This window comes from Vibrio sp. R10-SG-ISO4, assembly GCF_059834135.1.
Window position 1 is genome coordinate 57672 of record NZ_JCBDHJ010000001.1, and the last position, 57671, is coordinate 115342.

Annotated in this window: 47 protein-coding genes and 2 riboswitches (2 of these 49 cut by a window edge); of the genes, 11 read left to right on the forward strand and 36 right to left on the reverse strand. The window is 50.5% G+C overall.

The genetic code is table 11. The features are described from left to right. The 3 genes from AC6R03_RS00265 to AC6R03_RS00275 all read left to right on the forward strand — a co-directional run. On the forward strand, positions 1–826 hold the end of the coding sequence (locus AC6R03_RS00265; RefSeq protein WP_500631216.1) for a TRAP transporter permease. It extends 1754 nt beyond the left edge of the window; 826 of the gene's 2580 nt are visible here — the last part of the coding sequence; the start codon falls outside the window, past its left edge; its stop codon occupies positions 824–826. 74 nt (positions 827–900) lie between these two features. Next, positions 901–1338, forward strand: a complete 438-nt coding sequence (locus AC6R03_RS00270) for a universal stress protein (RefSeq protein WP_334555054.1) — start codon at positions 901–903, stop codon at positions 1336–1338. A gap of 230 nt (positions 1339–1568) precedes the next feature. Beyond that, on the forward strand, positions 1569–1961 hold the full coding sequence (locus tag AC6R03_RS00275) for a DUF2061 domain-containing protein (RefSeq protein WP_334555053.1): 393 nt from the start codon (positions 1569–1571) through the stop codon (positions 1959–1961). A 60-nt stretch (positions 1962–2021) separates the two neighbouring features. Here the strand turns inward: AC6R03_RS00275 and AC6R03_RS00280 are convergent, their stop codons facing one another. Together AC6R03_RS00280 and rraB are read right to left on the reverse strand one after the other, a co-directional pair. Next, positions 2022–2828 carry a glycosyl hydrolase 2 galactose-binding domain-containing protein gene (locus AC6R03_RS00280; protein WP_500631215.1) on the reverse strand — a complete coding sequence of 269 codons (807 nt, stop codon included), beginning with the start codon at positions 2826–2828 and terminating at the stop codon, positions 2022–2024. Between the two features lie 125 nt (positions 2829–2953). Beyond that, positions 2954–3370: a ribonuclease E inhibitor RraB gene (rraB, locus tag AC6R03_RS00285; RefSeq protein ID WP_334555051.1), complete on the reverse strand. Its 417-nt coding sequence runs from the start codon at positions 3368–3370 to the stop codon at positions 2954–2956. A 554-nt stretch (positions 3371–3924) separates the two neighbouring features. On the opposite strand from rraB, the gene arcA reads away from it, so the two are divergent. Continuing rightward, the gene (gene arcA / locus AC6R03_RS00290; RefSeq protein ID WP_500631214.1) at positions 3925–5145 is read left to right on the forward strand and encodes an arginine deiminase; all 1221 of its coding nucleotides are present in this window, start codon (positions 3925–3927) and stop codon (positions 5143–5145) included. A 100-nt stretch (positions 5146–5245) separates the two neighbouring features. On the opposite strand, the gene tldD is transcribed toward arcA, so the two are convergent. From tldD to AC6R03_RS00425, 27 genes are all read right to left on the reverse strand, one after another. Further along, complete coding sequence (gene tldD, locus AC6R03_RS00295; protein WP_500631213.1) at positions 5246–6691, reverse strand: metalloprotease TldD; 1446 nt, start codon at positions 6689–6691, stop codon at positions 5246–5248. A gap of 45 nt (positions 6692–6736) precedes the next feature. Beyond that, the gene (locus tag AC6R03_RS00300; RefSeq protein ID WP_500631212.1) at positions 6737–7561 is read right to left on the reverse strand and encodes a carbon-nitrogen hydrolase family protein; all 825 of its coding nucleotides are present in this window, start codon (positions 7559–7561) and stop codon (positions 6737–6739) included. Between the two features lie 11 nt (positions 7562–7572). Continuing rightward, positions 7573–11460, reverse strand: coding sequence for a YhdP family protein (locus AC6R03_RS00305; RefSeq protein ID WP_500631211.1), 3888 nt, complete (start codon positions 11458–11460; stop codon positions 7573–7575). Positions 11461–11469: 9 nt separating this feature from the next. Beyond that, positions 11470–12939: a ribonuclease G gene (rng, locus tag AC6R03_RS00310; RefSeq protein ID WP_334555046.1), complete on the reverse strand. Its 1470-nt coding sequence runs from the start codon at positions 12937–12939 to the stop codon at positions 11470–11472. Positions 12940–12958: 19 nt separating this feature from the next. Continuing rightward, positions 12959–13543: a Maf family protein gene (locus AC6R03_RS00315; RefSeq protein ID WP_500631210.1), complete on the reverse strand. Its 585-nt coding sequence runs from the start codon at positions 13541–13543 to the stop codon at positions 12959–12961. Positions 13544–13562: 19 nt separating this feature from the next. Beyond that, on the reverse strand, positions 13563–14051 hold the full coding sequence (mreD, locus tag AC6R03_RS00320; protein WP_334555044.1) for a rod shape-determining protein MreD: 489 nt from the start codon (positions 14049–14051) through the stop codon (positions 13563–13565). Then, positions 14041–14925, reverse strand: coding sequence for a rod shape-determining protein MreC (gene mreC, locus AC6R03_RS00325; protein ID WP_500631209.1), 885 nt, complete (start codon positions 14923–14925; stop codon positions 14041–14043). The genes mreD and mreC overlap by 11 nt, the downstream gene beginning before the upstream one ends. 38 nt (positions 14926–14963) lie before the next feature. Beyond that, positions 14964–16007, reverse strand: coding sequence for a rod shape-determining protein (locus AC6R03_RS00330; RefSeq protein WP_500627092.1), 1044 nt, complete (start codon positions 16005–16007; stop codon positions 14964–14966). Positions 16008–16158: 151 nt separating this feature from the next. Next, on the reverse strand, positions 16159–19974 hold the full coding sequence (locus tag AC6R03_RS00335; protein ID WP_500631243.1) for a DUF6701 domain-containing protein: 3816 nt from the start codon (positions 19972–19974) through the stop codon (positions 16159–16161). 157 nt (positions 19975–20131) lie between these two features. Then, positions 20132–23113, reverse strand: a complete 2982-nt coding sequence (locus tag AC6R03_RS00340) for a hypothetical protein (RefSeq protein ID WP_500653629.1) — start codon at positions 23111–23113, stop codon at positions 20132–20134. Positions 23114–23144: 31 nt separating this feature from the next. Then, entirely contained in the window at positions 23145–23582 is a 438-nt protein-coding gene (locus AC6R03_RS00345) for an MSHA biogenesis protein MshP (RefSeq protein ID WP_500631207.1), read from the reverse strand. After that, complete coding sequence (locus AC6R03_RS00350; protein WP_500627095.1) at positions 23572–24288, reverse strand: PilW family protein; 717 nt, start codon at positions 24286–24288, stop codon at positions 23572–23574. The genes AC6R03_RS00345 and AC6R03_RS00350 overlap by 11 nt, the downstream gene beginning before the upstream one ends. Continuing rightward, entirely contained in the window at positions 24288–24857 is a 570-nt protein-coding gene (locus AC6R03_RS00355) for a type IV pilus modification PilV family protein (protein WP_500631206.1), read from the reverse strand. Before AC6R03_RS00355 ends, AC6R03_RS00350 begins: the two co-directional genes overlap by 1 nt. Continuing rightward, a complete protein-coding gene (locus AC6R03_RS00360; RefSeq protein ID WP_500631242.1) occupies positions 24854–25309 on the reverse strand; it encodes a prepilin-type N-terminal cleavage/methylation domain-containing protein in 456 nt (151 codons plus the stop codon). Before AC6R03_RS00360 ends, AC6R03_RS00355 begins: the two co-directional genes overlap by 4 nt. 208 nt (positions 25310–25517) lie before the next feature. Beyond that, positions 25518–25982 (reverse strand): prepilin-type N-terminal cleavage/methylation domain-containing protein, encoded by a 465-nt coding sequence (locus AC6R03_RS00365; protein ID WP_500627097.1) that lies wholly within the window; start codon positions 25980–25982, stop codon positions 25518–25520. 33 nt (positions 25983–26015) lie between these two features. Next, entirely contained in the window at positions 26016–26591 is a 576-nt protein-coding gene (locus tag AC6R03_RS00370) for a prepilin-type N-terminal cleavage/methylation domain-containing protein (protein WP_500631205.1), read from the reverse strand. Between the two features lie 79 nt (positions 26592–26670). Then, entirely contained in the window at positions 26671–27126 is a 456-nt protein-coding gene (locus tag AC6R03_RS00375; RefSeq protein ID WP_500631204.1) for an MSHA biogenesis protein MshF, read from the reverse strand. A gap of 5 nt (positions 27127–27131) precedes the next feature. After that, on the reverse strand, positions 27132–28352 hold the full coding sequence (locus AC6R03_RS00380) for a type II secretion system F family protein (RefSeq protein WP_500627100.1): 1221 nt from the start codon (positions 28350–28352) through the stop codon (positions 27132–27134). Positions 28353–28360: 8 nt separating this feature from the next. Beyond that, entirely contained in the window at positions 28361–30085 is a 1725-nt protein-coding gene (gene mshE, locus AC6R03_RS00385) for an MSHA fimbrial ATPase MshE (RefSeq protein ID WP_500631203.1), read from the reverse strand. Beyond that, entirely contained in the window at positions 30075–31229 is a 1155-nt protein-coding gene (locus AC6R03_RS00390) for a tetratricopeptide repeat protein (protein ID WP_500631202.1), read from the reverse strand. The genes mshE and AC6R03_RS00390 overlap by 11 nt, the downstream gene beginning before the upstream one ends. A gap of 3 nt (positions 31230–31232) precedes the next feature. Beyond that, on the reverse strand, positions 31233–32072 hold the full coding sequence (locus AC6R03_RS00395; protein ID WP_500631201.1) for an ExeA family protein: 840 nt from the start codon (positions 32070–32072) through the stop codon (positions 31233–31235). 3 nt (positions 32073–32075) lie between these two features. Continuing rightward, the gene (mshL, locus tag AC6R03_RS00400) at positions 32076–33707 is read right to left on the reverse strand and encodes a pilus (MSHA type) biogenesis protein MshL (protein WP_500631200.1); all 1632 of its coding nucleotides are present in this window, start codon (positions 33705–33707) and stop codon (positions 32076–32078) included. A gap of 15 nt (positions 33708–33722) precedes the next feature. Further along, positions 33723–34058 (reverse strand): MSHA biogenesis protein MshK, encoded by a 336-nt coding sequence (locus AC6R03_RS00405; protein WP_500631199.1) that lies wholly within the window; start codon positions 34056–34058, stop codon positions 33723–33725. Further along, positions 34051–34698, reverse strand: coding sequence for a type II secretion system protein GspM (locus AC6R03_RS00410; RefSeq protein ID WP_334555028.1), 648 nt, complete (start codon positions 34696–34698; stop codon positions 34051–34053). Before AC6R03_RS00410 ends, AC6R03_RS00405 begins: the two co-directional genes overlap by 8 nt. After that, positions 34698–36134 carry an MSHA biogenesis protein MshI gene (locus AC6R03_RS00415; protein WP_500631198.1) on the reverse strand — a complete coding sequence of 479 codons (1437 nt, stop codon included), beginning with the start codon at positions 36132–36134 and terminating at the stop codon, positions 34698–34700. The genes AC6R03_RS00410 and AC6R03_RS00415 overlap by 1 nt, the downstream gene beginning before the upstream one ends. After that, entirely contained in the window at positions 36135–38147 is a 2013-nt protein-coding gene (gene csrD / locus AC6R03_RS00420; RefSeq protein ID WP_500631197.1) for an RNase E specificity factor CsrD, read from the reverse strand. Positions 38148–38291: 144 nt separating this feature from the next. Then, complete coding sequence (locus tag AC6R03_RS00425) at positions 38292–38828, reverse strand: single-stranded DNA-binding protein (RefSeq protein WP_500631196.1); 537 nt, start codon at positions 38826–38828, stop codon at positions 38292–38294. A 333-nt stretch (positions 38829–39161) separates the two neighbouring features. On the opposite strand from AC6R03_RS00425, the gene AC6R03_RS00430 reads away from it, so the two are divergent. The 4 genes from AC6R03_RS00430 (at position 39162) to AC6R03_RS00445 (ending at position 45745) form a co-directional block, all read left to right on the forward strand. Beyond that, positions 39162–39803 carry a LuxR C-terminal-related transcriptional regulator gene (locus AC6R03_RS00430; protein ID WP_487901796.1) on the forward strand — a complete coding sequence of 214 codons (642 nt, stop codon included), beginning with the start codon at positions 39162–39164 and terminating at the stop codon, positions 39801–39803. 196 nt (positions 39804–39999) lie between these two features. Continuing rightward, positions 40000–40872 carry a UTP--glucose-1-phosphate uridylyltransferase GalU gene (gene galU, locus AC6R03_RS00435; protein ID WP_500625660.1) on the forward strand — a complete coding sequence of 291 codons (873 nt, stop codon included), beginning with the start codon at positions 40000–40002 and terminating at the stop codon, positions 40870–40872. 192 nt (positions 40873–41064) lie between these two features. Beyond that, complete coding sequence (gene uvrA / locus AC6R03_RS00440) at positions 41065–43887, forward strand: excinuclease ABC subunit UvrA (protein WP_500628794.1); 2823 nt, start codon at positions 41065–41067, stop codon at positions 43885–43887. Positions 43888–43981: 94 nt separating this feature from the next. Beyond that, positions 43982–45745, forward strand: a complete 1764-nt coding sequence (locus AC6R03_RS00445; RefSeq protein WP_500631195.1) for a PglL family O-oligosaccharyltransferase — start codon at positions 43982–43984, stop codon at positions 45743–45745. Between the two features lie 104 nt (positions 45746–45849). On the opposite strand, the gene AC6R03_RS00450 is transcribed toward AC6R03_RS00445, so the two are convergent. Next, complete coding sequence (locus AC6R03_RS00450; protein WP_500631194.1) at positions 45850–46968, reverse strand: pyridoxal-phosphate-dependent aminotransferase family protein; 1119 nt, start codon at positions 46966–46968, stop codon at positions 45850–45852. A gap of 228 nt (positions 46969–47196) precedes the next feature. Then, a riboswitch (Lysine riboswitch) is annotated at positions 47197–47374 on the forward strand. An 86-nt stretch (positions 47375–47460) separates the two neighbouring features. Here AC6R03_RS00450 and lysC point away from each other — a divergent pair. Continuing rightward, positions 47461–48813: a lysine-sensitive aspartokinase 3 gene (lysC, locus tag AC6R03_RS00455; RefSeq protein WP_500631193.1), complete on the forward strand. Its 1353-nt coding sequence runs from the start codon at positions 47461–47463 to the stop codon at positions 48811–48813. Positions 48814–48891: 78 nt separating this feature from the next. Here lysC and pmbA read toward each other — a convergent pair whose 3' ends face one another. Further along, positions 48892–50235: a metalloprotease PmbA gene (pmbA, locus tag AC6R03_RS00460; RefSeq protein ID WP_500631192.1), complete on the reverse strand. Its 1344-nt coding sequence runs from the start codon at positions 50233–50235 to the stop codon at positions 48892–48894. A 107-nt stretch (positions 50236–50342) separates the two neighbouring features. Between pmbA and yjgA the strand changes: the two genes are divergently transcribed. After that, positions 50343–50873 carry a ribosome biogenesis factor YjgA gene (yjgA, locus tag AC6R03_RS00465; protein ID WP_334555017.1) on the forward strand — a complete coding sequence of 177 codons (531 nt, stop codon included), beginning with the start codon at positions 50343–50345 and terminating at the stop codon, positions 50871–50873. An 89-nt stretch (positions 50874–50962) separates the two neighbouring features. Here the strand turns inward: yjgA and thiQ are convergent, their stop codons facing one another. The 5 genes from thiQ to mpl form a co-directional block, all read right to left on the reverse strand. Next, complete coding sequence (thiQ, locus tag AC6R03_RS00470) at positions 50963–51679, reverse strand: thiamine ABC transporter ATP-binding protein (RefSeq protein ID WP_500625655.1); 717 nt, start codon at positions 51677–51679, stop codon at positions 50963–50965. Beyond that, a complete protein-coding gene (gene thiP, locus AC6R03_RS00475) occupies positions 51663–53249 on the reverse strand; it encodes a thiamine/thiamine pyrophosphate ABC transporter permease ThiP (protein WP_500631241.1) in 1587 nt (528 codons plus the stop codon). The genes thiQ and thiP overlap by 17 nt, the downstream gene beginning before the upstream one ends. 48 nt (positions 53250–53297) lie before the next feature. Further along, a complete protein-coding gene (thiB, locus tag AC6R03_RS00480) occupies positions 53298–54275 on the reverse strand; it encodes a thiamine ABC transporter substrate binding subunit (protein ID WP_500631240.1) in 978 nt (325 codons plus the stop codon). Positions 54276–54351: 76 nt separating this feature from the next. Continuing rightward, a riboswitch (TPP riboswitch) is annotated at positions 54352–54465 on the reverse strand. A gap of 63 nt (positions 54466–54528) precedes the next feature. Next, positions 54529–55152, reverse strand: coding sequence for a flavin prenyltransferase UbiX (locus AC6R03_RS00485; protein WP_500631191.1), 624 nt, complete (start codon positions 55150–55152; stop codon positions 54529–54531). Between the two features lie 15 nt (positions 55153–55167). Then, a complete protein-coding gene (mpl, locus tag AC6R03_RS00490) occupies positions 55168–56520 on the reverse strand; it encodes a UDP-N-acetylmuramate:L-alanyl-gamma-D-glutamyl-meso-diaminopimelate ligase (protein ID WP_500631190.1) in 1353 nt (450 codons plus the stop codon). A 327-nt stretch (positions 56521–56847) separates the two neighbouring features. Here mpl and fbp point away from each other — a divergent pair, with 327 nt between their 5' ends. After that, on the forward strand, positions 56848–57671 hold the 5' portion of the coding sequence (gene fbp / locus AC6R03_RS00495; protein ID WP_334555012.1) for a class 1 fructose-bisphosphatase. It continues 190 nt past the right edge of the window; only the first 824 of its 1014 coding nucleotides appear in the window; its start codon is at positions 56848–56850; its stop codon lies beyond the right edge, outside the window.

Genomic DNA, 57671 nt, shown 5'->3' on the forward strand with positions numbered 1-57671 from the left:
CGTTATCGTTACCTTGGGCGCGCAGCACGGCTTGATCATCCCACTCATCGCAGTGCACTTGTTTGTGTTCTACTTCGGCATCTTAGCCGACGATACGCCACCGGTCGGTTTGGCGGCGTTCGCAGCGGCAGCCATTGCCAAATCGGATCCTATCCGTACTGGTATTCAAGGCTTTACCTACGATATTCGAACCGCGATATTGCCGTTTATGTTCATCTTCAACACGCAACTGCTGTTGATGGGGATTGATACCTGGTGGCATCTCGCCTTAACCATCATCTCCTCCATTATTGCGATGTTGATATTCTCCGCCGCGACACAAGGTTGGTGGTTCACCAAGAACAAATGGTGGGAAACGGTACTGCTACTGGTGCTGACCTTCTCCTTCTTCCGCCCTGGTTTCTGGTGGGATATGTTGTACCCAGCGAAAGTTCTTTCACCGGGTGTTGAGGTGGCTCAAATTACTGAAACACTAAAAGTGGGAGAATCGCTCGAATTACGAGTCTCAGGGGAAACCCTGGAAGGGGATATCGTTGAGAAGACGGTGCGCTTGCCTTTCGAAGATAACGCGAAATCAGCGAACGATCGCCTTGCCTCTATGGGTCTGATGTTAACCGAAGACGCGGGCAAAATGATTGTTGATATGGTCGAGTTTGGCAGCCCAGCGGAATCGGCGGGCATTGACTTCGATTGGGAGATCCAATGGGTAGTCCAGGATGCCGATCGTCCAATGAAGGAGTGGGTATTTGTCCCTGCCCTGCTCATTTTGATCGTCATGGGTCTCAACCAGAAAAAACGAGCTCGTAAGGAACAGCTTGGCGCCTAATAACACTCATACCAAGCAAAGCCGCGCTCTCTAACGAGCGCGGACTTTAGCGGGTATCAATCAGAGAACTAAACATGTACAAACAAATTCTTGTTCCCGTTGACCTCAATGACAAAGGCTTCTGTGACCGAGCCGTCGAACTGGCAGTCTGGCATGCGAAACACTCGAACGCAGAAATTCACCTGCTGAACGTGCTTCCGGGCATTCACATGTCGATGGTCGCCACTTACTTCCCCAAAGATGCGGCGAAGAAAATGAAGCAAGATGTCGAAACGCAGCTCAAGCAGTTCGCGGCACAACACATTGATGAAGACGTGGTGTACAAAGCCCATGTGGCAGAAGGTAAACCCTACAGCACCATTTTGGACTACGCTGAAAAGCTGGGGGCGGATCTCATCATCATGCCAAGCCACAAGCGTTCAAAAATTGATAAGGTGGTGCTAGGCTCTGTGGCAAGTAAAGTCGTACAGAACTCTCCGATTAACGTTATGGTCGTTAAGCCAAACGCGTAACCGGCGCGCCGCGTTGCGAAACGTCTCCTTTTATCAATAGGGCCCTCAACAGAGCGCCCTTTTTCTTTCCCTTTATTCTTTCTTCTTTCCCTGTTCAACTCCCAGCCCTGAGTCACTACGGCTTGTTCAATAGTTTTTACCTATTGAATTTATCGAATTGTCCAATTTTCTTTAATGAAAATAATTATCAATAATATCTCTATCGACACAACAGAGCATTGGACTTCACCATGAAAAAGACACTGACATTCGCAGCCTTGCACTTTACCATTGCGTTTAGCGTCGCCTACCTACTGACCGGTGATATTTTAATTGGCAGTCTAATCGCGATGATTGAACCTATGGTTAACACCGTCGCCTTCTACTTCCATGAAAAGGCTTGGCAGACACACCCAGCGCTTCGTAAATTAGCCAAATCGACTGGGATTAAAACCACTAGCTTCGCCAGCGTGCACTTTAGCGTCGCGTTTACGGTCGCGTATTTGATGACGGGTAGCTGGTTGATTGGCGGCATCATGGCGGCCATTGAGCCAAGTATCAACACGGTGGCCTACTACTTCCACGAAAAAGTGTGGCAGCGCCAAGACGCGAATTGGCAATGCCACCACGGTGCACACGCATAACGAACAAGGGCCGCTCAGCGGCCCTTATTGCTATCGAAACAAATTCGAGTTACGAAGCCCCTACGCCCCGCGCACTGGAAAATGCGTCACGCACAATGACTCACTTAGCCCCAATTCAAAGTGTTGCTTCTGGCCATCGAGCCCCACTTCCAATGCGTATAGGTGCGCTGGATTGGGATCGTTCACATCATAGTAAACAGGCGCTTCGACTTGAAACAGCGCACTGACCGACTGCGCGCGCACATCCAACGGCAAGTGATAGGTCATGCCATTAAATTTCACCGACGCTGAGACGAGCCCCGCGTTGTAGGTGTGATAATGCAGCGAGACCAGCAATTCGCAGCCGCCGCCATGATGCCATATCTGCTCGGTCGCCACGTGTTCTAAACGTACGTGACGAATAAACTGCAAATACGGCGCATGCCAAATGCCCATTCTCGGATCCGATAAACGTTGATTATCGCTCCCTAGCGGACAAACCTCGCCTTCGGCCTCTTCAATCAACGGCTCATCTTCTTCTAAAAACAGTATCTCAAATCGATTTCGTCCCGCTTGCAAATAGGGACGGATCTCTTTTCGAACCTCACTTTGGCTCCCATCGCAATCAAACAGCGCGACACCATTGAGTCTGACTTCAGCATGGTAATCGATGCCCGACATCACCAAATCCACCGCAGGGAAGGCTAGCATGGCCTCATCGACCTCAATATCGTGCATCAAATGCCACTCTTGCTCAGCAATCTGTTCCTCGCTCATGTCGTCTGGCAACACGGCGCTGAGTGGATTCGGGAACATAAGATCGTCTTGAGGAATAGAGAGATCCGTGAGAGGAGAAAGTTGCCATAAGCCGGCAAGAGATAACTGCATGGGTACGCCGATGATTTATTGAGCCAGATCAATGTCAGTGATTATAAAGCGTAAAAACAACAATGCCAGTCTTGAGACTGGCATTGAAAACAGGCTGAGCGCTGTGAACGTGAGACGACTCTCAATTACTCGTCGTCATCCTCTTCATCATCTGGGTACAAGGCGTCTTCGCCTTCGTAGTAGGTGCCCCATCCATCGTAGATGATGTCGTATTTTTCAGCGAGGTGAACCAACTTCTCTACTTGCGCATCAATGGCTTCTGCGTTTAGTGCTGATTCCATGGTGGCGTCGCAGCACAACAGTTTGTTGCCGTCTTCGTCTTCGGTCTCTTCCGCTTCTAATACTTCAAAGCCCATTTTGAATGCTTCCACTACCGCTTTCTCTAGGGTGTCGAAATCTTCAGCAAACAGGTGGTGTTCAATCTCATATAAAGAATCTGGATCACTGCCGTCTTCGAGTAACGCTTGAATGATGTCGCGAGTCTCTTCTTTTTGAATTTCAATTAACTCTTCAACTGATAGATATTCATCTTCATGAGACATAAAGTGTGCTCCAGATAGTAACAACATTGATCAAAAAATAACGCACCGGACTATGACACGGCTGTGCTAATAATACCACCTAGAATCGACTTTGATCCCGTACTTTCTCTGTTTGCTGCGCTTTCACGCCAGATCATCGAACTTATTAACACTTTTTTATCATTTTGCTGTTTTGGTGTTTTGTGTCGAGGGCGACGATCACGTCAGATCATTCACAATGCGTGTTTATGAGGTGGATCTGAATAGCGCCGAGACAAGTAAAACGAACCTAAACCTCATATTTAGTCATAAAAACTGACTAAATGATGCATATCCATTCAGTATAATCTAACAAACTTCCCGCTGCGCTCTAGCACCGAAAACGCATAGTCAGTCACAATCATGTGAATTTCTCCAAATTCACTCATTAGACATAAAAGCCGCAAACAACGAGCATTAAAGACATATATATAGAACATAATTACATTTGCAGAATTAATGGTTACAAAGTGCGCTTGCATCTTGATAACATTCTTGCCATAAATACGCTCTGGAATTCTGTGTAAGGAAGCAAAATGAGTAAGTTGTACGTAGGCTCTGAAGTTGGCCAATTAAGACGAGTCCTGTTAAACCGACCAGAGCGAGCACTGACTCACCTCACGCCATCAAACTGCCATGATCTGCTGTTTGACGATGTCTTGGCGGTTGAAGCCGCAGGCGAGGAGCATGACAAATTCGCTCAGACACTTCGCGATCAAGGTGTGGAAGTCTTACTCCTGCACGACTTGCTGGTTGAAACGCTCGCCGTCCCACCAGCCAAAGAGTGGTTACTCAATACACAAATCTCCGACCTACGTTTTGGTCCTATCTTCGCCAGAGATTTGCGCCACTACTTGAACGACATGGACAACGAGCACCTCGCGACCGTATTGCTCGGTGGCTTGGCCTATTCTGAGCTGCCGATTCGTTCGTCTTCTATGATGCCTAGCATGCATCGACCTTTGGATTTCGTCATTGAGCCCCTGCCCAACCACCTCTTTACGCGTGATACCTCATGCTGGGTTTACGGCGGCGTCTCACTCAACCCTATGATGAAGCCAGCCCGTCAGCGTGAAACCAACCACCTGCGTGCCATTTACCGCTGGCATCCAGTGTTTGCGGGGCAGGACTTCATTAAATACTTCGGTGATGAAGATCTTCATTACGACAACGCCAATATTGAGGGCGGCGATGTGTTGGTGATCGGTAAAGGCGCGGTGCTGATTGGCATGTCTGAGCGCACGACACCACAAGGGGTTGAGAACCTAGCGGCGACCTTGTTTAAACATGGCCAAGCCAAAGAAGTGATCGCCATTGATCTTCCCAAACATCGTTCGTGTATGCACCTCGACACCGTCATGACTCATATGGATGTTGATACCTTCTCTGTCTATCCAGAGATCATGCGCAAAGATCTGGAGACGTGGCGTTTAAATGCCAAAGACGATGGCGAGATGCAGGTCGAGAAAGTACCGAGTTTCGTTCACGCCATTGAACAAGCGTTAGGGCTCGATTATCTGAAAATCATCACCACAGGCGGCGATAGCTATGAAGCCGAACGTGAGCAGTGGAATGATGCCAACAACGTCTTGACGGTGAAACCAGGCGTGGTGATCGGTTACGAGCGCAACGTCTACACCAATGAGAAGTACGACAAGGCGGGCATTGAAGTGTTAACCATTCCCGGCAATGAACTCGGCCGCGGCCGCGGCGGAGCGCGCTGCATGAGCTGCCCAATCGAGCGTGACGGCATTTAAATCCGCCCCAAACAAAAGTGCCTAGTTTTAGAGATTTTCTCTCAAAACTAGGCACCCAACCACTCTCTAGGAACTAGGATCTAGAAACTAGGCACTCATCCTACTCCGTCCCACCAACCGTCAACGCATCCAGCTTCAACGTCGGCTGACCAACGCCAACCGGCACACTTTGCCCCGCTTTGCCACACACGCCAACGCCACGGTCGATACTGAGATCGTTACCGACCATGGAGACTTGCTGCATCGCTTCAATGCCGGAGCCAATCAACGTCGCCCCTTTGACTGGGCGCGTGATCTTGCCGTCTTCAATCAAGTACGCTTCCGATGCGGAGAACACAAATTTACCCGAGGTAATGTCCACCTGACCACCGCCGAAGTTTGGTGCGTAAAGGCCTTTTTTCACCGTTGAGATAATCTCTTCAGGCGTGTGCTGACCCGGTAGCATGTAAGTATTGGTCATGCGCGGCATAGGTAGATGAGCATAAGACTCACGGCGACCATTACCGGTCGGCGCTACCCCCATCAAACGTGCGTTGAGCTTATCTTGCATGTAACCTTTCAATACGCCGTTTTCGATTAAGGTGTTGTATTGACCATGCACGCCTTCGTCATCCACGTTGAGTGACCCACGCAGATCTTTCAGCGTGCCATCGTCAACAATAGTACAAAGATCCGAGGTGACTTTGTCGCCCACTTTGCCACTAAAGACCGATGACTCTTTGCGGTTGAAATCGCCTTCCAAGCCATGACCGACCGCTTCATGAAGCAGCACTCCTGGCCAACCCGAGCCCAGCACCACCGGCATCATACCCGCAGGCGCGGCATCCGCCTCTAGGTTGACCAACGCCATGCGAATCGCTTCATCTGCGTATTGATACGCCACTTGCACGCCATCGCTGTCACTTAAGAAGAAATCGTAACCAAATCGGCCACCGCCGCCTGCACTGCCACGTTCACGGCGCTCGCCGCGCTGCGCGAGTACACTGATTGACAGGCGCACCAACGGACGAACATCACCAGCGTAGGTGCCGTCTGTTGCCGCAACAAGCATCTGCTCATGGACACCGCTCAGGCTCACCGACACTTCTTTGATCAGTGGCTCTTTGGTACGAATGTAGGCATCGATCTGTTTGAGTAGCGTCGTCTTTTGCTCTTTCTCCCAACTGTCTAACGGATTGACCGCCGCATAGATGTGTTGGTTGTCAATGCGCTTGAACGCTTGTACCTGAGCATTTTGCCCTTGCTTGGCGATACCGCGCGCTGCGACCGCGCTCTGTTTCAAGCCCTCAAGCTGAATTTGGTCGGAGTAAGCAAAACCGGTTTTCTCGCCTGAGACCGCTCGCACACCCACACCGCAATCGATGTTAAATGAGCCATCTTTGATGATGCTGTCTTCCAAAACCAGTGACTCATGCCAACTGGATTGGAAGTAGATATCGGCGTAGTCAATTTGACGAGTCGCGATGCTCGCTAGCGTCTGTGCGACGTCACTTTCGCTCAGCCCAGCTGGTTTCAACAAGGCATCTTCTACAAGGTTAATGGTCATACTTCGCTCTTAACGTTAATGGTTTGACGAGTCGACAGGCATCGCTTATCGAACCGGAATGAATTGATTGTCGAATCGTGAATGTTGCCCAACGGGCATCGCGCTTCGACAGCTTGCGACCTGTTTTATGTCAATCTCGACGACAAGGTTATCGACCTCACGCGCCAGCGTCGCCACCACTTCGCCCCAAGGGGAGATGACCATAGAATGGCCCCAGGTTTCTCGGCCGCCGTCATGTGTGCCCGTCTGATTGACCGCCAGTACCCAAGATTGGGTTTCAATCGCTCTGGCTCTCAATAGCGCTTCCCAGTGCGCTTGCCCTGTCACGGCAGTAAACGCCGCTGGGACTAAAATCAGCGTCGCGCCGCGTCTGACAAGCTCATTATACAACTGGGGAAAACGCACATCATAACAGATGGATAAGCCAAGGTGGCCAAAGGGCGTGTCGAGTGTGACGATCTCCTCGCCGGGCGTGAAGGTTTCGGATTCGCGGTAACGTCCGTGACCATCGGCAACATCGACATCGAACATATGCAGTTTATCGTAGTGGCCGACAAGGCGTCCGGTGCGGTCGAACACCACAGAGGTCGTGGTCACGCCATTGGCCGTGCGGATCGGCATACTGCCGATGACTAACCACACGCCCCACTGCTGCGCCATGGCGGCAAGCGCCGATTGTAGCGGGCCATCACCTAAAGGTTCAGCATGCTTGTGATAATCCGCTCGCTGACCAAACACCAGTGCGTTTTCCGGGGTAACCACAAGCTGCGCCCCCGCTTTCGCTACCGCTTCAACCTGCTTGGCGATGTGGGCCAAGTTGTCTTGCGGATTCGGGCCTGAGGTCATCTGAATCAGTGCAACTCGTTCCATGAGTCTTCTCCTTATTTAACCGCGTCGCGTAAGCGCTCTGGTAATTTGAATTCCCCTTTACTGCGAGACAGCTCTTTGACAACCGGTGAATCCATCGGCCCTTTCACTTCATAATTGACCTGAGTGAACACTTCGACCACCGGTGAAATCACCGTGGTGATGGCGAGGACATACAGCGCCGTCTGCGGCGTCACCGCAAACGCAGTTAAGACGGGAATGCCTGACGTGATGTCTGGGGTGAAATTCACCTCGGCATCCACCGTGCGCGTGTTAAGGTTGGCTAACCCTTTGATGGTCATTTCGCCCGACACCGCATCCATCCGAATATCGTTGGTCAGGAAGACGCCATTTTTAATCTGACCAGAGCCAGTAATGGAGTTGAACGCCATCCCTTTGTCGAACACATCGGTAAAGTCGAGCTGCATTTTGCGGATGATCGAATCCAAACTAAAGAGGCCAAGCAGACGCGCCGCGCCACTGACATCGGAGATCATTCCTTTGCCCAGCTTCACATTGACCTCCCCCTCCATGGTGCTCACTTGTGTGGCCCACGGAGAACCATCCCACTCCACCTCAGAGCGAATATCAAACGGCGCTCGTTGGATGCCCGAGGAGATACCAAATCGCTCCATGACATCACTGTTGTTTTCGCCCGAGACCGCCAGCGTCATTTGTGTGTGGCTTTGATCGCCGTCCAACGCCCACCAGCCACTCACATCGACCTGGTTGTCTCCGCTTTGGAACGACAGCTTCTTCCACTCTAACTTGTTGTCACGGCGCTGAAGATCCAAATGCGCACGACCCACTTTGTAGCCTTGCACCCAAAAGTCGTCAATCGCTAGAGTAATATTAGGCAATTGGCGATGCAACGCGCGCTCAAAATCGGTGATGAGCGGCGCCTTCTCTAGCGGTTGGGTGAGCGGCTCGAGCAGAGGCTCCGGCGTTTGGCTCAAGGACTCCTCTAACCCTGGCACGTAGATGTGCAAGCGTTCAAAGGCGACGGAGAGGTCGTAGGGCTCAATATAGTTCGCCTCACCGAGTGCTTCTTGGCTGTCGATGGTCATGTGCCAACCGAGATTCTTGCGCTTGGCGGAGAAGTCGACGTCATTCCATTTGATCCCTGCCAGTTCGAGCTCTTTGACCTTGAGCTCTGCCCGTTGTAGCGCGGGGCTCTGTGGCATCCTCATCTGACTGATGACGCCTTCAGAAGTAGACTCGCTTGGCTTAAACGCGACGTCTAACCATTGGTCTAGGCTAAATTTATCAATCCGAATTGACGCATCATGCCCAGTGAACGGCGTGAGCTTGTAGCTACCGCGCCCGACCACGAGATTGGTCGCTTGCAACTGCGGCACATCGTCCGTGATATCAATCTCAGCCTGATATTTGACTTGCGGCAATTGCAATCGGGCACTGATGCTCTGCTGATTGCCAGAGGCTTGCAGCAGGGCTTTGCCCTCCACTTTACTCGCTTTATTGAGTGGATAAGGGTAGTCACTGACGAGGTATTTGAGATCTGCTTCGGTTTCAACCTGATAAGTAAAGCCAACGTCATTAAGCTGAATATCGATGTCACTGCGCCACTGCGCATGGCCAGATAATGGGGTTAACCAACGTTCACCAAGGTACGGCACCAGAGGTTTGACATCCCAGTCGCCAACCATATCAATACCAACCCCGTAGCCTTTGGCGACATTCTCGCCGTGAAAATCAATCCACACGGGCTGATCCAATAGCTCCGCAGAAAGCCCCGCAGCTTGCACCACGTCATTATCAAATTCTATCCGGCCACTGACCGCTTCGAGCGTCATTGGCGGCGTATTGATCGTAACGTGGCTCTGTTTGAGATCCGCATACCCCCAAGCACGCGCCTCTGCGCCGCCGTGAAATGGGATCATCAACTGGAATTGTGAGTCGACTTCACCATCCACTTGCACGGCGGTCAGCGCCGCGCCGACAGAATCAACCAATGGCGAAGCGGTCATGTAGTCACGAACCGCGTTGCCTTGGGCAACCGCGTGCGCTTCAATCTCAATATGGCCATTGGGTGCCAAAGCAGGAATACGCCCTGTGATGCGTTTCGCCTCGACATCCATCAAGGTTGCACTTTCAGAATCGAGATACATCGCATCGTTTTGGAACAGCAAATCCAACTGCAAATCGGTGATGGGTGGCCAAGCGGTGTCAAAACTGAACTTGGCCTCTTTTAACCCCACCCAGGCTTGAAACATACCGTTATTCTGGTGGTAGGGAAAATTGCCCAACTCGCCATACCAAAGCAGCTTGGCCGTATTGACCCGCCCTGCTTGAATCGCGGTCGACAGATAGTCGGTCAAGTTGCGCCCAAGGGCTAACGTCGGTAAATAGCGCCAAGTCTCGCCTGCGTTGTATAGATCCGCTTCACTGTAAAACGAAAGAAAGGGACTTTTTCCGTTGGGAAAGTCGAGACGAAAGGCGCCTAAGACTTGCAAATCTGGCGTCGCCGCGGTGACCTTGTCTGCCCACAAAGACCAACCTTGCTCATCGCGCTGCCAAACGACATCCGCATGGCCTTGTTTGATGTTCAGCGGCGCTTGAAACACCTCACCGTAAGGTAAGACATCGTCAAAAATACTCACTTGCGCGCGCGCTTGATGAAGATCGCCACTCACCGACGCCGTCAAGTAGTGCAGCCCCGGCAAGAGTTCCCATTGCGCCATTTTGCCTTCGCTAAGATCGGCCGAGTAGGTCAGGCTCTGCCAATCTCCATATGCGGACACACGTAAGTCTTCCACTAAGCCGCCCACAGCCAGCGTCTCGATCATGTCGGTGGTGGCGGCGGAGTCTGGCGCCAACTTAATCAAAGGGGTTAGCGCTTGGATATCCAGCTGCGAGACATTGAGTTGCCAATGCTGCGGTTGCCAAGCAAAGGCGATATCGAGTTCTGGCCAAGGGGTATTGTCGGTTAAAAACTGAAGTGAGTGAGCATTCACTTGCCAGCCTTGCTCTTTCGGCTCAAGCTGCACGATACCAGATTCGATCAATAACTCGTGCTGCTGACCCTCTTGCCAAATAAGCTCTGACGACAGCAACTCAACAAAGGCATTCACGGGCTTGCTCTGTTCGAGCGTTAGCCAGCTATTAAAGCTCACTTGTCCTTTTTCAATCCCGGTTTCGTTTTTCAGGTATTTGGTCAACCAAGGGGTAATGCGCACATTATCGGCGGAAACATAAAACTCGCCGCTCACATCAACCAGTGAGCCATGATCGATAAAATCCGCTTTGACCTGCGCAGAGTTGAGGTTGCCGTGAACAAAGCTCACTTCTCCATCGGCCAAATGACGGCGACCTTGGTTGCGCCACTGCAAATGGCTGATGTCGAGCACACGCTCATTACCATCAATTCCGAGAAAGAGAATTTTGGAGTCGGTCAGCGAAAAGCTGTCTAGCTGCCTAAGCAGTAGCTGATCGAGCTGGGCGATGACGCTGCGCTGCTCACGCCCTGGATTGAGTTCTGGTTTCGATTCTGTCTGCGTCCACTCAATCGAACGCACATCGAGCGCCAACTGATAGACATTAAGATCAGCCACCACGGGCTGCCATTGCAGCAGCGATTGAATCAGGTCGATTTCTATCTCTACCCGATCGGCAACCACGTCAATCCCGCTGTTTTCTGCCACTTGTGCTTTGACGCCTTGCAACGAGAGTGAGGGGTGCGTGTTGCGCCAAAAACCATGAATGCCTTCAATTTCAAAGTCGAGCGCAGTGCCTTGGTTGACCCATTGCTGGATCTCAACTTGAAAGTGATCGAGCTGCGGCAAGGTGACGCGCAGCGCCGTGACAACAATGGCCAATAGGGCCAAGGTTGACACGACTAACCAAAGAAAGAATCTCGCAACGCGAGTTGCCGTTGTGCTCACAAATTGCCTTTACATCATCACGACATCGAACTGCTCTTGAATGTACAGCGGCTCGGCCTGGATTTTCACTTGCTTGCCAATAAACACTTCGAGCTCTGCCAGCGCATGCGACTCCTCGCCTTGCAGGGTCTCGGCCACCGCAGGTGAGGCATACACCACGAACTTGTCGGCGTCGTATGCACGATTTACTCGAGTGATCTCACGCAAGATCTCGTAGCACACCGTTTCCACGGTTTTGACGCTGCCACGGCCTTCACAGGTTGGGCACGTCGAGCACAGAATGTGTTCAATACTTTCACGCGTGCGTTTACGCGTCATCTCTACTAAGCCTAGCTGGGTAAAGCCATTGATGTTGGTTTTTACGCGATCTTTATTGAGCGCCGCTTCTAGGGAAGTGAGCACGCGTTTTCGGTGTTCATCTTGGCTCATGTCGATGAAGTCAATAATAATGATGCCACCAAGATTGCGCAGACGTAGCTGCCTTGCGATCGCCTGCGTCGCTTCAATATTGGTGTTAAAGATCGTCTCTTCGAGATTGCGACGCCCCACAAACGCGCCAGTGTTTATGTCGACCGTTGTCATCGCTTCGGTCTGATCAATAATCAGATAGCCACCGGATTTGAGTTCAACTTTTCTCTCTAACGATCGCTGGATCTCATTTTCCGTGTCATACATATCAAAGATCGGCTTATCACCTTCATACAGCTCAAGCTTATCGGTTAGCTCAGGCACGTACTCGGAAGTGAACTCTTTGAGGTTTTCGTACTCAAGGCGTGAATCGACCATGATCTTAGTGATCTCTGTGCCGACAAAGTCACGCAAAATGCGCTGCGAGAGACCAAGCTCTCCATACAACGTAGAGCGCGTCTTATATTTGCTGCGACGCTCCATCACTTTGGACCACAAACGCTTGAGGAACGCGGCGTCTTGCGACAGTTCTTTTTCGTCCGCGCCTTCTGCGGCGGTGCGAATAATAAAGCCGCCGTTCTCATCACAGTAGTGAGCGACCACTTTCTTTAAACGCTCACGCTCTGACTCCGTCTCAATGCGCTGAGAGACGCCCACGTGGCTCGCCCCCGGCATAAAGACAAGGTACCGGGATGGCAAAGTAATATCGGTGGTGAGACGTGCCCCTTTGGTGCCCAGCGGGTCTTTGACCACTTGCACCACAATATCTTGCCCTTGACGGACAAGCTCAGAGATATCGCGCACCTGAAACTGCTGTTTCTCATTTTCCGCCACACATTCTGTGTGAGGAACAATATCTGACGCGTGAAGAAACGCGGCTTTTTCCAAGCCGATATCGACAAAAGCCGCCTGCATGCCTGGTAGCACACGGCTCACTTTGCCTTTATAGATGTTTCCAACAATCCCTCGTTTTGATTCACGTTCTACGTGGATTTCTTGAAGACTGCCGCCTTCAATCATCGCGACACGAATCTCACTTGGGGTGACATTGATCAGCAACTCTGCACTCATGGGCGCACCTCAAATCTAGTTATAAGAATTCTTTTAAGAGCTGGTCAGTTTCGAATAATGGAAGTCCTACGACAGCGTGATAACTGCCTTCAATACGAGTGACAAAACGTCCGCCAATACCCTGAATACCATAACTGCCCGCTTTATCGCACGGTTCGCCGGTGTGCCAATATTGTTCTATTTCTTGCTCTGACAATGGCTTAAACCATACGTTTGTTGTCACGACAACACTTTCACTTCGCTCGCGGCTCACTAGCGTGACTGCGGTCATCACTTGATGGGCTCGTCCTGACAACATGGATAACATCTGCTTGCAATGGGCAAGGTTTTCTGGCTTTTCCAGCACTTGCCCATCACACACCACAATAGTGTCGCTGCCTAACACGACGGCGTCTTCACGCAGCGCAAGCCCCGCCAAAGCTTTATCTTTAGACAAGCGAGTAACATAGTCCTGCGCTTGTTCCTCTGACCGTTGGGCTTCTTCCACATCGGTCACCAGCACCTCAAACTCTACCCCGAGATGGGTCAGTAGCTCTTTTCTGCGTGGTGAGCCTGAGGCTAACACTAATGTGCGCTTAACTAACTTGCGTTTAGCTGTGTTCATTTCACCTTCCAGCCCCTTGCTAACGGACATGCCAATGACGGCGAACTTTGCGCATCAATAGGAACATCCAAGGCCACAAGATGCAGTTGATCGCACCGCTCCACAGCGACATTGGATTAAACGTGACATCCTGCACTAGGTATTCACCACAGAATATCAAGACATCCAGTCCCATCGACATCACGCCAACCAAAATCGCCTGCTGCCACAACGCCATATTACGAATGACTAGGAAGTTGAGCGCCACCACATAGATGATGATCGACATCATCATGCCGCGAATACCGAGCGTCGAGCCAAGCAATAGATCCCACAATAAGCCCACCACCAACGCCGTACCGACGTTGACGCGATGTGGCAACGCCAACACCCAGTAGCAGGTGACAAGAAGCAACCAAGAAGGACGCAGCAGTTCCAGCACACCCGGCCAAGGAATGGTTTGCAGAGTGAGAGCGATCAAAAAGGAGACACCGACCACCAACTTACCTTTAAGAAGGCTATTGCTCATTGCTGGCCTCCTCACCGTCTGGTGGGGTCACCGCTTGTATTTTTTCCTGCCTTGAGTCGTTTGGCCAAATCAACAGTAGATATCTAAGTCGTTCAAAATCAACCACAGGCTCTGCTTCAATTTGAGCAAATTCGCGCGACGTATCTCGATCGACACTCGCCACATGAGCAACGGGGTAACCTTCCGGATAAACACCGCCTAAACCGGACGTCACTAAGAGATCCCCTTCTCGAATATCCATACTGATCGGGATATGATCGAGGTTAATGCCGTCAATCTGCCCATCGCCCGAGGCAATGACACGAATATCATTGCGGATCACTTGCACAGGAATCGCACTTTGGCTATCCACAAGCAGCAACACTCGGCTGTTGTGCGCAGAGACATAAGTCACCTGACCGACAATGCCTTTTTCGTTGGCGACCGGCTGCCCAACATACACCCCATCGATATGCCCTTTATCGATCACCACTTGATGACGATACGGTGAGGTATCCACGGCCATCACTTCCGCGACTGCCTTGCGTTCATCACGAATAAATGAAGAGCCGAGCAACTTACGTAATCTCTGGTTTTCTTCGCGATACTGATCCAAAAGCAGCAGATCATTTTTTAAATTGAGCACTTCACGTTTAAGCATTCGGTTGCTTTCCACGACGTCATGACGTGTGTTGAACCGCTCGTAAACGCCGTCAAACATCACACGAGGAATATCGGCTAAGTACTGAATCGGAGCGACCATACTATTGAGAAGGTAACGAAATTGTGTAAACGCACCTAAACGACTATCAGCCAGCATAAGGCTGGCTGATAAAATGACGGCAAAAAACAAGCGTAATTGAAGTGAAGGTCCTCGGCCAAATATCGGCTTCATTAACTCTGAGTTCCTAATTTAGGCATAACGCCTCGCCATTATTCTTCACTAAATAGATCGCCACCGTGCATGTCGATCATTTCCAACGCCTTACCACCACCGCGTGCAACACAAGTCAATGGATCTTCTGCGATCACCACTGGGATACCGGTTTCTTCGGTAAGCAGGCGATCGAGATCTTTCAGCAGTGCGCCACCGCCAGTCAATACCATGCCGTTTTCAGAGATGTCGGACGCAAGCTCTGGTGGACACTGCTCAAGGGCAACCATCACCGCCGATACGATGCCCGTCAGCGGCTCTTGCAGCGCTTCAAGAATTTCGTTGGAGTTTAGGGTAAAGCTGCGCGGCACACCTTCAGCAAGGTTACGACCACGGACTTCAATTTCAACCACTTCATCGCCCGGGTACGCCGAGCCGATCTCGTGTTTGATCTTTTCCGCCGTCGCTTCACCAATCAAGCTGCCGTAATTACGACGGACGTAGTTGATGATCGCTTCATCAAAACGGTCACCACCGATACGCACTGACGATGAATACACCACACCGTTCAGCGAGATCACCGCGACTTCTGTCGTACCGCCACCGATATCGACCACCATAGAGCCGGTCGGCTCAGAGACACGCAGGCCAGCACCGATTGCCGCTGCCATTGGCTCGTCAATCAAGTACACTTCACGCGCGCCCGCACCCAGTGCTGACTCACGAATCGCACGACGCTCAACTTGGGTTGAACCACAAGGTACACACACTAGTACACGTGGGCTTGGCCTAAGCACGCTGTTGTCGTGGACTTGTTTAATAAAGTGTTGCAGCATTTTTTCGGTCACGTAGAAATCGGCAATCACGCCATCTTTCATAGGACGAATCGCTGAGATGTTTCCCGGAGTACGACCTAACATTTGTTTTGCTGCATGGCCAACCGCAGCCACGCTTTTACCTGCACGGTTACGATCTTGGCGAATCGCCACAACGGAAGGCTCGTCAAGAACAATGCCCTGTCCTTTAACGTAAATAAGAGTGTTGGCAGTACCTAAATCGATAGATAGGTCATTTGAAAATATGCCACGAAGTTTTTTGAACATATTCTTCGCTCGTCCTGAAAGAATTATAAGATAGAAAATTGCACTAAATGTACCAATGCCTTGCCACTACAGCAAGGCATTGACGTCTAAACATGGGTAGAAACCCGCAATTTCTAACAGATTCCTAACCGAGTGCTAGAATTGAGCAAAATTATTGTCCGGTTAATCCTGGTTCCCCGCGGAAGATAACGCGGTCACTGCCTCGGAATATACCAAAGGTCACGACAGTAGAAGGATCTTCTTCGCCATTGGCTTCATCCGCTCTTCTATCATCCGCCCAGCGATAGGTCAGCCAAGGGAGATCATTGTTGCCTGAATCAAGATCCAACCATATCTGCGTCTGCTGACGCACATCGGATTGATTGTCTGCTTCGAGCTTCATTGTCCGACCAGATTGCAGCGTGCCATCCTCTTCTAGCACCACATCGCCAGGGGTCTCTCCATCTTCAACCCACAAGTGGTAGTTGGCACTCGGATCATTCACGCCATACACATGAGTAGAGCTATCTTCATCATTGGTCACAAACTGAGAGCCGTTCCAATACTCAACGCGTAGTGGCGTCACTAGATCATCCGTCATCGTCCCCCCCGTACCAGTGAGAACGGCACGACCGAAGCGAATATCCGGCTGTAGAGTCAGCAAAGTGGCATCGACACTGCCTGGTAGGAAGTCAATCGGGTCAGCATTGGTCACCCCAACCGTTGTAATCGATATCGCTGAGGATAACGCCGACCCGCCACTGTTAAACGGACCATCTTCATACCCCACTGTGGTCTCTGCTTTTTGCCAACACAGCTCTGTGCTACCACAAGCATCTGACGCAGACGAGCTCACCACAAATTCCCCCACACTTTGCCCGCCTACGCCCCAAGACTTGGTCGGTAAAGGCGAGATGAAACGAGTGGTATAGGCGGCATTGCTCTCATACAGAGCAAAGTTCGCTCTTAACGACGCAGCGTAACTGTTGGCAATGTAATTATTGACAGGCTCTTGATCGGCATTGAGCGCTTCAACATAAAATGTGACGCTATCCAGCGGCTGGTTCATGTAAACAAACGACTGCCCACTGGGGTAGCGCCAGTCCGTCAAAGGACTCTCTGCCACTTTGAAATATTTCGGATAGAAACGCCCTACATGGCGATATCCAGTATCTATGTTCATCGTTAAATAAGGATCTTGAGTGTTGGCTTTTATCGTCAAACTGCCCACATCATCCCAATAGAGAGCAGAAAAGCGAATCGGGGTTGCGGCATCATGATCGCTTTCCAAGCCACTATCTGAAGCGAGTAGTGCGGTCGAGGTGCCTTCAGCGGGTGTATGCAGCGCACTAGAGAGCTGCACCACAGCGGTGGGGGCATCAGACGCATAGAAATTACTCGTGACTGCTGCATCGCTACAATAGCTAGAGGTCTCAATCTCACCTGTCTCGTTAGTCCCTTGCCAGCGAATAGGACGCACGTTTAACTCAAAACGCTCGCCCGCTGCAACAAAAGCGTCACCGCCCGACGCGGTCCCGGATTTCAATGACCCACAGATGGCGAACGTCCATGGTCTTGCGTAGACCAAGAATGCCCCAGTTAACTCCCCACCACCATCTATCGGGCAACCGTCAAACCCTGTACAGTCGTAATTGCTGTCCGTTAGCGTCACGTTTAATTGACCTGACTCGCTAAATAGCAGTGTGTCGTTAGACTGTCCGCCAGTAAATTGCGGCGTGTAGTTCAATGTTCCTGTGCCGCTACTCGGCTGAATAAGGTTGGAAGTAATTTGAGGCGTGCCACTGTAAGCCGGATCGGCCACCACTGAACCATCATTACAAGCCAATACCGTAGCGGAAACCTCGCTCGGCTTGCTGGCAACCATAAACTGATCGTCCGCGTCAAATCGAAACGGTACGAAACGATATTCCCCTGAGGTTTCGCTTTGAACCGCACTGCCCCCTAAGGTCGCTTGTGCATAAAGGTTATCAAACACCTGAGATTGGGTCGCACTCAATAAGTAACTAGCAACGCCATTCGCCGCATTCGCACTGCCGAGAAGCTCGTTACCTCGATAAAATGACACCGCGCCGTTAAACGTCGTATCGACATTATCACCGTTATAGACGGTTGCGGTTAGGGTAATATCTTCACAAATCAGACTGATGTCGGTCAGTGGGGTGAGCTCTATTGTGTAGTCATCGGCAGGCTGAAAACAGTGGTTATCGGTGGCAATGATTTGAGCCGAGCTATTCATAGAAATGGATCTCGCGGTCACAGCGCCTCGAACGATCGCCGTGTTGCTTAAAACGACGCGCGCTTCACTGTATAACAAGCCCACAAATTCAGCATCGCTATTCAAATTAACCAAAGCGCTCCCTAAATCATGCGCAAGCAAAACAAACTGCCCAGTCCCTTCTTCACCAAAAAAAGTGCCCTGGCTCATGTCGATACTTTTAATGTGGATCGTTACTCTCTCGCCATCCGGGATCACAATTCTTCCGCTATTGTTGATATCGATAGACTCAACCCAATAGGTTCCGGAAGTAAACGTCGCGCTGCCATTACCGACAGAAAGGTGCCCTATCGCTTCATCATTTGAAAACGTTCGACTTTCCCCCCAAATACTCACTGTTTCTAAACCACTATTCGGTGATTGAAAGCTCTCTAATTCTTGCTTGTCCACTTGAAGACCATTATCACCTAGGCATGCAATGCCATCACATGCGCGAGATTGGTTATCTCCTGTTATTGAGGCTTGAGGAAACCCAACATAACGATAGCCATTCGCTAGCTTCGCCCCTAGAATTTGCGCACTATTATCGATGTTTAACGTGCCAGTGGTATTTGTTTTCCATGTCTGTGCTGGTGAAGGAAATAGCGCACATTCCGCACTGAGTGGTGGCTTATCGAATAAGAAATAGGAGTAAGGCTCCACAACGTGAGCACGTTCGGAATCTCGTGCCATGTCTTCCTCATTAATTAATGCCACACCGGTTTTAGAGACAGAGCAGCGCCTTAGCCACCCACCGTTATTACCATTTCGAGTCCGCTTTGCTGCCAGCAACGTAGGAACGTTGTTGAATCCTGACACTGTAAAGGCACTGACCTGTTGGCACCCTTCCGTAATGGGCTTAATCACCTGATCGTTAATATTGAGCGTGTTTCGTGTCGAACCTTGACCTAACCAGAATTTACGCCCATTGACGAAGCCCTCACCTAGACCTGCGACAAACGCCACTTGCTCGTCAATGGGCAGTACGGCGTTAGAGGTCACTTCAGAACGGTCCAAGATCAAACTAAAGTTGGAACGTGATGGATTAAGGGCAATGGGTGTTAGCCACACAGGCTCAAGAGTGTTCGGGTCGATATTATTGGTCGATTGAATCTGCACCAATACCCCAGGGTTGGAGTCAAAGTTGCTCGTCAAGCCATAACTGCCGTAATTCACCGTTAAACGGCTGTTGCCACCGCCGCCCGCATTCGAATATGTCCGGTTGTATGACACCAAACCCGCCACCAATTTCGCGCCACTACTGAATTCCAGCACGCCCGGCTCCATAACGAAATAATCGATGTTTTCCATCGGCGCATCGACATAAGTCACTGGGTCATCGCCGTTTCCACCACAGCGCCAACGGTTGCCTTGCCACCTAAGTGTCTCACAAGCAGCATCATGGTTGGGGATGAGCTGCGTTACCGTCGCTTGACTCTCGGAGACCGACATAACACGTAAATCGGAGGGGTATTCTGTTGTTTTTGTATCAAAGTTGGAACGACTGGCATCAATCGTCGACATCACAAAAACCAGAGGAGGAGAAGAATAGGTATTACTGAAATTGAACGTACATGAGACCGAAGGCCCTGTCACAGTACAGTCCTCAGCAGCAATGGTGCCAAACTCAAACTGAGGATTGGTATTGACAGAGAAAGCGTGAGCAGACCAAAGGACGCTCAACAGCACGAATAGACGACACAACCTAGACACTAGCACGTTACACTCCAAAGCGGACAGCGGACACCACCTCGTCAATAGATGGTTAACGGAACACTCTAAAAATAGCCTGAACGTGCTAGTTTGTCAGTGACAAAATCACCCAAATCACTCATACAACAAGAATAAATAAACCAAGTCCATGGCTTTTTTAGCGACCGGTGAGCCCTCTTTCCCCTCTAAAGATAACTTTATCGTTACCGCGGTAAATGCCAAAAGTAATCATTGCCGAAGGATCCTCATCGCCTTTATTGCGCCAGTTGTATTGCAACCAAGGTTGAGTAAAGTGACCGTTGCATTCAACATCATTGGGGTTTGCGCCAACTTCATCACCTTGACGTAAATACAATCGAACTTGCTCAATATCTGACACATCACGTGAAACAAACAACTGTTGACTAATACCTTTCTCTACTTGATGGCCAGCACTGCCAAAAGCAGCAGTCGTATCGACACCGGATAAAATACACTGCAAACCGCTGTCAAACTCGGTTGCATTATCTTCTCCATTGGTCACAAAGCGACGACCATCAAAGTATTCCACACGAAGCGGGACACGAATGTCGGCAGTCGTTGCCCCACCGACATCTAACAATGTCATACGACCATAACGCGCGGGGGGCTGCTCTGCCAACTCAGCCTCTAGCACAACCTCATCGCTTGCAAACGACACTGGGTCAAGACCAGAAAGGGTTAAGTTTAAATCCGTTTCTGTCGACAACAGGTCATTGGTATTAAACGGTCCATCTTCCTTAGTCGTAATGGTCCCATCCGCTTTACGAGAAAAGATGACATTATTGAGTTCGGGCTGCCAGACGGCACTATTAATACCATCGTCTTGCCAAGCATCATCGGTATCAAAACCAAGGACCCTATCTTTATAGGCGCCTTCAAGTGCAAATTGTGCTTGATACATTAGAGAGAAAAGAGAGTAATTTCGGACTTTTTGTCCCTCAGCGCTATAGGGATAGACCTCTACCTCAACATCCTCGTAGGGTTGACCTAAATATGCCGCCTCCCCTTGATTGCTAGGCACATGCCACTTTGTTTTATCAATGCTGAAATAGGCTGGGTAAAAACGGCCAACATGACGATAACCGATGTTGATTTTCTGCCCTAAGTACTCCGTTGCACTGGTATACAGTTTTAGGCTCCCTACTTCACTCCAGCTTAAATCATCCAGTTGATATACACCGCCATCTATGTTGCTTGGGTAATGTGCAATGGAGGTGTCAGTAAAATGACCAGGCGCGCCTCCATTTGGGGAAGCAAGTTGCGCTGCAAGCGATATCGTCGCACTGGGCGCGCTTTCCGCCGAGAAGTTTTGCGTGACGATGGCACTATCACATAGCGCTTGCGTCGTTTCGATTTGCTGGTCGGGGTCTTGCTGACCATCGCTTCCCTGCCAAGCAATGGGTTTGATGAGCGTTGAGAATGATTCCCCAGCGGCAACAAATCCGTTGCCCGATGTTGAACTCCCTGTCTCTAATCTTGGTGCATCGGGCGCATCACAAATCGCAAACGTCCAAGGACGAGCGAGGACGGTTTGGCTGCCACTGTAATCTTTGCATCTGAGATTACCCTCGGCATCTTCGATGCACTCTTGATCCATTAAGGCCAATGAAACCTCGCCAGCTTCTGCGTAGCGAAGCTGGGTTACCGCCACTATTTCGCCATCGACTTTGTTAAACTCAAGAACAAGGTCATCAGGTGCACTGACCCAATCCCCCTCTCTATCTCTTGCTCGTAACTCAATCGACGCAGAGTAAGCCGGATCAGTAGGTTGATCATAAACCGTCTTTGACAGCGTCAGTTCTCGTACTCCCTCAAAATCAACACTTGAGATAGGACGACCACTATCACTGCATTCCAACGGGCGCACTGTGATATCTTCGGCTTTGCCAGCAATCACGCTAAGTGGATTTGGAGAGAGCGCTAGCCGATAAGGCACGAATTTATACTGGGCCTCGACCTCGGTTTGCGTGCGGTTGTCGGTGATATAGGCCGTGACCTTTTTGGTCATGACTGTATCGGATGTGAGGACAATAGATTGATCCAGTACGCCAGACTCAGGTGTCAGTATTTGGCTAGTTCCATTGGTCTGCTCGACCGTTACAGTACCGATAAAGTTGGTAGCTAGCGTACCATCCTGGTTCATCACCCTTATCTGGGCATCTAAAACTTCACAAGTCAACGCAACGTCTTGAATTGGTGTCAGTTCAATAATGTAGCTATTGGTCGTCGGTGGGTTTAAACACGCTCCTTCACCAACAATGTGACTGTTAGTGGTACTCATTGTCAGCTTATTTGTGGTAACGGCCCCACGAATGGTGATTGAATTATTAAAAGTTACTGAATCAGCCAATATTTGAGCAAAGATATCACCAGTATTTGTCGAAAAAGCCACACTTGCACTTGGACCATAAATAACTAAATCTCGTCCATCATCCACATCTCTCATATCAACCGCATTGCTTTGAGAGAACGATTGCGTTAGAAACAGTGTGACCTCTTTTTCTACACTGATCGCCCCACCATTAAACGACATTGACCCGAAGGCGTACCTACCTTTTGCACTGAAATACGTCTCAACCTTCCCTCCGGAGCTATACGATTTTACTTCTGTTCCATAAAGCCCACCTAAATCGTTAAAACGCACAACAAACGAGATGTTATTGTACCCATTCACTGATAACGCCCTTAAATTGGACAATATCGTAATCGTCACTTGGTTGTTGCCGTTATCTTGATAGGAGCAGTAGACACCATCACACTGCTGTTTGTAGTTATATTGAGATATATCGAGATCCTTGACACTCGAAAAGTTAGGTGAAGGAACAAAAGGTGTCGCCACTTTTTCTCCTCCAGGCGCACATGCACCGACATCACATGCTCCGCTTAGCCCTGCATGATAACTCACGCTGTCATAACCAATTTTGAGTTTTCCATCTTTTAGGTGCTCACTGACATACTTAGGAGACCAACCCGATATCTTATTTGGGTTAAACATATTCAGCGAACTGCCACTTTTCCAACTTTGGATCGGTTGTGGGAAATACTGACAAAGACCTAGGTCAGGTAGGGGCCACTTAGCGTTAGCAAAGGCGACAGTGGTCGTCAACATCGCTAGCATTAACGCGATCCATTGTCTCATCATGACAACATTACTCCTTCACCCAAATCTGCTGACTGCGTCTTACCTCAGAGACACCTGAACCACAGGTCACGGCCGATTCCAAAATATAGAATTGCGCCCCGCCTAGACTGCCGCGGTTCTCACACGAGATCTCTGCCAAGCGGCAGGAAGGGACAGTATCGAGTAGCAATTCGGCTTGATCTTGTATCAGGGTGTCGGTATCAGCGCATCGCTGGGCAATGGCGGAGTCTTGGCTATCTAGGGGATAAAACAGCGTCATCGCTACTTCATTGATGGAGTGGCTCAAAAGCCAAGCTTGTGTGCCGAGGACGTCGCGTGTGTGGGCATCACGGTTAGACCATTCAATGCGACCAAGAGAAGTGGCTAAGAACCCCATCACAACCAGGACAAAAATCACCACAATATACAAATTGCCGCGTTGAGAACGCTGAGAATTACGGAACATTGATCACCTGTATATCTTGCTCAAATCGTGTACTTTCGCCATTTTGGGCAAACTCAACGTTGATATGGACCAAGCCATTACTTTGTACTGTGGCTGGAAGATACTCGAGCGAACCAGATTGGATGACAGAATCAGACAGAGGGTAGGTATCGCGCAACACCACACCACCACTGATACAATATTCACGCTCAGTATTTTTATCAAAAATATAGTGACGATTAGCAATCGAATGAGTCACAAGCGATGACGCGGCACTGGAAATGGCAAAAGCGCCACCAGAGAGCGCGCTGACATTACTATCCAAAGCTATCGTGTTGTCGATAACTTCTAAGCTGGTCGTGGGGTTGATGACCATAGAGAGACCGTTAAAGCTACTCGCATCAAGAGTACCTCCATCTGGTGCATCTTGCCCAACCACAAAATGAATGTCTGCACCTGAAATTGCGTAAAAGCCCGAATATTCAATCGGGTAAAAGGAAAGGCAATCACCGTCGGAGGTAAACAGATTAGGTACGGCGTGGCGCACCTCACGAGACATTTTCTCAATGATGAATTTGGCTTGCGTCTGTAAGCGCTGACGCTCGACTGTATTGGAATACCCTTTCGCACCCAACTCAACAAAGCCTGCAATACCAAGCACCAAAATCCCACCCACGATAATGGTGAGGATCATTTCAATCAGCGTGAAACCACGAGTGCTTCTCATCAGTAGTTCCCCCGAAAACCAATCAAAGTGATGGATTGGTGATTACTCGCAGATATCGTCAGTTCAAGTTTCTTTAGTGACGCATCGTTTGGCTGCACGTAGTCAACCGCCACATCCAAACGGAAGTTTTTGTAACTGCCGTAGTCGTCGTTGATTAAATCATTGAGGTTACGACATTGGTTCTCACCACCAGGGCCATTAGGTACCCAGCAGCCGATAAAATCATCGACATCATCGTATAACTCCGGAGCATCATCGGATTCGCCGATATCAAGCCCCAAATTAGGCGTCTCACTACCGGCCAAACCCGAACAGATCTTAGAGCCGACATCCACAGAAGACGAACAGCGCACCAACCCTCCTTGATTATCGCTATGATGATCAAAACCGCGGGCAAGGATTTGCGTCATCACGCTTTGCCCGAGCGCTGCCGCTCGCGTGTCATAGTGTGGATCACTGGAGCGCGCAATTTGCGGCGACAAAAAACTGACTATCGTTACCATTGCCAGCCCCATCACCACAATGACAATCACGCTCTCGATCAGAGTAAAGCCGTTGTGAGATTTCATAAGCAGCTCCCTTTCGAGACATAGCCATTCGCCGCAATGTTGACATTGCATTCGCTTCCACTAGCGATGATTCGAACCGTGATGACTTGATCGGGCTCACCAAGCAGGTTGAACTCCAGCCGTGATGTTAAAGGGAGAAAGGTCACGCCAGATTCCGCCACCCAGTCACTGCGACCATCCGCTGTACTGCTGCACCCTGCCACTGAACCCACGCAGTTTGGCTGCACAGTTAAAATATAGGCGTCAGAACTGCTGCCATCAGCGAGGTTGGATTGCATTCGGCTGACTTGAATTTGGCGAATCACCGAAATCACCTGTTCTTGCGCCACAAAAGCAGCGAAGCTGTCTTTGCCGATATAGCGACTCGCCGCATACAGCGAGACAATCGCCACCAGAATAATCACGACGATCAATTCAACTAAAGTAAATCCATTAAGCGCTTGGTGTTTCATCACGTTATGCATCCCCGAACTGAACTCTGAGTATAACGTAGATTGGCAGGGTAATGATTGATAAATAAGGAAAGATTGGGATGAACACAAAGTAAAAAACCGATATTGACTACACAATATCGGTTTCATCAAACTTAGAGTTAGTAAGAGATTCGCATGTGATGCTAATTTCTCTACATCCACTCAGTTTTTAATTTATCGCCAATCATTAGCAGTCATTCGCATCAGCTACAGTAATCGATGGCCCTGACGCTGATTCAGCAACAGTCATTTTGTAAACGACAACACATTTGCTGTCTGTTGAGCTGTCAGTAAAGGAGTATACAACACTAACATCATCTGCTGCACTTGCATGACCATCAATGACAGCAAAATCACCATTGCTCTCTATCGCATTCCCGATACCTGTAGCCGAAGGGGCTGGGTAGCCATATACAACTTCCACATTCCCATCAACCGTACCACTAATAGACTTTTCAATACCTTGGATTGCTGATTTACCATACACGATCCCAGAAGCCCCAGCCATTGAGCCTCTTAGGCCTTGCAAAGCAGATGCACGCGCATCACCCTGCAAATTCAAAAATCTTGGTGCTGCGGTAACCGCAAGAATACCTAGAATAACAATTACCACCACTAGTTCGATTAGGGTGAAACCGCCTTGTCTTTTCATAGTTAGATCTCTCTATAGTGAATATCCGCAGGGTTACTGCAAAGTTACGGTCACACGACCAGTTTCAATCTCATACACAAACTCGTGCTCGCTACTGCCTTCTTGCTGAACATAGGTGCAAGTGGAGGCCGAGCTATCGGCTTGCGCAGAATACTTTATATTCGAGTTACTGCTCGCATCCGCTACAGTGCCAACTCGTGGGGGATTTTGCAACAGGTTGTCCATCAAGTCGACGCAAGCTTGGTCGGTCAAACTCGTTGGGTAGTCGACGTTGTTGCTGTTTAATGCTTGCGGGTAACCATCACGAAAACCGGTATCCGTACCATTGCTGGTTTTTGAGCGTGTTAGCCAAAATTCCACACCATCGTAGTTGACCGTATTGTAGGTTTCGGAGTTGATGCTCACCGACGGCCTAGCCTCCGCTTCCCACTGCGCGCGGGCAGACAATACGCCCGTGGCAAATCCACCAGCGACACCTTCAATACTGGCTTTTTTCGCTTCATCCGTCACGTCGAGAAAACGTGGTAGCGCGGCGACAGCCAGTAGGCCGACCACAACGATCACCACAACGAGCTCCACCAAAGAAAAACCAAACTGTTTGTTAGACATAGTTGCAACCCAGTAATTAGTACGCCGTATTATACGGATAAAACATAGATACGCTACGAAAGATGGCGATTATACCGACCTATCGCGCCAGAAAAACGACCTTAGTCAAAAACTTACCGTTTTTTAAGCTCATCACGATCGTTTGATCGGACGAGTAATCATAATGGCAAATATAACCGCGCAAATCAGACTCATCTGAAATATGCCGCGGAGTTTGCCGTAATACTCTCTCTTCAGGGTAGAGTGCGCGATACCAGTACGCGCAATCCACATCCCCTTGCTCGTTAAGGGGCAGTACCCACCCCTTAGCGGAAAAATGCACTTTACGCTGCTCAATCGTGAGCGACGTTGGCTGCTTGGCGAGCAACCATTGCTGTCTATAGTAACTGGCTCGCTCCACAATCCGCTTGGACGCCACGGCAAAGGCGGCGTCGTCCGCTTGATATTCAACATCTTGCCACACCATACTGTACGTCATGATCAAGATGATCACCAACAGTAGCCATATCACCAGCCGTGCCCGCTCGATCACCATGGCGCTTATCCTTTGATTGCGTCCAACATTCCCCACATCGGCAAGAAGATCCCGAGAGCCAATATCAAGACCATGCCCGCCACCACCACCAGCAAGAATGGCTCTATACGCGCGGTTAAGGTTTTTAAATCGTAGTCCACTTCTCGGTCATAAAAATCAGAGACTTCCATTAGCAAGGCATCAATGCGCCCTGTCTCTTCCCCAACCGACAGCATTTGAATCACCAATGGGGTAAAAATGCCACTATTAACGGCAGTGGAAGAAACGGTACTGCCTGCTTCAATTGCCGCTTTCATCTCCATCAAACGATTTTCTAGATAGCGGTTATCTAGCGCCTCGGCGGATAACGCTAATGATTGGTTGAGCGGCACGCCCGCCTTGAGCATCAGAGCAAAAGTTCGTGAAAAACGCGACAGCAGAGCGCGGTTGATAAGCTCTCCGACCACCGGCATCCTCAGGCGAAACTTATCCCATTTCTCACGTCCATTGTCCGTGCCTACCCAAGAGCGAAAGGCAAATAGCGCCGCGACAATCGCGGCAACCATCCAAGTCCAGTAGTTGACAAAAAAACTGGAGGTGGAGATCAAGATCTTGGTTGGTAGCGGCAAGTCGACGCCAAAACGGGCAAACATACTGGAGAACTGTGGGATCACTTTGACGTTGAGCACAAACATCGCCACAGTGATAAACAAAATCACAAAGGTCGGATAACGCATCGCCGTTTTGATACGTTTGCGGGTTTCCACCTCTTGCTCGTAGTAGTTCGCCAGTTGCAGCAGCGCTTGGTCGAGACGACCCGTGTTCTCACCCACCCCAATCATGGAGACAAACAGCGGGCTAAACACCTTAGGGTGCATTTTCATCGACGCAGACAAACTGCGACCGTTGGTCAACTCCTGAGTCACCTCTTCTAGCGCTTCGGTCAGCTGCTTGTGAGCACTGTTTTGCGTCAAGCCTTTCATTGAGCGCAGTAACGGCACCCCTGCTTTGGTCAGGCTGTACAACTGACGACAAAAAATCACCAACACTTCCAGCGGTACACTGGGAGTGAACAACGCTTTCAAATCGATGTTAAAGCCACTACTGCCGCCCCCTAACGATAGCTCGGTGGGGATGATGCCTTTGTTCATCAACTGCTCTGCGGCGGCGTCTTGTGTCGGCGCCTCAAGCACACCCGACACCGATGCCCCTTCTAGATTACGCCCTTGGTAACGATAACTCGGCATAGCTCACCTTAGAGATAAATCGCTTGGTTAAAGCCAGATGAGTCGCCTTCGCCAAGCCCCATCACTTCATCCAAACTCACCACTCCTTGCAGCGCCAGTTCCATCGCGGAGGCAAGCAGCGGCTTGTAGGTTTTTGACTGCCTTGCTACTTGAGCAAAGCCAACGGCGTCATTGGCGCGAAGTTTGTCCATCATATCTAGCTCAAGTTCGAGCATTTCAAACACACCGATACGACCACGATAACCAGTCAGGTTGCAGTTTTGACAACCACGACCACGCACAAACGTCGCCTCCGCTTGATTCGGAAAACGCTGAGCCAGCCATAACTTGCGGCTCTCATCGGGCGTCTCTTCTGTTTTGCAGTCTGGGCACACCTTACGCACTAGACGCTGCGCGACCACGGCTCGCACTGAGCTGGCAACCAAGTAGCCCGGCGCACCCATATCCATCATGCGCAGCGCACTATCAATGGCATCATTAGTGTGTAACGTGCTGAGTACCAAGTGACCCGTCAATGCAGCGCGCAGGCCAATTTCCACCGTCTCTTGGTCACGCATCTCACCAATCAAAATGATGTCTGGGTCTTGACGAAGGAAGGTACGCAGCACCGTGGAGAAGTCTAAATCTATCTTCGGGTTAACTTGAACTTGGTTAACCCGTGGCAAGCGATATTCCACCGGGTCTTCGGCGGTGATGATCTTTTTCGCTGAGCTATTGAGCTCGCTAAGCGCGCCGTACAAGGTGGTGGTTTTACCGGAACCGGTTGGGCCGGTCACCAAAATCATGCCATGTGGACGTTTAAGCTGGCGGCGCAAGCGAACCAAGAGATCGTCTGGCATGCCTGACGCTTCAAGCTTTTGAATACCGGAGGATTGGTTAAGCAAACGCATAACCACCGATTCACCATGCTGAACCGGCATGGTCGACATACGAATATCGACCGATTGCCCCTTGGCGCGAATATTAAAACGGCCATCTTGCGGCAAGCGTTTCTCTGAAATATCAAGGTTGGCCATCAGCTTTAAGCGCAGTACCAGAGCGGAAGCGATATTGACCTCATTGAGTAGCGTTTCATGCAGCACACCATCAATACGCTGACGTAAGCGCAGGACATTGGCATCGGGCTCAATGTGAATATCGGAAGCGCCGATTTGGATCGCATCTTCAAACAGCGAGTTGATCAGTTTGACGACTGTCACCTCTTCGCTGTCATCATCTTCAATGGTGTAATCGAACGCGTCCGTGACTTGGTGTTCAGCTTGAAGCTGCTCCGCAAAGGAGGCGATCTCTTTGGTGCGGCGATAGTAACGGTCAAAACCATCCACCAACTGCTTCTCGGGGGCAATGACAAACTCGATGTTGTATTGCGACAGCTGCCCAAGCAGCGCTTCTTGGGCAAACAAGTCTGCCGGATCGCTCATGGCCACGCGCAGGGTATCGCCCTCTTGACCAATCACTAAGGCGCGCAGACGCCTTGCGTGTACCTCAGGCAACACTTGCACCGCATCGATATCCACATTCGCGCGCGCCAAATCAATCAGCGGTACATTGAGCTGCTGCGATAAGAACGAGAGCATCTGCTGCTCTGACAAAAAGCCCAGTTCAATCAGCGCAGCACCGAGCTTTCTGCCGGTCGATTTTTGCGCCGCCAGCGCTTGCTCAACTTGCTGCTCGGTAATGATCCCCTCTTCAACCAACAAGTCACCAAGACGTTTTCTGAGTTTAATCTTCACGGGCGGGCTCCTGTAGTTGAGCAATAATCGCGAGGCGATCGCGGGCAAACTGTTGAGATTGACTGGATAAGCCGAGATTCGATAGGGCTTGCTGATACGCTTGTTGCGCGCCGTCTAATTCAAACGCGCGCTCTTTGGCAATCGCCAAACCGAGCCACCAGCGACCGCTGTCAGGTTCACGCTCGGTGAGCGCTTGATAGCTCTCTTTAGCGAGGGCGTTTTGCTGCTGCTTTTGTGCCAGCGCCGCGCGCAAAGAGAGATACTCCACCGAGGCTTGGCGTGGCAGATACGCCACTGCGGTCAACGCCGCCGTGTTTTGCTGCTCTTTGATGAGCAATGTCGCCAGCGCGATGCGCAGCTCATTGTTCTCTTTATCTAGGCTGATGCCCTTTTGCAGCATATCGACCGATTTACGCACTTCCCCTTTGCCATAGTAGAGCGCCGCGAGACGTTTGCGGATCTCGATATCTTCCGGGGTGTAGTTCAGCGCTTGATGATAATGCTCAAGGGCCTCTTTTAAATTGTTACTCTCAAGCGCTTTTTGCCCACGCGCCTGCGCTTTCTCAGCCAATTGTGCAGGCGTCAGTTCAACGTGCTCCACCACCATGCTGCCGCTCGATTCATTTCCCTTCGAGACCGTGCTATTCGAAACAATGCTATTCGAAACAGTGCCACCAACTGAAGTGCTATGCGACGTATTGGAAACACTCTCTTCTTGCACCTCGGTGGCGCTTATCGGCGTTGCTACTTTGGCGACCAGCACAGGTTTTTCCACCGCGGGCTTATCGACCACTGTTGGGGAAGACGCTCTAGATGTCGAAGAGACATGCTGAGTCGATGGTGCCGATTTTTTCTCAGGCGCAACGTAGACGGCTTGAGCACTTGAGGTGAGTTTCGCTGTTGGTGAAGGCACTAGAGTCGCGTCAGACAGGGGGGCGTTCTGCTTTTGTGTCATTTGGTTGATGGCTGTCTCTTGCTGAGAGAGCGCAAAACCACCGACTGCCAGACTTAAGAAAAAGCTCCCCACCACCCAAGGTAGGACACGCACTTGTTTAACGGGCGCAACGACGGCACGTTGGATCGTCTCGTTGGCGCCGGATTGTTTATCCGTCAATTGGGCGAGAGCGTTGTTGATGGCACTCATGGTTTAACTCCACCCCCACAACAGTGGGTGTTTAAATTTGGGTTTAACGGTATCGAACGTATCATTAATAGCGTCAAACAAGTCTTGATTCGTTAACTGATGCGCCCCTTTGCTAAAGGCCGACACCAACGCTTTGTGGCACACTTGGTTGATCAATCTCGGATAACCTTGGCTCGCGCGCCATACGGCCTTTTTATGCGCCAGAGACATCAGACTCGCCGGTGCTGACGCGCGCGTTAAGCGGTTATCGATGTACGCGACCGTTTCGTCTAAATTGAGCGCTCTCAACTTAGCATTAAAGGTGATGCGCTGACGAAACTGACGCAAATGATGCTGCGAGAGGCGCTCATCCAACTCTGGCTGACCCACCAACACGATTTGCAGAAGTTTGCTTTGCTCGGTTTCCAAATTGCCAAACAGTCGCAACACTTCCAGTGCATCATCGCTGAGCGCTTGCGCTTCATCGACCAACACCACCACTTTTTTCTCTTGCTGGGCCAGCTCAATCAGCTTGTTGTGGATATCATCGACCACACTCAGCTCATTTTGCGATGACACGCCCAGCTCTTTGGCTATCGCAAAGCGCAGCTTATCGCCGCTCAATGCGGGGTTGGGCAGAAATACCAATTGCACTTGATCGAGAAAGTGACGCGTCATCATCCGACACACCATAGTTTTCCCTGTACCCACTTCTCCCGTCACTTTGATCACGCCCTCGCCCATGCTGAGCGCGGCATTCACGGTTTGAATCGCTTCATAGTGCGGTGCCAAGCCCAAAAACATCTCAGTATTAGGCGTGAGATGAAACGGCTGCTGAGAAAAACCAAAGTGCTCTAAATACATGACCTAGTTATCGTCAGGGAACCACTCAAGCAAGAGATCACGCGAGCGCTCAAGCTCTTTCTGCCAAGTATTGACCCCGACCACCGTCGGTTTAAGCAAAATCACTAGCTCGGTTTTCTGGGTAATTTGGCTGGTGTTTCTAAATAGGTGCCCGAGCGCTGGAATATCACCTAAAAATGGGACTTTCGAGGTTTGATCTAGGGTATTGGATTTCATCAATCCGCCAATAACCACTACGTCACCATCTTGGGCACGAATCACCGAATCTGACTCTCGAATGGAACTAGTGGCAAGAGGTAATGTGAGGCTATTGCTGCCGTAGGTTATCTCTTTAGTCTCCTCACTGACATCAATCACAGCAGGGTGGACATGGAGTAATACATTGCCTTGATCGTCAATTTGTGGCGTAACATCCAATGAAATACCTGAGAAGAAAGGCGTTAACTCAACATCCGTTGAAGTAGTTGTTGTAGAGCTACTCGAATCGGTATCTGTCGAAAAATCGGTGACGAAGTAACTATCAGTACCTACTTTAATGACCGCTTTCTGGTTATTTGATGCCGTTACTCGTGGGCTAGATAAGACATTCAAATCTCCCTGTGTAGCCATAAAGCTGATCACAGCATCAAAACTCCCGCTAGAAATCACCAAATTAGTCTGTCCCCCCAACAAGGTTCCAATGGCATCAAGTCCAGGTAAAGTTGAGACACTTCCATCCCCACTAATACTCCCTTGACCTAAACTAAAATCGGTGCCGTTGGATGAAAACGCCTTCGACCAATTGATCCCTTGCTGGTAGCCATCACTTAAGGTGACTTCCAAAATCTTGGCTTCCAAGATCACTTGGCGGTGCATACGCTGTTGTGAGACGCCGATGAAATTACGCACTTCTCGAATTTCGTCAGGATACGCGCGCACGGTAATCACACTGGCTTGCGGCGTGACAACCACACTTTGGCCGCGATCATTACCGATCAGCTGTGAGACGGCGGCTTGCAGCTGTGGCCAGAAATCGCTTTCACTGGTGGTTTCAATTTCCGTTCCGCCTTTGGTTGAACTTGCCGAACGAGTCGACGAGGAACTCGAACTGGAAGAGCTGCTCGAAGAGTTGGTGTCTGTATTGGTGATAGTTCCCGTGGTGATCGAGGTCAACGAGCGCCCTGAACGCGTAAACTGCAAGTAATCGACAGGAATGGTCACGGTTCGAAGCCCCGCAGGGTAAACCTGAATCACATTGCCCGATTTGCTGATCTCATAGCCGTAGAGGTCTCGCACCACCGCCAGCACTTCATCCATGGTCACATCGGTTAAATTCAGGGTGATATTACCTGCAACGCTTGGATGGATGGCGGCACTAAATTCTGTCCCTACCACTAAACTGGTGAAAAACGCTTTCGCATCAACACCGTCCGCTTTAACGCGAAAACGCTTTAAGGTTTTGGCGCGATTGGATCCGCTGTCACTCAGTTCAGGCATCAAGTCTGCACTCACTTCCGGAGGCAAATCGGTCAAGGCGCGACTGTTTGATTCATTGATGGATTCATTCAAGGCCGCTTTGACTTCAACCGGATCGCGATGGCCCATCGAGCAGCCCACCAGAGATGTTATTGTTATTGCTATGGCAAGTTTACGCATATCCTTCCAATGACCTTATTGCTTAATATCTAGTGTGAACATCGACAGTGTCCACTGCTGATTCCCGCGAGCGAGCACCACTTGTTCTGGCTCGATACGGCTGACTCGATACCCGTTCACGGTATCTCCATGCTGCGCCACTTTCCCGCTTAAAACCGCCTGACATGGGCTCATTTCATGGCAGACAATACTTTGCACTTTGGGCAACGGTGGGCGTTTCGGTTTGGTGGCCACCGCCACCTCTGCCGGTTTCACCCACCCAAGGGGCGCGGTAGGATCATCGGATGCCTGTGAGGGCAACGCGATGCCAACAAATGCCGCGATGGCGGCCAATACAAGCTGTTTAACCACCAATAAACTCCTGCCTTGTCCCTAGGGTGTAAACTTCCATCACCAAACGCGCGGTTGGGTAACTTTCGACCGAATAGTGAAAGCGTCGCCAATAGTACTTGCTTGGCATGGACTCCAATGTCTCCAGATAGGTGACGATAGAGAAAAAGTCGCCAGTGAGCTCAATTTGCACAGGGTGAAGATAGTAGCCCGACTCACCTTGATTGCCCTTACGCATAATCGGCTCTGCTTTGAGCGACTGCAAAGAGACTAGTCGCAGACCTTTGCTGCTGGCTAACACACTTTCAAGCATTTGCGCCATTTGGTTTGGCGTCAGCAATCCCTCAATGGTTTTGGCTAACTCCTCTGACAGCGCCTGACTTTCGATAGACAAACGCTCAAACTCTTGGTTGATCGCTTGGTTCGGATCCTGCTTGAGCTTCGCCGTCATGAGCAGCACTTCCCCTTCGAGGCGCTGCGCGTTGGCTTTACTGGTCATCACTTGACGATTAAGTTGCTCGTTGGCCTTGATCGTGGGTTCTATCAGCAAGACAAACATCACCATGACGATCAACACCACGCCACACAAAGTGATCAGCCACTTTTCTCTTGCGCTGAGCTTGGCGAACTTATCGTTCCATTGAATCCATACCTTAGCCACTATTTGGATTCTCCTTTTGTTTTCAGCTCAAACGTAATGATGTCTTGCTCATTACGGCCGATACTCAACTGCTCAAACGAACGTCCGACCAAATTAAGTTCGGATTTAAATTCGCTCACCCAGCTTGGAATCGCTGCAGCTTCTCTTGCCAAGCCCTTAAGATCGAGTGATGAGGATGAGATAGCAATCGAGTCGAGCGAGATATCGTCTCTGGCTAATTCGGATAGCGAACGCATCACCCCGGAGTAACCCACTTGGGCAGACTGATCAAATTGACGGACCGCATGGAGTGAATCTCGCGTGGCGGCAATTTCTTGCTTCAGCCGCTCTACCGCCGCCACTTTAGCAGCATCAGGTTTGTGCTTGGCGAGCCTTTCTGTTAGCGCTTTCGCTTCGGCGTCCAAACTGCTCTCTTGTTGTTTCCACTGCGCCAGCTCTTTACCGAGTTGGCCTTGCTGCATGGCCTCATAACCGTAGACCAACACACAAACCACCAGTAACGCCGCCCACACGATGGCGACATTGGATAAGGTAAAGCGCTGTTTCTTCGGTTTGAGGCTGTCAGGGAAGAGGTTGACCATCGTGACCGTTTGCTGCGCAGCACGCAGCAGCACATGAGCCGACTCCACCGACTCACCATTCAGTGGCGCGACTTTAACGCTCAGACGCTCAGAGAGCGCATCGGCGATCTCTTGCTGATCCTCTTCATCACAACACACTTTCATCTGATGCAAAGAGAGCGAGCGCATCTGTGAAGAGAGGTAATCGACCGAACGTTGTAATTCCAATGCGATGCTATCTAGCTGCAATAAACTGCTGGCCACCCCAGTCAAAGGCGGCGTGATACCGCGAATGGTGCGCTGAAACACGCTGTGCCCATCAACGAATGCACTGATCTTAAATTGTCCTTGCTTGGCACGTTGCAGCAAGAGAAATTGCGTCAGTTCTCCTGCGCTGTGCGCCCACAGCTCATCTTCCACGGCCACAGCATTGAGCGTTAGCCCTAGCGATTTGAGTGATTGATAGAGTCCGAGCACCATTTTTTTCTGCGTGACATACACTTGCAGCTTGCTGCTGGTTGGCATCGGTGTGGACTCCACCAACACATCGGTCACTTTTTCAGAAATCAGATCTTTAATCAAAAACGGTAGGGCGGCGCTGAGCTCCTCTTCAGGCACTTTCGGTTTTTCTATCTGGTAGGTTTGGTACAAGCCAGAGTGAAGCACGACATTGACCGCCCCCTGAGACACCTTATGTTGCTTGAGTGCGTTAAGGAGTATCTCTTGCCAGTTTTGGCTATCACAAGCGAGCTCAACGACTTGTTCCGCATTCTCGGGCAGCGACAAATGCAGCGCACTAGGCTGCACCACCACCGACAAACTGGGCGCGCTTTTTGATTTTGGTTTGAAGTGACCAATCAGTGATTTAATGTCCATTTAGCTGCTTGTTTTCCGCCAACGATTTCTACGACCTACTTGCACTTTGGGCGGAGCTGAGATGGACTGAGTCGCCGATCTTTCCGGAATAAGCTGACGCTCTTCCTCAAAATACCGCCCCTGCACACCCTCGACGCCAAGAGAAAGTAAGGTTCTAAATTCTAATTTGTTATCTACCCCAACGGCGATGACTTGCGTTTCCTTATCCGCACACGCACCAAGCATACTACGGATATAGAGCTGATTTTCATGCCGTTGCTCGATCTGTTTAACCAAACCGCGATGCAGTTTTAAATAGGTGATAGAGAGATCTTTTAAGTAGTGTGTACTCACAATGGAGCGCCCAGCCTGACCAACCGTCACGCGACACCCTAACCCAGACATCACTTTGATCACTGGGCGCATATAATCTAAATGCTTAACCAGACGAGCTTCAGAGAACTCAAACATCAACTGGCCTCGCTGAGCAATGGTCAATTGTAACAACTCATCTCGAAACCACTTGAAGTACTCTCGCTCCGCGAACGGGGTCACATCGAGATTAAGAGAATAACATACTGAAGAATGCTGAGATTTTATTCTCTTTATCACCAAGGTCAACATGGATTTGTCTAAAGTGGCGCCATAACCCACTGACTCTACGGCAGAAATAAAACGCGACGCTTTAAGTACCCCTTTTTCGGGATCATTAATGCGCGCGAACAGTTCAAAATGATCGAGCTGGGTCTCTTGCTGTTCCGTCAGCAAATAACAAGGCTGCGCAAACACCAGCAGCTTATCGGGTGCCAATGCCATATCGAGTAAGGTTCGCCAACGAACGCTACCTCGGTCTTCTTCAGGAGAGGTATGTTTGTTGAATCGGCTCCAAGTATTATTGCCTTGCAGCTGAGCACTTTTCAGCGCGGTTTCCGCCTCGTCGATGATTCTGCCCTGACTTTCTCCCTCGTGATACATACTCACGCCAATATGAACCCAATTGTCTTTATCAAGCGGGTTGGGCGGGGTTAATTTCGCCAATTGTTTGAGCGCGGCACTCGCCAAATTCGCCACTTCTTTATTCGACAAATGCGGGGCAAAAATCGCGAAGTCTGACTGGTAGTAGCGCGACAAAATCAGATCAGGATAGCGTTGAATCACATTGTTCAGCCCCTCTCCGACCTCGATAAGAAAGTCATTCGCAAGCTTTTCACCGTACTCTTCTCGAATCAGCGCCCAATCATCCACTCTGAGCAGCAAAATGCCACCTCTTGAGCCACTTTCAGATAATGCTGACTCCAATTTACTATCAAAGAGGACACGATTTGCCGTTCCTGTCAGCTGATCAAGAAACGTCTGGGTGCGAATAAAGGCATCAAATCGACTGCGCTCTTGACGCGCATCTTGCAGCTCTTCAATCAAGGTATCAAGCGCCTGACTAGCGGTGTAAGGCCACTCTGTTGGGTCACCTTTCGCGTACTCTTCCACTCGCCCCGCCAAAATCATCCGCCCGCGCTCCTCAAGCCGCTCGCTGCCCGAGAGTTGCTCTTTGAGCCATTTCACCCCTTGCATCAAACAGAAAATAACCAAACCAATCGCCATGGTGATTGACCACATGGCTTGCAGCGAGTAGCCATAGCCAATATAAGGAGGCACCGCTTTAAAATCGATCTGATAACCGACATTGCGCTCGAGCGGATACGATTGCTGATACAAGAGTGCGGGTTCGACTTTGGACGACGTGTCTTTAAAACGGTAAATCACGCCGTACGAGGAGGAGAGTTCCATTTCGACGATGTTCGACGCTTGGAGCATTTTAGGCATCCAGCGTTGGAGAGAGTAGGCAGCGTCAGGGTCTTCCATCTCCTTGTCCACAACCTCAACGATTCCCTGCAAGGATTGATCGAGATACTGCTGACCTAGACTGCGAAACGAGAGCGTACCACCGAGAAATAGAATGAACATCGCAATGATCACTATCATGGTGACAAAAGCGACTAAGCGAGTGCTCAATTTTAAGGTAGGGGTGTACCTCATGCGTTCGGAGTTCCTTTCCTAACAGTGAGCATCGATCCCGACCAACAAGGCTCGATGACCATCAATGACAGCAAGTAATAGCTTGATTTTAGTCACTATACAAAAAAGCCGCGACATTCGCGGCTTTTTTCTAAAACTAATGACTTAGAACGGGATGTCGTCATCAAAATCCATCGGTGGCTCATTGTACTGAGGTTTTGGCTGTTGGGCTTGTTGCGGCTGAGCGTATTGCTGAGGAGGCTGGCTCGCTTGCTGTGCCGGTTGTTGCGGCTGACCCCAACCTTGCTGCTGTGGCTGGCCCATACCTTGACCTGGCGCACCGCCTTGAGCACGGCCACCTAGCATCTGCATCACGCCATTGTAGCCTTGTACAACCACTTCCGTCGTGTAACGGTCTTGACCACTTTGATCTTGCCATTTACGTGTTTGCAGTTGACCTTCAATATAAACTTGAGAGCCTTTACGCAGGTACTCACCTGCGACTTCTGCCAACTTACCAAACAGTGCCACGCGGTGCCATTCCGTTTTTTCGCGCTGCTCACCGGTTGCCTTGTCACGCCAGCTTTCAGACGTTGCAATTGTGATGTTTGCCACTGCGCCACCGCTAGGCATGTAACGTACTTCCGGGTCACCGCCCAGGTTACCGACTAAAATTACTTTGTTTACTCCGCGGGTCGCCATGATTCGCTCCGTCCAAATTTGAGTGTTGATACCTAAATAGCGCATTAGAATAACACGCTTTGACGCGCTGATAAATTTCTATCCCAAGATTCTCTTCTCAGCTTCTCTTCACAAGAATCCTTCATCAAGAATTCCTTATCAAGATGGACACACTGCGAGCCCGAGCCAATCCCACGCCGATATTCTTTCGAGCAAACTCACGTCAGATTGCTGCTGAGCTATCCATCGATTACTTTTGCGCTTGAAGCGAGACGCAAAGCGACGGTCTTAAATCGCACTTGATGCGGTTTTGTACCACGCTAACGACTCGATTCACCGACTCATAGGTCTGCCATGCCCAAATCGTCTTACGCTCGTACTCTGCATTTTATCTGTAATAACAAAAACGACTCGCACCCGCACGTCGATGATATCCAGCGGGCGCTGCGAATCACCATCCATCGTATGGAGCCATCAGAGCTGATGCTGGCGCTGCAACAAGAACGCCATCGGATTCTGATATTTGACTACCAATTTGTGCATCAACAACAAGCGCAAATCGAAGCACTACCGCTTTTGAACAAACACTTTGAAGTGATTTTGATTAACTTGTATCAGCGCCTTTCCACCGATGAATTATTAACCTTTGGACATCTCAAGGGTCTGTTTTACTGCGACGACTCCCCAGAGGTGATCGCCAAAGGCTGCGCGGCAATCATTAATGGTGAAAATTGGTTACCTCGCAAAGTCACTGCACAATTGCTCTATCACTATCGCACGGTGATGAGCAGCCAAACGGCGACAGTGGTGCTCGACATCACCATGCGCGAGCTAGAAATTCTGCGCTGCCTTAAGAGTGGTGCGTCCAATGCACAGATCGCCGAGGACCTGTTCATCAGCGAATTCACGGTAAAATCGCACCTCTATCAAGCCTACAAAAAACTCAAGGTGCGAAATCGAGTCCAAGCGATGGAGTGGGCCAAAGCCAATCTCTGATAACGCTCTCGTTTATACAAACACAAATGAGCTCACACCCGCACATTTTAAGGCCGACAAGGAACGCTTTCATTCGCCATTTCCCACAGTCATGGTAAGGTATCGGCCATCAATCACATCGCAAAGTGTGATTACGTCGTTCACGTCAGTTTTTACGGCGCTCACTGGGTTAAAAAATTAAAAAAGGGTATTACTCATGATTAAAAAGTGCCTCTTCCCCGCGGCGGGCTATGGGACGCGTTTTCTTCCTGCCACCAAATCCATGCCAAAAGAGATGATGCCAGTGGTGAACAAGCCACTGATCGAATACGGTGTGGAAGAAGCGATTCAGGCCGGCATGAATGGCATGTGCATCGTGACAGGCCGTGGCAAGCATTCCATCATGGATCACTTTGATAAGAACTATGAGCTTGAGCACCAAATCAGCGGCACCAACAAAGAAGAGTTGCTGGTCGATATTCGTGACATCATCGACAGTGCTAACTTCACCTACATTCGCCAGCGTGAAATGAAAGGCCTTGGCCACGCGATCCTCACCGGGCGTGAACTGGTTGGCGATGAGCCGTTCGCTGTTGTCCTCGCGGATGACTTGTGTGTCAATGAGCAAGAAGGCGTACTGGCACAAATGGTCGCGCTATTTAAGCAGTTCCGCTGCTCAATTGTTGCTGTACAGGAAGTGCCAGAAGATGAAACCCACAAATACGGCGTTATCTCTGGTGAAATGATCAAAGACGACATTTTCCGCGTTGACGACATGGTAGAGAAGCCAGAGAAAGGTACAGCGCCAAGCAACCTTGCCATCATCGGCCGCTATATTCTCACTCCAGACATCTTTGAGTTGATCGAAAATACGGAGCCAGGTAAAGGTGGCGAAATCCAAATCACCGACGCGCTGCTCAAACAAGCCAAAGCAGGCTGCGTACTGGCTTACAAATTCAAAGGCAAACGCTTTGACTGCGGCAGCGTCGAAGGTTACATCGAGGCCACCAACTACTGCTTCGAAAACCTCTACCTCAAAGACACCAAAACCTCTGAGCTAGGTAAACAAGCCACAACCAAAGAGAGCTAATCTCTCTAGATTCAGTGCGAGTAGGCCTCCCCTACTCGCCCTTTTTTTCCCTCCCTACCATAAACTCAAAACTAGGCACTAGAAACTAGGAACTAGCACCTCCAAACACTGTTCTTCCATCCAGTATTTTATTTGCACATTGCTCACACTGTGTAATACTTGTGCCACTATTTTTTGCCCTGAGTGATAACAATGGATCAGATAGAAGTCCGCGGTGCGCGCACCCATAACTTAAAAAATATCAACCTCACCATCCCACGCGATAAGCTGATTGTCATCACTGGCCTATCCGGTTCAGGTAAATCCTCTCTGGCGTTCGATACGCTCTATGCCGAAGGGCAACGACGCTACGTGGAATCACTCTCGGCGTACGCACGTCAATTTTTGTCCTTGATGGAAAAGCCCGACGTCGACCACATTGAAGGTCTCTCTCCTGCCATTTCCATTGAGCAGAAGTCCACCTCACACAACCCTCGTTCAACCGTCGGCACCATCACTGAGGTCTACGATTACTTGCGTCTGCTCTACGCACGTGTAGGTGAGCCGCGCTGTCCTGATCATCATGTTCCACTCGCCGCGCAAACCATCTCACAGATGGTCGATAAAGTGTTGGCGATGCCAGAAGGGACAAAACTGATGCTGCTGGCGCCGATTGTCAAAGAGCGTAAGGGCGAGCACGTCAAAACGCTGGAAACCTTGGCAGCGCAAGGCTTTATCCGCGCCCGTATTGATGGGGAAACCTGCGATTTATCCGATCCACCAACGCTAGAACTGCACAAGAAACACACCATCGAGGTTGTGGTCGATCGCTTTAAAGTGAGAGCCGACTTGCAGCAGCGCTTAGCCGAATCGTTTGAAACCACCCTAGAGCTGTCGGGCGGGATTGCAGTGGTCGCGCCGATGGAGGGCAACGACGAGGAGATCGTGTTCTCTGCTAACTTTGCTTGTCCCCATTGTGGCTACAGCATGCAAGAGCTTGAACCGCGCTTGTTCTCGTTCAACAACCCAGCCGGCGCCTGTCATACCTGTGATGGCCTTGGCGTTCAGCAATACTTTGACCCTGCACGCGTGATTTTGGATGAGTCACTCAGTTTAGCAGAGGGTGCTATCCGCGGTTGGGATCAGAAAAACTACTACTATTTCCAAATGCTGACGTCGCTCGCCAACCATTATCAGTTTGACCTGAACGCACCCTTTAAGTCTCTGCCAAAGAAAATTCGCGATGTGATTCTCACCGGCTCTGGCAGAACGGAAGTGGAGTTTAACTACATCAATGATCGCGGGGATATTCGCGTTAAACGTCATCCGTTTGAAGGCATTCTCAATACCTTGGAGCGCCGCTATCGCGATACTGAATCTAACTCGGTACGCGAAGATTTGGCCAAGTACATTTCAACCAAAACCTGTAGCAGCTGTGACGGTAGCCGACTGCGCCTTGAAGCGCGCAATGTGTTCATTGGCGATACGACGCTGCCGGAAATTGTCGAACTCAGTATTGCCGATGCACTGACCTTCTTCCATGAATTGACTCTGGAAGGTCAGCGCGCACAAATTGCCGAGAAAGTGATGAAAGAGATCAACGACCGCTTGCAGTTTTTGGTCAATGTCGGTCTCAACTACCTCAACCTATCCCGCAGCGCCGAGACACTCTCCGGTGGTGAAGCGCAACGGATCCGCCTTGCCAGTCAAATTGGTGCCGGTTTAGTTGGCGTGATGTATGTACTGGATGAGCCTTCGATTGGTCTTCATCAGCGTGATAACGAGCGCCTGCTCAAGACGTTGACTCACCTGCGCGATCTTGGCAACACCGTGCTCGTCGTGGAGCACGATGAAGACGCCATCCGTATGGCGGATCACGTGATTGATATCGGTCCGGGCGCGGGCGTTCATGGCGGCAATGTAGTGGCAGAAGGCACCATGGAAGAGATCATTGCCAATCCGAACTCTCTCACGGGCCAATACCTCAGCGGTCAAAAGCAGATCCGAGTTCCAACGGAGCGCACGCCTAAGGATCCGAAAAAAGTCGTGCAGCTCATTGGCGCGACGGGCAACAACCTCAAAGATGTCACGCTGGAGATCCCTGTTGGGCTGTTTAGTTGCATCACCGGGGTGTCTGGCTCAGGCAAATCGACCTTAATCAACGATACGTTCTTTAAAATTGCCCACACCGAGCTCAATGGTGCGACGACCGCCACACCCGCGCCGTATAAAACCATCAAAGGGCTACAACATTTTGACAAGGTGATCGACATCGATCAAAGCCCGATTGGTCGCACTCCGCGCTCAAATCCAGCGACCTACACCGGTATTTTTACACCCATTCGTGAGCTGTTTGCTGGCACACAGGAGTCACGCTCTCGTGGTTACAAACCGGGCCGGTTCAGTTTCAACGTGCGCGGCGGACGCTGTGAAGCTTGCCAAGGTGATGGTGTGATCAAGGTGGAAATGCACTTCTTGCCAGATGTGTATGTCCCTTGTGACGTCTGTAAAGGCAAACGCTACAATCGCGAAACCTTAGAAGTGCGTTACAAAGGCAAAACCATTGACGAAGTGTTAGAGATGACGGTCGAAGACGCACGAACCTTCTTCGATCCAGTTCCTGTGATTGCTCGCAAGTTGCAAACCTTGATGGATGTGGGCTTGTCTTACATTCGCCTAGGTCAAGCGGCCACGACCCTCTCCGGAGGGGAAGCGCAGCGCGTTAAATTGGCGCGTGAGCTCTCTAAGCGCGATACCGGCAAAACACTCTACATTCTCGATGAGCCGACCACAGGTTTGCACTTCCACGATATCGAGCAGTTGTTGGCCGTGTTGCATCGCCTGCGTGATCACGGCAATACCGTTGTGGTGATTGAGCACAACCTCGATGTGATTAAAACTGCAGACTGGATCGTCGATTTGGGGCCGGAAGGGGGACAAGGCGGCGGTGAAATTATTGCAAGCGGAACACCGGAAGATGTGGCCTTGGTCGAAGGCTCACACACAGCGCGCTTCCTTAAGCCTATGTTAAAGTAAGCAATAGTAGTAAAAGTGAATAAAAAAATAGTAAAGTAAACGGGCTGGCGTGCTTCTTAGTGCCAGCCCGTTTTATTTGCTGGAAAGGAACACTATGGCAACCACCCACGTGGCAGGCACGCAGCTTCAAGCACGCACACAAGCTCGCCCTCTAACGAAACCTTTCTTGGCTATGATTGGCCTAGTCTACCTTGTCGCGATGCATTTCTTCATGCCGAACCCAGGCGGTTCAGGCTTGGCCCTTGCCTTTAACCCACCCACTTGGCTGCTGAGCTCAGTCGCTATCGCTCTTGGGCTTTATCAAGTTGGGACACGTGGCCAAATTCGTTACAACAAATTGACCATAGGTCTGTTTCTTTGTTGTGTGATCATGACCGTGCCTGTGCTCTATCCGCACTCTGAGCTGTCGTTGTCGGTCGCGCGATTAAGCGGATTGTGGGCCGGTTTTTTGCTGTTTGCCGTGCTGCAACAATTTCGTTTTAGTAACCCTCAGCGTCAAAGGCTGTTGTGGTTTGTGGTTATCGCCGTATTCATTGAGGCCTTGTTTGGCTGGGTACAGTACCTAGTACTCGAACCCGGCAATCCCTTTGGCTACAACACCGACGCCAATCGTCCTTACGGCATTTTTCAGCAACCGAACGTCATGGCGAGCTTCTTAGCCACAGGGCTTGCGCTGTCTGGCTATTTGCTGACCCGTCAGCCCATTAAATATCAACGCAAAGTCAGCCATGTGGCGCTACTCTATCTGGTACCGGCCATCGTGCTGCCCCTACTGGTCGTGCTCGCCTCTCGGACGGGTTGGCTCAGCGCGCTACTGGTCGTCGTGCTGCTGATCCCTTATTTGATGCGCTTTGCCACCAAAAAACGCGCCGTCGGTTGGCTCGTCTCTGTGCTTATTGGCGTCACCATTGGCTTAGGGACCACGTTAATCGGTGAGAACTACACCCTGGCAGAGCGAAAGGTGAATCTAGAAGGGCCCAGACAATACACCTTCCCTCAGACGCTCGATATGTTGATTGAAAAGCCATTTACTGGCTATGGTTACGGACGTTTTGAAGCTGAATACTTGGTCTATACGGCGCGTCAACATCAGCTCAACGCCAGTTACCCGCCTGGGCTTGCATCAATGGATCACCCACACAACGAAACCTTATATTGGGGCGTAGAGGGGGGCGTGCTGCCGATTTTGGCTATGTTGATCGCGGCCATTTTGGTGCTGTATCGTATCTACGCAGCGAAGAATGGCACACGTTTGGCGATTTTCTCGCTCTTTATCCCCATCGTGCTCCACACCCAATTAGAATATCCGTTTTATCACTCAGCGATTCATTGGGTAACCTTTATCTTATTGATTTACTGGGTCGACCAACGTAAGCGCGCCTACCGATATGCGCGATTGAGCATCGTATCGCAGACCGGACTGCGCGTAGCAAGTTTGATCTTGCCATTGGTGACGTCGTTTTACATGGTCACCACGTTGCACACCAACTACATATTGACGCAGTTTGAGCTCTCCAAACCGAAAGATCCGGATATCCTTAACCGAGTCAGTAACCCGATTGTCTGGCAGGAGCGTTTTGACTGGGACATCTACAGCACCTATCTCAATATTGGCCTGCACCAGCAAAACCCTGAATTTATTCAACCGTACGTGGATTGGTCGCTGGGCGTGATTACCCACAAACCAAGACCGGCATTCTACAACAACTTAATTCTGGCCTACCAAGGTTTGAATGACAGTGAAAAGGCGGAACAAATCCGAGCCGAAGCGCAATTCCTGTTTCCTCGGCGCGATTTCTCAGACGTGCAATACGTGCCACCGACTACCGACGCACTGCTTCGTACAGACGAAGAATAAAAAGAAAACAAAAAGTAGATAAGAAAAGGCTCTCCGAACTGGAGAGCCATCTGCAATCATTAACAGGGCAAATTATTCGCCAAGCGACTCTAATCCGAGCGACTCTATCCGAGCGACTCTTTAAGCGCTTGTAAACAGAGTGCGACGTTCTCCTCCCGCGCACCATAGCCCATTAGGCCAATCCGCCACGCCTTGCCCGCCAATGCGCCAAGCCCGGCACCAATTTCCAGATTGTACGTATCAAGAAGGTGACTGCGTATTTGGGCTTCATCAATCCCCTCAGGAACATAAATCGCATTCAGTTGCGGCAAGCGTGCGGACTCTTCCACCACAAACTCAAAGCCGAGCGCCAATAAGCCGGTCTTGAGCTTGTTGTGCATCTGCTGATGGCGACGCCACGCGTTTTCTAACCCTTCATTTTTGAGCATCAGCAAAGCTTCATGCAGTGCATAGAGACTGTTGACGGGCGCTGTGTGGTGGTAACTACGCTTGCCCTCTCCACTCCAGTAACCGAGTACCAAACTTTGGTCTAAAAACCAACTTTGCACCGGGGTTTGACGGGCGGTGATTTTCTCAATCGCTGCACTGGAGAAGGTCACAGGAGAGAGGCCCGGCGTACAAGAGAGGCACTTTTGACTGCCCGAGTAGACCGCATCAAGTTGCCACTCATCGACTTTGAGTGGCACGCCACCCAATGACGTCACCGCATCGACGATCGACAACACATTGAACTCTTTAGCAAGCGCGCCCAGCGTCTTCGCATCACTGCATGCCCCTGTCGACGTTTCTGCATGGACAAACGCGAGGAGCTTGGTATCAGGATGCGCCTGCAACGCATCACGAACTTTCTCTACCGAGACCGGCGTTCCCCAGTCATCATCGACCAGCACCGCTTCACCGCCGCAGCGCACCACGTTTTCTCGCATGCGCTCGCCAAACACGCCATTTCGGCAGACGATGACTTTGTCCCCCGGCTCAATCAAGTTAACAAAGCAGGTCTCCATACCTGCACTGCCTGGTGCCGAGACAGCAATCGTAAACTCATTGTTGGTCTGAAAGGCGTATTTAAGCAGCTGCTTGAGTTCGTCCATCATCTGGATAAAAAGCGGGTCAAGGTGGCCCACCGTCGGGCGGCTCAAAGCTTGCAGTACCTGTGGGGAAATATCGGATGGACCAGGGCCCATCAAAATACGGCGAGGGGGGATAAAACTTTGGTAAGTCATTGGCAACTCCTTTTGAATCATGAGGGTGTTCTTGTTGTTATCTCTTCACCATAATCGAATTCATCCAGCGCAGCAATGCGCAAAAAGTCGACAGGTCATACCAGTCTCACAAACCGAACCTATCGTCTTTAACCCGTAAATTTCGCATTGACATTAAGAGGATAAACACGTTCAATGCGAAAGCGGTGGCAAGACAATTCGTCACCCTGTTGTACAAACAATTATGCTTTTTGCAGAAGAGGAGCACTACCCAGGTAGGCATGTTGTGGAGCCACAATTCCAAAACAACATTCTGAGGGGGAGTAGTGCCGAGGTAGGCTTATATTGTGGTTTAAGTCTGTCGGTTGACTTGGGTTGAGTCCCATCAACTGTCATCAGCGCTGTCTGGTGATGAGCTTCTGAGGTCGTACTCCATACCTACCTCTACTCTCGCTCATCCTCACCTCACGCAAAGGAAAGACTCAATATTCAGGAAGTTGTGGGAGAAATGCCGTGAGCAATTTTAACGTTGCTAAATTTGGTGGGACAAGTGTTGCAAACTTTGAAGCGATGAGCCGTTGTGCGGCGGTCGTTGAGAACAATCCAGAGACAAAACTGGTGGTCAGCAGTGCCTGTTCAGGGGTAACAAATCTATTGGTCGCGCTGGCGAACGGCGTACAAGATCAGCAGCAACGCAGCGATATTCTGACTCAGCTCGCTGAGATTCATGATGCGATTCTTAATCAACTCAATGATCCAACCCATGCGGCGAGTGAAGTGTACAGTCTGCTTGATACGGTCACCAGTCTTGCGGAAGCGGCCTCGATTCAAGCCAGCAATAAGTTGACTGATCACCTTGTTGCGTGTGGTGAACTGATGTCGACCCACATTTTAACCCAACTAATGATTGAGCGCGGCATCAACGCGGTACGCTTTGATATTCGTGATGTACTGCGCACTGACAGCCACTTTGGCCGCGCAGAACCGGATCTTGCCGCCATTCGAGAGCTTGCCAGTGACACCTTGCTGCCACTGTGCCGCGAGCACGTTGTGGTGACACAGGGCTTTATTGGTTCCGATGAAGAAGGCAACACCACTACCCTTGGCCGTGGTGGCAGTGATTACAGTGCGGCTTTGATTGCCGAGGCAGTGCAAGCCTCTGGCTTAGAAATTTGGACTGATGTACCGGGAATCTACACCACAGACCCGCGTATTGCCCCGAATGCGGCACCGATTGCAGAAATTAGCTTCAGCGAAGCGTCAGAGATGGCGAATTTTGGCGCCAAGATCCTGCACCCTTCGACCCTAGTCCCTGCTCTGCGCCATGATATTCCGGTGTTTGTCGGTTCCTCTAAAGCGCCAGAGCAAGGCGGTACTTGGATTCGTCATCAAGTGGAAAGCTCACCGCTGTTTCGCGCCCTAGCCCTACGTAACAACCAAACCATGGTGACGCTGCGCAGCGCGAAAATGTTCCATGCTTACGGCTTTCTAGCCAAAGTGTTTGAGATCTTGGCCAAGCATAAGGTCTCGGTCGATTTGATCACCACCTCTGAAATCAGTGTCTCATTAACGCTTGATCAAACAGGTACCTCTGGCGGTGCGCCATCGTTACCTCAAGCTGCGCGTGAAGAGCTTGAAGAGCTGTGCAGTGTGAAAGTGGAACACAACCTCTCCGTCGTCGCCTTGATTGGTAACAACATGAGCGAGAGCAAAGGTTATGCAAAACAAGTATTTGGTACACTTGAAGACTTTAACTTACGAATGATTTGTTACGGCGCTAGCCAGCACAACCTCTGTTTCTTACTGCGTGAATCAGAAGCCAAACAAGCGATTCAGAAGTTGCATGTCGAGCTGTTTGAGCGCTAACAGCACTATAAATACACATCAGCGACGAAGCACTCTCGTGTTTCGTCGCTGAAGCATCGCTAAGTCAAATAGTGAGGCTTATTCGCCCGCCACTTTCATTGACTCAAGCAAGATAGAACCGGTTTGAATCTGCGAACGGGTTTCCACATCACTGCCGACAGCCACTATTTGGTTGAACATCTGCTTGAGATTGCCTGCGATGGTCACCTCAGAGACGGGGAATTGGATTTGACCATTCTCAACCCAAAAACCGGCTGCGCCGCGCGAGTAATCGCCCGTCACGATATTCACACCCTGCCCCATCACTTCTGTAACCAAAAAGCCGGTGTCCAGCGCCTTAAGCATTTGCTCAAAATCTTGCCCTGTGGATTGCACGTACCAGTTGTGGATGCCACCCGCATGACCGGTTGGCGTCATCGACATTTTACGCGCCGCATAGCTGGTCAATAGGTAAGTGGATAACACGCCGTCAGTGATAATTTGTCTATCTTGCGTAGCAACGCCTTCGCTATCAAACGGGCTTGACGCTAGACCACGCAATACATGGGGACGCTCGTCGACTTGGAACCAGCTAGGTAGAATTTGCTGACCAAGATGATCAAGAAGAAACGAGGATTTGCGGTACAAGTTGCCACCACTGATCGCCATCACAAGGTGACCGAGTAGACCCGTTGCGACATCCGCCGCAAACATGATCGGGTACTGACCGGTCTTGAGCTTCTGCGCGTCTAAACGACTGACGGTTTTCTCCGCTGCGCTCAGGCCCACGGATTTCGGCGTCCACAGGTCGTCTTTGTTACGCGCCACTGTGTAGCTGTAGTCACGTTCCATTTCACCGTTTTGGCCTTGACCAATCACACAGCAACTGATGCTATGGCGACTTGAGGCATAACTCGCCAGTAAGCCGTGGCTGTTGCCGTACACTTTGACGCCATAGTGGCTATCGTAGCTGGCGCCATCACTTTGCTTGATCTTATCGCTGTAGCTGAGCGCTTCTTGCTCCGCTTCAATCGCCATTTTTGCCGCGTAGTCAGGGTCAGGCGTATCGGGGTGAAACAGATCCAAGTTGGGAATATCTTTGACCATCAGTTCAGCCGGTGCTGGGCCTGCGTACGGATCTTCTGATGTGTATTGAGCGATATCGAGTGCCGCCAATACCGTTTGTTGAATCGCTTTTTCGCTTAAGTCTGACGTTGAGGCGCTGCCTTTACGCTGATTGCTATAGACGGTAATACCGAGTGCACCGTCACTGTTGAACTCCACATTTTCGACCTCACACATGCGAGTCGATACGCTTAAACCTGTGGTTTTACTGATGGCAACTTCCGCGGCATCCGCTTTTTCACCCGCCATCTCTAACGCTTTCGCGACGGCAGCTTCAAGCTCGATACGCTGCTGTGCCACTTGCTTTTTTACGTCCATATTCTCTTCATCAGTCGTTGCTTTGTCGCTAGGATAACAAGAATTTCGCTTTCTCCCCATGATTCTTGTTAAAATAGAGAAATAGACGTTCAAATGAAGGTATGAAAATGGCTCGCAAAAATCAAAAAGCGCCATGGGAACCAGAAGAAGAGATCATCTGGGTAAGTAAATCCGAGTTGAAGCGTGACATGGAAGAGCTGCAGAAACTGGGTGAAGAGCTCGTTAACCTCAAGCCCTCTGTGTTGGAAAAATTTCCACTCAGCGAAGACTTGGCCGATGCGATTCGCGATGCGCAACGTTTTAAAAACGAAGCGCGCCGTCGTCAGTTGCAGTTTATCGGAAAATTGATGCGTCACGAAGACCCAGAGCCAATTCAAGCGGCGCTGGATAAAGTCCGTAACAAGCACTCTCAAACCACGGCGCTGCTGCACAAATTAGAGCAATTGCGTGACCGTGTGGTGGAAGAGGGCGACAGCGCCATTGAAGAGGTATTGACGCTGTATCCGGATGCGGACCGTCAGCGTTTACGTCAGCTTGCTCGTCAGGCGAACAAAGAAAAGCAAGCCAACAAGCCAGCTAAAGCGTATCGAGAGATTTTCCAGATCCTCAAAGCATTGAGCAGTGAAGAGCCACAATAACACGCTCTTACTCAGTGATGATTGAAGCGGATAAGTGCACACTTATCCGCTTTTTTTTATCTCTGCTTTCTAGCCCATTGTTATTGCGCTCAGTTGTGCGCCGTGGTGGCCGCCTGAACAAATGCGCCGAGGCTAGGGTCCGAGTGGGTCGCCGCTAGCTCTGAAATCGGCCCAGTCGCTGCGACATGACCTTGTGATACAAACGCAAAATGCGTGGCGATCGCTTTGGCATCACCTAAGTGGTGCGTCACCATTACTACCGTAATATCACGCTCACTCGCCAACTGTTTGACCAGTGATAGCATCTCTAACCTGAGCAAAGGATCGAGCGCTGAAAAGGGCTCGTCTAGCAGCCATATCGGCGCAGACTGTACAAAGCAGCGCGCTAACGCAACCCGTTGACGCTGGCCACCAGAGAGCTCATGCGGCAATCGAGACAAATACTCCGCCACCCCCACCTGCTGTGCCGCTTGCACTACCGCCTGTTTCTGCGTTGCAGACAACTTCAAGCCGGGGTCCAATCCAAGGCCTATGTTTTCCGACACGGTAAGGTGAGCAAACAAGTTGTGCTCTTGAAACAACATCGCAAACGGGCGCTGATAAGGCGCCAGCCCGTTGAGTGTTTGCCCTTGCGCTAAAATTTCACCGCTTAATGGTTCAATAAAACCCGCCATCAAGGCGAGCAAGGTCGACTTCCCTGCGCCACTGGGTCCCATAAGCGCGACGATTTGCCCTGCCTCAACGTGCAGATCAAACTGAAATGACTCGGCATGATAATCGTAATGCAGGTCACTGAGAGTGAGCATAGTGACTCCTATTGGTGGGGGTAGAAGCAGAGCGAGGGCGAAACAGGCGCTCCATCAGCGCAAAACAGCCCACACTCAAAAGCAGTAAAGTGACCGATACGACTGCCGCCGCGTCCATTTGGTAACTGCCGAGCAGTTGGAACAGGTAGAGCGGCAGCGTACGAAACTCCTGGCTGCCAAACAGCGCGATGGCACTGAGATCGCCCATAGAAAACATAAAGCTGATGGCAAACGCGTGCGCCAGCGGCCGTTTTAATGCGCGCCATTCCACCACTCGTAAACGGCGCCAACCGCGGATTCCAAGGGTTGCACAAAGGTACTGATACTGCTGCTCGAGTTGCAACATCGGCTGAGCCAAGGTTTTGATCACATAAGGCAGCCCCATTAACGCGTTGACCGTAACAACAACGACCAAGGCGTAGCTGAGCGCATCCGTCCACGAACGGAGCAGCAAAAAGAGCCCGGTCGAGATCACTAATCCTGGGGTCACCAGAATGATGGTCCCTAGCAGCTCTATCTTATCCGCGTCTTTCTCACGTTGATTGAGGCGCAGTCTTCGGCTCGACAATAAAATCGCCGTGCCCGCACTGACAGCGATAACGCTCGCCATGCTCGCCACTTTCAGTGACGCGCCGAGCGCGGACCAAAATCGGCCATCGCTCAGCACACCCAACGCCTGAGAATTCATGCCACTGGTCAGCACCATCCCAAGAGGCGGCAACACTAACAGCAAGCTAAAACCTATCCAAGCGCCATCCCAGCACTTAGAGAATAGACTGTCTTTCACCACCAACGCAGTTGGTGCGTCGCTGCCCATCGAAATAGCAATAGGTCGAGCGAAACGTTGAATCGATAGTGCCATTAAGCCACATAGCAGCATTTGCCAAATTGCCAGTAACGCGCCCGCTTGCAAATCAAAATCAAACTTGATCGCTTGGTAAATCGCGAGCTCAATGGTGGTCGATTTGGGCCCGCCGCCCAATGCCATCACAGTGGCAAAGCTGGTAAAGCAGAGCATAAACACCAACCCGCAAACGGGCGCTAATTGCTGCCTCATCCGCGGCCATTCGACCCACTTAAACTTTTGCCAATGCCCCATGCCTAAGTGGGCGCACAGTTTGTGTTGCTCCGCCGGAATCGACTCTAGTGATTGCAGCAGCAAACGCGCCGCATAAGGAAGATTAAAAAAGAGGTGCGCGAGCAAAATGCCGTGCAAACCGTAAATATTAAATGGTAGCGAAAGATCCCACTGCGCAAGCTGTGTCGCCAACCAACCACTGCGCCCATAAATCGCCAGCAAGCCAAACACCCCCACCAAGACAGGCAGCACCAAAGTGGTCGCAAACAGCTTAAGTACCAAGGCTTTCCCGATAAACTGCCGCCGCGACAAAGCATGGGCGACGGGGATCGCCAAGCCGACACTGAGCAGCGTTGAGAGGAAAGATTGATAGAAGCTAAATTGGGTAACGTGGCGGTAATAAGGGTCTTGCCAAATGACACGCAGATCGAGGGAAGGCGCTTGATTGAGCAAGGCCAGCAGCGCAGAAACGACAAAGGCCGCGATCAACATCGCGACCCATACGCCTAATTTAGGGACAGATTGCACGAACGCCTAACCTTAGAAGGTCAACGCGTTTTGCCATTCACGAATCCACGCTTTGCGGTGGGTAGCCACCTCTTCAGCGCTAAAACTCAAGGCTTGGCTAGGCTTCGTCAGGCTTTGATACCCTTCTGGCAACGCAACGTCAGTGACAGGGTACATCCAGTTCCCTGTTGGCATGGCCGACTGAAAGTCATCGCTGAGGATAAACTGCATAAAGGCATCCGCCAAGTCGCTGTTGGCGCTCGTTTTGACTTTGGCCACCACTTCTACTTGAGTGTAATGACCTTCCGCGAAATTCGCTGCAGCGAACTTAGCCTCATTTTCGGCAATCAGATGGTACGCAGGTGACGTGGTGTAAGAGAGCACCATATCAGACTCGCCTTTTAAGAACATCGAGTACGCTTCAGACCACCCTTTCGTGACCGTCACTGTCTTTTTCGCCAACGCTTTCCACGCCTGCGGCGCTTCGTCGCCATAGACAGATTTCATCCACAGCATCAAACCTTGACCCGGGGTTGAGGTACGCGGGTCTTGGTAGATGACTGTTAAGTCGTCATTTGATTCCACCAGTGCTTTGAGGCTAGTCGGTGGCTCAGCCAAGGTCTCTTTGTTGTAGACAAACGCGAAGTAACCGTAGTCGTACGGCACAAAGGTCGTATTGGACCAGCCGCCTGGCAAGGTGACGGATGACGTATCGACGCTATGCTCAGCCAACAAACCGGTTTGCTGCGCTTCTGCCATCAAGTTGTTGTCTAACCCCAACACAATATCGGCTTTGCTATTGTCGCCTTCCAGTCTCAAGCGATTGAGGATAGAGACGCCATCATCCAAAGCTACAAAATTCAACGTACAGTCGCACTGTGCTTCAAACGCTTTTTTTACCACTGGGCCTGGGCCCCAATCGGCAGCGAAAGAGTCATAGGTATAAACGGTTAACGTATCGGCTGCGGTTGCAGAAAAAGACGTCAGTGCCGCGGCGGCACAAAGTGGCATAAATGAAGGGATAAAAGTGGATTTCACTGCTCGCTCTCCTTGTTGAGCCACGCAGGTCTGAGGGACAAACAGACGTCTGATGTCCTCGCTCAATTCCTACGCCAGCATTATCTGGTTCAGGTCTACGGGTCCCGAGCAAAGCTCGATCTCAGCGTCATTCAGTGAATGAATAGCTCCCCGATGAGGTTCGGCTTGATTGTAATAGGTCTGCCATACAATAGCCATACTTGCGTGACGGCCCACCAAGACACAATCACGAATCGTTACGTTGATCATAGCCCCAGCGCGCCACCAAGGATTGCTCGATGCCGAGGTGATCCAAAATGCGCGCGACCATAAAATCAATAAGATCGTCTATCGATTTAGGTTGGTGATAAAAACCGGGCGCGGCCGGCATAATAGTGACGCCCATCTGCGAGAGCTTGTGCATGTTCTCAAGGTGCAAGGTTGAGAAAGGCGTTTCTCGAACCACCAGCAGCAATTGACCACACTCTTTCATCACCACATCAGCGGCGCGTTCAATCAAATTATCGGACATACCATGAGCAATCGCTGCCACACTGCCCGCCGAACAAGGGCAAACCACCATCTGCTTGGGCGCCGCTGAGCCAGAGGCCACGGGCGAGAACCAGTCCTCTTTGCCGCACACCACTAATTTAGCCGGATCGCAGCTGAGATGGGCGACCAAGGCTTGCTTGGCGCTGTCTGGGTTGGCAGGCAGTTTTAATCCGTGTTCGGTGGCCAACACCACTCGCGCCGCCGATGAAACCAGCAGGTAAACCTGATAATCCGCGGCCAATAAGCACTGCAACAAACGCAGCCCATAAGGCGCGCCTGAGGCTCCGGTAAAAGCGAGGGTGATGGATTTTTCAGCCATTGTGCGTATCTCTTATTATTGGGCTAATTGCGCTAACAGTTTGTCGTGAATTCCGCCAAACCCGCCGTTACTCATCACAAGAATCTGATCGCCGGGGCGAGCATGCCTAGCGATGCTGCGCACCAAGTCGTCGATGTCGTCAGAGACATAAGCGGGTTGCGCGCACTGCTCGGCAATCTCACTCACCGACCAAGTAATTGACTCAGGCTGAAAGAGGAACACTTCATCTGCCGCCTGCAATGAGGCCGCAAGCGTTTCTTTGTGCACCCCGCGTTTCATGGTTGCACTACGCGGCTCCAACACCGCAAGGATTCGGGATTGACCCACCTTGTTACGTAAGCCGCCCAATGTCAGTTCAATCGCCGTTGGATGATGAGCAAAGTCGTCATACACAGTGATGTCATTGACCTGCCCTTTTAACTCCAAGCGGCGTTTGGTATTAATAAAGCGCCCTAACGCCTCACAAGCGTGATCCGGAGTGACCCCCACATGACGCGCCGCCGCGATGGCCATCAACGCATTGCTGACGTTGTGATCGCCGACTAAATTCCACGTCACTCGACCCACTATTTCTCCCGCCAATAAGACATCAAAGACACTGCCATCTTGGGCCTGTTTTTGCGCTTGCCAGCCAGATTCGCACCCTGTGTACTCTTGTTCGCTCCAGCAGCCACGGGCAATAACGTCTTGCAGCGCCTGGTCTGATTGAGGAGTAAACATCCGACCATTGCCCGGTACGGTTCTCACTAGATGGTGAAATTGGCGCTTAATCGCTTCCAGATCATCGAAGATGTCTGCATGATCGAACTCAAGGTTATTCATGACCAAGGTACGTGGATGGTAATGAACGAACTTAGAACGCTTATCGAAAAAAGCGCTGTCGTATTCATCAGCTTCAACTATGAAAAACGGGCTGTTGCCCAACCTTGCCGACAAACCAAAGTTGCCAAGCACGCCGCCCACGAGAAAACCGGGTTCATAACCACAATCTTCCAGAATCCAAGCGAGCATACTGGATGTGGTGGTTTTGCCGTGCGTTCCCGCGACCGCCAGTACCCATCGGTCATGCAGCAGAAACTCTTGCAGCCACTGCGGGCCGGAGGTGTAACGCAGGTTGCTATCAAGCACATGCTCGACACACGGGTTACCACGGCTCATCGCATTACCGATCACCACCAAATCGGGCGCCGGATTTAACTGCGCAGGATCAAACCCTTCTATAATTTCAATACCTTGCGATTCAAGTAGCGTGCTCATGGGCGGGTACACATTGGCGTCACTGCCGGTGACTTTGTGCCCCAATTGACGCGCTAAAATTGCCGCTCCTCCCATAAAGGTGCCACAAATTCCCAAGATATGAATATGCATAGAGTGATCCTGAAAAGGCTAATTTGAAGTGCTCATTATGGCGATAATGGCTTGAAAAGCGAACCTCTTTGTCCTTGGGATGTGAAATCTTGGCACAATCGAGCAAAGTTTGTTCAAGATGAAAAACCGTGAAAATATTTGAATAATTACCAAAAAAATTGAGAGGTCAGACAGTTAGTTCGTTACCAATAATAAGATCATGGTTTTACAATTGCTCAAGGCAAAAACAAAAGCTCACGCATAGCTTCGTCCCTCTTGCGCCCGAATAATAAAATGGCAAGAGGTTGCCCAACTCCCCCCAAACTTATGCGATTTTAAGGAATAAACATGTCTGGAATGCGCACCCTTGGCGAGTTCATTGTTGAAAAACAGACGGACTTCCCCCACGCTAGCGGTGATCTATCATCCCTACTGTCGTCGATTCGCCTTGCGGCTAAAATCGTCAACCGCGAAATAAACGCGGCTGGCCTTGGTGATATCACCGGTGCCGTTGGTAGTGAGAACATTCAGGGCGAAGCCCAACAAAAACTGGATGTTTACGCGAACGAGAAGTTCAAAGCAGCACTTGAAGCACGCGATCAAGTGTGTGGCGTAGCAAGTGAAGAAGAAGATGAGGCGGTCGCGTTCAATAAAGAACTGAACAAAAACGCCAAATACGTGGTATTGATGGATCCACTCGATGGCTCCTCTAACATCGATGTTAACGTCTCTGTCGGAACGATTTTCTCTATCTATCGCCGCGTCTCTCCTATCGGTACCCCACCGACAGAAGAAGACTTCCTTCAACCAGGCAACAAGCAAGTCGCGGCCGGTTATGTGATTTACGGTTCATCAACCATGCTTGTCTACACCACAGGCAATGGCGTCAATGGCTTTACCTACGATCCATCGATCGGTACGTTCTGCTTGTCTCATGAGAATATGATGGTGCCAGAAGATGGCCGGATCTACTCAATTAACGAAGGTAACTACTTCCGTTTCCCAATGGGCGTGAAAAAGTACATCAAATTCTGCCAAGAAAACGAACCGAATGACGGTCGCCCGTACACGTCTCGCTACATTGGCTCTTTGGTGTCGGACTTCCACCGTAACCTACTGAAAGGAGGCATTTACCTGTACCCAAGCACGCAAAGCCACCCGAACGGCAAACT

Excerpts from the sequence above, each read along its gene's own strand:
- AC6R03_RS00365 (WP_500627097.1), bottom strand. The coding sequence starts at position 25,982 with ATGAAAAGACAAGGCGGTTTCACCCTAATCGAACTAGTGGTGGTAATT.
- AC6R03_RS00270 (WP_334555054.1), top strand. The coding sequence starts at position 901 with ATGTACAAACAAATTCTTGTTCCCGTTGACCTCAATGACAAAGGCTTC.
- AC6R03_RS00450 (WP_500631194.1), bottom strand. The coding sequence starts at position 46,968 with ATGACTTACCAAAGTTTTATCCCCCCTCGCCGTATTTTGATGGGCCCT.
- AC6R03_RS00300 (WP_500631212.1), bottom strand. The coding sequence starts at position 7,561 with ATGGAACGAGTTGCACTGATTCAGATGACCTCAGGCCCGAATCCGCAA.
- mshL (WP_500631200.1), bottom strand. The coding sequence starts at position 33,707 with ATGCGTAAACTTGCCATAGCAATAACAATAACATCTCTGGTGGGCTGC.
- AC6R03_RS00430 (WP_487901796.1), top strand. The coding sequence starts at position 39,162 with ATGCCCAAATCGTCTTACGCTCGTACTCTGCATTTTATCTGTAATAAC.
- galU (WP_500625660.1), top strand. The coding sequence starts at position 40,000 with ATGATTAAAAAGTGCCTCTTCCCCGCGGCGGGCTATGGGACGCGTTTT.
- AC6R03_RS00360 (WP_500631242.1), bottom strand. The coding sequence starts at position 25,309 with ATGAAACACCAAGCGCTTAATGGATTTACTTTAGTTGAATTGATCGTC.
- mpl (WP_500631190.1), bottom strand. The coding sequence starts at position 56,520 with ATGCATATTCATATCTTGGGAATTTGTGGCACCTTTATGGGAGGAGCG.
- AC6R03_RS00340 (WP_500653629.1), bottom strand. The coding sequence starts at position 23,113 with ATGCTAGCGATGTTGACGACCACTGTCGCCTTTGCTAACGCTAAGTGG.
- AC6R03_RS00315 (WP_500631210.1), bottom strand. The coding sequence starts at position 13,543 with ATGAACACAGCTAAACGCAAGTTAGTTAAGCGCACATTAGTGTTAGCC.
- AC6R03_RS00485 (WP_500631191.1), bottom strand. The coding sequence starts at position 55,152 with ATGGCTGAAAAATCCATCACCCTCGCTTTTACCGGAGCCTCAGGCGCG.
- AC6R03_RS00355 (WP_500631206.1), bottom strand. The coding sequence starts at position 24,857 with ATGAAATCTCACAACGGCTTTACTCTGATCGAGAGCGTGATTGTCATT.
- AC6R03_RS00425 (WP_500631196.1), bottom strand. The coding sequence starts at position 38,828 with ATGGCGACCCGCGGAGTAAACAAAGTAATTTTAGTCGGTAACCTGGGC.
- pmbA (WP_500631192.1), bottom strand. The coding sequence starts at position 50,235 with ATGGACGTAAAAAAGCAAGTGGCACAGCAGCGTATCGAGCTTGAAGCT.
- thiB (WP_500631240.1), bottom strand. The coding sequence starts at position 54,275 with ATGCCACTTTGTGCCGCCGCGGCACTGACGTCTTTTTCTGCAACCGCA.
- AC6R03_RS00415 (WP_500631198.1), bottom strand. The coding sequence starts at position 36,134 with ATGGACATTAAATCACTGATTGGTCACTTCAAACCAAAATCAAAAAGC.
- AC6R03_RS00330 (WP_500627092.1), bottom strand. The coding sequence starts at position 16,007 with ATGTTCAAAAAACTTCGTGGCATATTTTCAAATGACCTATCTATCGAT.
- AC6R03_RS00380 (WP_500627100.1), bottom strand. The coding sequence starts at position 28,352 with ATGCCGAGTTATCGTTACCAAGGGCGTAATCTAGAAGGGGCATCGGTG.
- rng (WP_334555046.1), bottom strand. The coding sequence starts at position 12,939 with ATGAGTGCAGAGTTGCTGATCAATGTCACCCCAAGTGAGATTCGTGTC.
- csrD (WP_500631197.1), bottom strand. The coding sequence starts at position 38,147 with ATGAGGTACACCCCTACCTTAAAATTGAGCACTCGCTTAGTCGCTTTT.
- AC6R03_RS00390 (WP_500631202.1), bottom strand. The coding sequence starts at position 31,229 with ATGAGTGCCATCAACAACGCTCTCGCCCAATTGACGGATAAACAATCC.
- uvrA (WP_500628794.1), top strand. The coding sequence starts at position 41,065 with ATGGATCAGATAGAAGTCCGCGGTGCGCGCACCCATAACTTAAAAAAT.
- AC6R03_RS00275 (WP_334555053.1), top strand. The coding sequence starts at position 1,569 with ATGAAAAAGACACTGACATTCGCAGCCTTGCACTTTACCATTGCGTTT.
- AC6R03_RS00395 (WP_500631201.1), bottom strand. The coding sequence starts at position 32,072 with ATGTATTTAGAGCACTTTGGTTTTTCTCAGCAGCCGTTTCATCTCACG.
- tldD (WP_500631213.1), bottom strand. The coding sequence starts at position 6,691 with ATGACCATTAACCTTGTAGAAGATGCCTTGTTGAAACCAGCTGGGCTG.
- arcA (WP_500631214.1), top strand. The coding sequence starts at position 3,925 with ATGAGTAAGTTGTACGTAGGCTCTGAAGTTGGCCAATTAAGACGAGTC.
- AC6R03_RS00280 (WP_500631215.1), bottom strand. The coding sequence starts at position 2,828 with ATGCAGTTATCTCTTGCCGGCTTATGGCAACTTTCTCCTCTCACGGAT.
- thiQ (WP_500625655.1), bottom strand. The coding sequence starts at position 51,679 with ATGCTCACTCTCAGTGACCTGCATTACGATTATCATGCCGAGTCATTT.
- AC6R03_RS00345 (WP_500631207.1), bottom strand. The coding sequence starts at position 23,582 with ATGTTCCGTAATTCTCAGCGTTCTCAACGCGGCAATTTGTATATTGTG.
- mreD (WP_334555044.1), bottom strand. The coding sequence starts at position 14,051 with ATGAGCAATAGCCTTCTTAAAGGTAAGTTGGTGGTCGGTGTCTCCTTT.
- AC6R03_RS00375 (WP_500631204.1), bottom strand. The coding sequence starts at position 27,126 with ATGGTGATCGAGCGGGCACGGCTGGTGATATGGCTACTGTTGGTGATC.
- AC6R03_RS00445 (WP_500631195.1), top strand. The coding sequence starts at position 43,982 with ATGGCAACCACCCACGTGGCAGGCACGCAGCTTCAAGCACGCACACAA.
- rraB (WP_334555051.1), bottom strand. The coding sequence starts at position 3,370 with ATGTCTCATGAAGATGAATATCTATCAGTTGAAGAGTTAATTGAAATT.
- yjgA (WP_334555017.1), top strand. The coding sequence starts at position 50,343 with ATGGCTCGCAAAAATCAAAAAGCGCCATGGGAACCAGAAGAAGAGATC.
- thiP (WP_500631241.1), bottom strand. The coding sequence starts at position 53,249 with ATGTTGATCGCGGCCTTTGTCGTTTCTGCGCTGCTGGCCTTGCTCAAT.
- mreC (WP_500631209.1), bottom strand. The coding sequence starts at position 14,925 with ATGAAGCCGATATTTGGCCGAGGACCTTCACTTCAATTACGCTTGTTT.
- AC6R03_RS00350 (WP_500627095.1), bottom strand. The coding sequence starts at position 24,288 with ATGAGAAGCACTCGTGGTTTCACGCTGATTGAAATGATCCTCACCATT.
- AC6R03_RS00370 (WP_500631205.1), bottom strand. The coding sequence starts at position 26,591 with ATGTCTAACAAACAGTTTGGTTTTTCTTTGGTGGAGCTCGTTGTGGTG.